The following is a 55,762-nucleotide window of genomic DNA, read 5'->3' as shown; positions in this document are numbered from 1 at the left end:
CACTCGAAGGGGCGCTGCGTGAAGTCGGCGTGGCCACCATCTTCACCGCCATCACCCTGTCGGTCGGGGTGGCGACCTGGGCCTTCTCCGACCTCAAGTTCCAGGCCGACATGGGCATCCTGCTGACCTTCATGTTCATGGTGAACATGCTGATGGCGATCACTGTGCTGCCGGCCTTTGCCGTGAAGCTGGATGCCCTTTTCCCGCGCCGCGGTCCGGTCAAGGCACCGGCCATCGGCCACTGACGGAGCGATTGAACATGTCTGTACGTTTGAAACATCTCGCCCTCGTGGGCTGCGCCCTGAGCCTGCCGCTGGTGGCGCACTGGGTGGTGGCCGGCGCCGGTCAACCGGCTGCGGCGGCCTATTTCCGCAGCGCCCCCGTGCTCAACCAGGCGAGCAAGGCGCCAGTCTATGCCGCGACGCTGGCCGGCGAGCGCGCCGTGGCCGTGGGTGACTACGGCAGCATCATTCTGAGCGACGACGGCAAGACCTTCCGTCAGGCCAAGGTACCGACCCGTGCTCCGCTGACGGCAGTCCATTTCGTTGATGCCCGCCAGGGCTGGGCGGCCGGCCACGACGGCACCATCCTGAGCACCCAGGATGGCGGGGAAAGCTGGCAGATCCAGCGCGAAGCAGCGGGCCAGGATCAGGTCCTGCTCGCCATCTGGTTTGCCGATGCCCGGCGCGGGCTGGCGGTCGGGCAGTTTGGCCTCGCCCTGCGTACCGAGGATGGTGGTCAAACCTGGAATGAGTCGCCGCTCGTTGATGGCGAGGCGGGGGAGCGCCATCTGCTCGCCATCATCCCGGGCCGTGACGGGCTGGTGCTGGTGGCTGCCGAAGCCGGCGGCGTGCTGCGCTCGATCGACCAGGGCCGTCACTGGCAGGCCGTCCAGACCGAGAACAAGGGTTCGTTCTGGACCGGCATCGAACTCGCCGATGGCAGCCTGCTGCTCAGCGGCATGCGCGGCAACCTCTACCGCAGCGACGACCGTGGGGCGCATTGGCGTCGTGTCGAGAGCGGAACCCAGCAATCGCTGACCAGTGTGGTGACGCAGCCGGATGGCACGGTGCATTTTGTCGGGCTGGGCGGCGTCAGTCTGACGAGCAGCGATGCCGGACGCAGTTTTACCCTTGCCACACGCGTTGACCGTCAGGCACAGACGGCGGTCGTACGCCTGGGCCAGACCAATCTGGTGTTCGGAACCGGCGGCCTGCTGGCTCAGCCGTAAAACGGCACGCAATGAATCAGGAGCGAGAAATGCAGGTCTATCCGATGTATATCGATGGTCGCCCGCTGACGCTGTCGGCGCGACGAGAAGTGATCAATCCGGCCACGGGCGAGGCATTTGCTGCCGTTTCCGAGGCCGGGGCGGCAGAGGTCGATCTGGCTGTGGCCGCAGCACGCCGGGCCTTTCCGGCCTGGCGTGATCTGGCAGACAGTGCGCGTGAGCAGGCGGTGATTCGGCTGGCCGAGGTGCTTGAAGCGGCGATGCCGGAACTGATGGAACTGGTGACGCTGGAAACCGGCAAACCACTGCACGGGCTGAATCAGGTTGGCGCCGGGATGGAGGTCGGTGGCGCCATTGCCTGGACGCGTGCGACCGCTGCCTTGAGCTTGCCCGTTGAAGTGGTGCAGGACAACGCGGAGGCGCGTATTGAGATTCATCGCCGCCCGCTCGGTGTGGTGGCCTCGATCACGCCCTGGAACTGGCCGTTGATGATCGCCATCTGGCACATCATGCCGGCGTTGCGGGCGGGCAATACCGTGCTGATCAAGCCATCGGAGCTGACCCCGGTAGCCACGGCACGTTTTGTTGAACTGGCCAATGCCGTATTGCCACCCGGTGTCTTGAATCTGGTCACAGGGGGCGCTGAGGTGGGGGCTGCCATCGCCAGCCATGCCGGGATCGACAAGATCGTGTTTACCGGCTCGACCAACACGGGACGCCGGATCATGGCCAGCGCGGCGGGCAATCTGAAGCGACTGACTTTGGAACTGGGCGGCAATGATGCTGCCATCGTCCTGCCGGATGTTGATCCGCAGACGATTGCACCGCAATTGTTTGCCGCTGCCTTCCACAACAATGGACAGACCTGTGCCTGCCTGAAGCGCCTGTACGTCCATCGCAGCCAATACGACACGCTGTGCGCGGCCTTGGCTGATCTGGCTCGGAGTGCAGTGGTGGGGGATGGGCGGGCGGCAGGGACGGAGCTCGGGCCTTTGCAGAACCCGGCGCAACTCGCGGTGGTGGAAGCACTGGCCGCCGATGCCCGCGCTCAAGGCGGTGTTGTTCTGGCTGGCGGACACCGTCTGGCGCGTCCCGGTTATTTCTATGCGCCCACCATCGTGAGTGGCGTGAGCAATGGCTGCAGTCTGGTCGACGAAGAACAGTTCGGCCCGATCCTGCCGGTCATCGTCTATGACGACATTGATGAGGCCATCCGTCTGGCCAATGACAGCCCGAACGGTCTGGGCGGCTCGGTCTGGTCGGACGATCCGGCCCGCGCTGCCGAGATCGCCGCCCGTCTTGAGTGCGGTAGCGCCTGGGTGAATACCCACGGTGCCATTCAGCCCGATGCCCCCTTCGGCGGGGTGAAACAGTCCGGAATCGGCGTGGAGTTCGGCGTGCATGGCTTGGCCGAATACACCTCGATTCAGACCCTCAAAATCATGAAGAAACCATAATCCGGCCGCGCCGGGACCACTACCAAGGAGACACAGATGAACGCCCCCCACACTTTTCCCCCGCTTGCTGCCGACCTAAGTGCCGCCGCGCGCGAGTTTCTCGCCCGCGGGCATCATCAGATGCTGATTGGCGATCAGTGGGTCGATAGCAGCAACGGCGCCCGCCTCGATGTTCTGAATCCCGCTGATGAAAGCCGCCTGGCCACGGTGCCGGCTGCCACGTCTGCCGACGTCGATCGCGCCGTGGCGGCGGCCCGCGCCGCCTTCGAGGCGCCCAGCTGGGCCAGGCTGCGTCCGGATCAGCGCCAGCGCCTGCTCTTGCGCCTGGCTGATCTGATGGAGGCTAATGCCCGCACCCTGGCCGAGATCGAGTCGCTCGACAACGGCAAGTCGGCGGCCGTTGCCGAGGCCGTCGATGTGGCCCTGTCGGCCAGCTATTTCCGCTACATGGCCGGTTGGGTGACCAAGATCGAAGGCAGTACGCTCGATGTGTCCATTCCCTTTGCGCCGCAGAACGAGTTTGTCGGCTATACCCGGAAGGAGCCGGTCGGCGTGGTGGGCGCGGTCGTCGCCTGGAATTTCCCGTTGCTGCTGGCCTCCTGGAAACTGGCCCCGGCGCTTGCCACCGGCTGTACCGTGGTCCTGAAACCGGCGGAGCAGACGCCGCTGACCGCGCTCTATCTGGCGCAACTGGTGCTCGAAGCCGGTTTCCCGCCGGGCGTGGTCAACGTCGTGACCGGTGACGGGCCGTCGGTCGGGGCGCCGCTGACCCGGCATCCGGGGGTGAATAAAGTCACGTTTACCGGGTCGACCGAGGTCGGCAAGCTGATCGGCAAGGCCGCGATGGACAACATGACGCGTGTGACCCTGGAACTCGGCGGCAAGTCGCCGGTCATCGTGCTCGAAGACTGTGATCCGGGTGTCGCTGCAGCCGGGGCTTCGCAGGCCATCTATTTCAATCAGGGCCAGGTCTGCTGTGCCGGTTCGCGCCTTTATGTGCACAAAAAGAACTACGACCGCGTTGTGGCCGATCTGGCCGACCATGCCAAGTCCCTGAAGATCGGCCATGGCCTCGATGCCAGCAACCAGCTCGGCCCGCTGGTCTCGCAGGAGCAGATGGAGCGCGTGTGCGGCTATATCGACATCGGGCGTCAGCAGGGGGCCGAAGTGGTCGCCGGCGGGGCGCGTGCCGGTGAGCGCGGCTATTTCGTGCAACCGACGGTGCTGGCCGGCATCGATCAGAAAGCCCGCGTGGTGCAGGAAGAGATTTTCGGGCCGGTCGTCGTCGCCATGCCCTATGACGATCTCGATCAGGTGGCGGCCTGGGCCAACGACACGCCCTATGGCCTGGGCGCCTCCATCTGGTCGAACGACCTCTCCCGCGTGCATCGCCTGATCCCGAAGATCAAGTCGGGCACGGTCTGGGTCAATTGCCACAACATGCTCGACCCGGCGCTCCCCTTCGGCGGCTACAAGCAGTCCGGCTACGGCAAGGAAATGGGCCGCGCCGCCCTGGATGCCTATCTGGAACAAAAGTCGGTGCTCATGATGGTGTAAGCACCGCCGATGATCTCCCTTGTTGTGCCGGGCTCAGGCCCGGCATTTTTTTGCCCGAAGGATTCCTGTCGGCTCTGGCTAACCATGGCAATCGCCTTCTGGCACAATGATCGTCAAAGGAGGAAGCGCGATGGCAGTGAATTCCCTGGTCAGTAAATTGCGGTCCCTGATGACGCCGGAAAGCGAACGTGCCGGGCTGACGGCCAAGGGCCTGGAGCGCCTGCGGGTGCAGCTGCGCGACTGTGCGGCGGGGCAGGGCGGGGAGGTGTCGGCGCGGACGCGGGCGGCGCGGCTGGCCGAGACGTATCTGGGCTTGAACGATGCCGGGCGTCAGGCTTTCCTGAAACTGATCGCGCTGGAGTTCGGACCGGACCCGGCGCGGGTGGCCGAGGCGCATGCGGCCTACCAGAAAGCGGTCGGCACGCCGGATCAGTGGAAGGCCGAAGCGGCCCTGCGCGGGGCCATGCGTTCTTCGCGCATCCGTATCCTGACCCAGTTCAATGCCATTCCGCAGGGCGTGAAATTCCTCGTCGATCTGCGCGCCGATCTGCTGCGTTATCTCGAGCAGGACAAGGAACTGGCTGTGCTCGACCGCGAGCTGGAGTCGCGCTTGTCGGCCTGGTTCGATGTCGGTTTCCTTGAATTGCAGCGCCTGACCTGGAATACGCCAGCCGCTTTGCTGGAAAAGCTGATCCAGTACGAGGCGGTGCATGAAATCCGTTCCTGGACCGATCTCAAGAACCGGCTCGATTCCGATCGTCGGCTGTACGCCTTTTTCCATCCGCGCATGCCGGCCGAGCCGCTGATTTTCGTCGAAGTGGCGCTGACCGATCACCTGACTGGCAACGTGCAGGAACTGCTCGATGAACAGGCGCCCGTGTTTGACCATCGCAAGGCCGATACGGCGATTTTCTATTCCATTTCCAATACCCAGGTCGGCCTGCGCGGCGTGTCTTTCGGCAATTTCCTGCTGAAGCGGGTGATCGATGACCTGAAACGGGATTTCCCCCGCCTGGAAAATTTTGCGACTCTTTCGCCGATGCCCGGTCTCGCCGCCTGGGTGCGCAAGCAGCCGCAGGTGCTGGCCGAAGCGGGCATCGATTTGAGCCTCGAAACCCTGTCGACCGCCGCCTGGTCCGCCGACAAGACGCAGGTGCGCGCCCTGCGCGAGCCGCTCAGTCGTCTGGGGGCACGTTATCTGGCGACAGCCAAGCAGAAGGGGGACGAAACGGGCGCCCCCTTCGACCCGGTATCGCGTTTCCACCTTGGGAATGGGGCGCGTGTCGAACGCCTGAATTACCTTGGGGATACTTCGGAAAAGGGCTTCCGCCAGTCCTTCGGCCTGATGGTCAATTACCGCTATGCGCTTGAAGACCTGGAGGCCAATCTGGAGGCGTTTGCCGCGGAAGGGCGGATTGCCATGTCCGCCACCGTACGCCGTCAGGCCCGCAAGGACTGATCCGGATGTCGGCCGGGGCTTACATCCGCCCCAGCTTGCGATACAGCGTATTGCGGCTGATGCCGAGCTGGCGGGCCGCCAGCGAGACATTGCCGCCGGCCGCTTCCAGCGCACGCTGGGCGGCTTGGCGGCCGATTTCATCGAGACTGTTGCCCGCCAGGCCTGACAAGGTTGGCTCGCCGGGCAGGGCGACAGCTGCAAACTGAGGGGCGACCGGGGAGAAGGCTGCGGGCGGGGCGGTCAGCGGTGCCTCGAAAAACTCTTCCGGCAGATGGACTTCGGTGATTTCGGTTTCATCGTCATCGAGCAGGGCGACGGCCACCCGGATCACGTTGAACAACTGGCGGATGTTGCCCGGCCAGGGGTAGCTGCGCAGCAAGGCCAGTGCGTGGGGCGAGAAGTGAGCCGGTTGCGGTCGGTCCAGGGTTTCCTGCGCCGTGATCTTGCGGACCAGCACATCGATATCGCTGCGTTCACGCAGGGCCGGCAAGGTGACGCTCATCCCGGCCAGACGGTAGTACAGATCCTCGCGGAAGCTGCCGCGGGCCACTTCCTCGCGCAGTTTGCGGTGGGTGGCGCAGACCAGTGAAATATCGACCTGAATGGCACGCGTGCTGCCCAGTGGCGTCACGCTGCGTTCCTGAAGGACCCGCAGCAGGCGGGCCTGCAGATTGAGCGGCATGTCGCCGATTTCGTCGAGGAACAGCGTGCCGCCATGGGCCTGCTGGATTTTCCCGGGGGCGCCTTCCTTGCGGGCCCCGGTGAAAGCACCGCCCTGATAGCCAAACAACTCGGACTCGATCAGGGTTTCCGGGATGGAGGCGCAGTTGAGGGCGACAAAGGGCTGGTCGGCACGGGGGCCGCTGTTATGGAAGGCCTTGGCAAACATTTCCTTGCCAGCGCCGGATTCCCCCTGGATCAGGATGGGGATGTCGCGGCCCAGCATCTTGCGGGCGCGATCGATGGCCAGTTGCAGGCGGGCGTCACCGGTGCTCAGGACATCCAGCGTGAGCGTCGGGCGTGTATTTTCCCGGCTGGCCTCGGCGCGACGCGCCAGAGGCGTGCTTTGGGGTTCGATGACGCGCCCCCCCACAGACGGGGCGGGTAGCTGGCCTCGCAGTTGGACACAGATCTGTTTGTTGCCGATGCGGACCTGGGCGTGGTTGCCCGGATTGAGACGCAGACGGTCGACCAGTTGGGGCAGGCTGTTTTCAAAGACCATGGAAAAGTCGCGCCGGAGGGCGTCGACCGGGCGGATGCCCAGAATGCGACAGCCTTGGGCGCTGATCGCCTGAATCTGGCCATCCGGCGTGACGGCCGCAATCCCTTCCTTGAGGCTGCCCAGGTAATCTGCCTGTTCGTGAAAGCAAACGAGGATGTGCTGGGCATGGGTGCTCTCGAACAGACGTTTCTCGATCATGGCGGAAGAGAGCCGGGCCAGGCCGAGGGTATGGCGTTGTTGTGTGCGGTAATCGCCGGAAATATCGAGGACGCCGATCAACCGCCCATCCGGCCCGAAGATCGGGCTGGCGCAGCAGGTCAGGAAGGCGTTTTTCTCCATGAAGTGTTCAGCACCCAGCACGGCAATCGCTTGTTCTTCGGCCAGTGCGGTGCCGATCGCGTTGGTGCCGCGCAGATTCTCGTCCCAGGAGGCACCGGCCGCGAGCATGACGCGGTCAGCCCGACTGACGAAGTCGGGGTCGCCCACGGTTTCAAGCAGGAGACCGCTGGCATCGGCCAGGATGACCATGCTCCCCGATTCGCGAATCTGGTCATAGACGTGCTCCATGACCGGACGCCCGAGGGTGAGCAGGGCGCGGTGGCGTTCCTGCTCGGTTTTCAGGGCCAGGCGGTCAATGGCCTCGCTGGCGACGCCATGCGTTTGTTCATCCAGTCCGAAGCGTCGGCAACGCTCCCACGAACGGGCGATCAACGGATCGACCAGCCCACCGGGCAGGTCGCTGCCCCGTTCGAAAAAGAGCTCGCGCGCTTCGAATATGTGCTGGTCGTGAACCTCTGCCAGCTGCATGCCTTGTCTCATCTCGCCTCCTGGATATATTCCAGATGTATTTGTTTTTATTGGTGTTGTTTCATAACGTAACACCTGCCCCGTTTCGAAGCAATTGCACCAAAGTCGGGGTGCACCCATTGAGCAAGGGGTGTGCCAGAACCGTATGTTGTGTTTCCAAAAAGGAAGGAATACCGGTCGGTAGGGGGTGGCACAGCGTTTGCAGAGGGGTGGTCACTGTTTCATCTCAATTCATCATAAGGAGACAACCGTGACTCACCCCTTCCGCAAGCTTACCCTCATCGGCGCCGCCTTGACCGTTGCCGTGGCAACGACCCAGGTTCTGGCGCACGGGGATGTCGTGCCGCAGGCTGTCGATACGACCGGCCTCAAGGCACTGGGGGCCGAATTCCTGGCCAGCAACCCCTACCGTAAAAACGCCACCGCCATCCGGATCGGGGATTCTGCCTTTAACCAGAACTGTGCCCGCTGCCATGGCCTGGGCGCCATCTCCGGCGGGATCGCGCCGGATCTGCGCTATCTGCCGCTGGGCGACGAGGGCGACGAGGTTTTCCTGCAGCGCATCCGCAAAGGTTCGGTGCGTGACGGCCGCGTCTATATGCCCCCGTTCGAGGGCACCCTGAGCCAGGAAGCGATGTGGGCGATTCGTGCCTGGCTGGAGACGGTCCATGAAGAATGAGCGCCGTCTCTGGCTGAAGGGCCTGGCCGCGCTTCCCCTGGCGGCCGCCTTGCCGGCGCGGGCCGACGGGCTCACGCGTGTTCGTCAGCAAGGACGCTTGCGGGTGGCGGTCTACCGCGATTTCGCGCCCTATTCGATGAGCGGCGGCAAAGGGGTCGATGCGGACATCGCGCGTGCCTTGGCCGCCCGTCTCGGTGTCGCGGCCGATGTGGTGGCCTATACCGCCGATGAGGACATGAACGACGACCTGCGCAACATGGTCTGGAAAGGGCATTACCTCGGTACGCAGCCTGCCGATGTGATGATGCATGTGCCGGTCGATCGCAAGCTGGCCGAAGCCAATGACAAGGTCCGGATTTTCGGGGCCTATCATCGCGAAACCCTGGCCATGGCGCGTAATCCGGCCCGTGTGCCGACGGCGCCGCAAGGCTCCGCAGCCGTGGCCCTGGAAGCCTTTACCCGTGAAAAAATCGGTGTCGAGACTGCCACGATGGCGGATTCCTTCCTGCTGTCCGTGCTGAATGGCCGTCTGCGTGAGCAGGTGGTGCATTTCAAGAATGTGGGCGAGGCAGCGACAGCACTCGCGGCCGGCCGCATTGCGGCTGTCCTGGCGCCGCGCGGGGAGTTGGAAGCTGCGGTGGCCGGTCAGGCCGGCGTGGTGCTGGACGCCTGCCGCCTGCCTGAGCTGCCGACCGATGGCTGGCCCCTCGGCATGGCCGTGAAGGTCGAAGAGGATGCCCTGGCCCATGCTTTGGGCGACGCCCTTGCCGACCTCAAGCGGGATGGCAGTCTGGCCGCCATCTTTGCCCGTTACGGCATTACCTACATGCCCGCCTGAGAGGTTCGTCATGCGTCGAAATACCCTGTGTGCAGCCTTGTTCGCCACGCTGGCCTGGCCGGTCTGGGCTGAACTGGCTTATGTTCCGAACGAAAAATCGGCCACGCTCAGTCTGATCGATACCACGCGTGATGCCGTGGTGCACACCGTCCCGGTCGGGCAGCGCCCGCGAGGCATTGCCGTCGGGGCTCAGCATGTCTATCTGACGGATGGCAAAAGTGGCAGCCTGATGATCGTCGACCGCAAGCGGGGCGAAACGCTGGACACGCTGCGCCTGGGCGATTCGCCGGAAGGGGTCAGCCTCTCACCGGATGGAAAACTGCTGGCGGTGGCGATCGAGGATGACAATGCAGTGCACCTCGTCTCGACGGTCAACCGTCGGGAAGTGGCCAAAATCAAGGTGGCCGGGAAAAATCCGGAACATGCGGTGTTCAGCCCGGACGGTCGCTGGCTCTATGTGAGCGCCGAGGAGGCCGAACAGGTGGACGTGATCGACCTGCGTAGCCGGCGTCAGACGGCGACCATCCCGGTTGGTAAGCGCCCGCGCGGGATCGGTTTCCTGCCCGATGGGCGTCTGGCCTATGTGGCATGCGAACTGGCCGGCAAGGTCTACGCCGTGGATACCCAGACGCAGCGCGTCGTGGCCGAGATTGCGGTCGGCCAGTATCCGAACGGGATTGCCGTGCATCCGGATGGCAAGCGGGTTTTTGTCTCCAATGGGCGGGATGGTTCCGTGATGGCCATCGATGTCGCGACGCAGCAGGTGAGTGCGACGGTCACCGTCGGTAAGCGGCCCTGGAACATGGCGCTGACGGCGCTTGGCGACAAGCTCTACGTCGCCAATGGCCGTTCCGGTACGGTGTCGGTCATCGATACCACCAGTTTTTCAGTCCTGAAAGACATTGAAGTGGGCGAATTGCCTTGGGGAGTGGCCGTCCGATGAGTCTTCAACGTTATCGTTTGCCGGCCATGCTTCTGCACTGGGCCCAGGCCGCGCTGATTCTCTGGCTGCTCTGGCTGGGCTGGACCATGGTCGATCTGCCCAAGGGGGCTGAGCGCAGTGCGGCCTACAACCTGCACAAGTCGCTGGGGCTGCTTTCCTTGCTCGTCGTGGCCTGCCGTCTCGGCTGGCGCTGGCGGGGCGCACCGCCGCCCAGTCTGGCGCACGGGAATTTGGCGCGGGTGGCGACCTGGGTGCATCGTGGCTTGTATCTGTTTTTACTGGCAGCGCCGTTGGCCGGTTTTCTGGCCTCGTCCTTCACGCAGTATCCGGTGAAATTCTTTGGCTGGCCGTTGCCTCGGCTGTTTGCGCCTGACGAAACCTGGAATGCCACGTTCAAGTCCCTGCATTTTGCCTTTGTCTGGGGGGGCTGTGGCTTGTTGCTGCTTCATCTGGCGGGCGTAGTGCGTCACCAACTGGCCGGGCAGCCAGTGCTGCAGCGCATGTTGCCCGCTCGCCTGTTCAAGAAATGAACACCTGCTCCATCGTGGAGCAGATGTTGCCGGCGTGGTCAGGCTGCTCGGTGCAAGGTGCTGCGCTTGAGGTAGCGTAAAAACTCTTCAAGCTGCAGGGGCCGGGAAAAATGGAAGCCCTGATCAGCATGGCAACCATGCGCGGCGAGAAAGGCCTCTTGTGCAGCGTTTGCTCAGGTTCATCATTTTTATCAGGAGCAACCATGTCGATGCGGTATTGATCGCCGGCTTGGCTGGCATCCTGCCGCAAACGCTTGTAGTCGCTCAAGCGGCCATCAGCGATCTTCAGGCTCGGGGCTTGAAGCCCTTGTCTGAGGCTGATTTGCGTGCCTTGTTGCCGGGCAATACGCTGTACCACGTGAACGCAGCGAAGGGCATCAAGGTGCCGTTGTTTTATGCTCAGGGCGGCAAACGTTATGTTCGCTTGCGCGGAGAGGTGCTGGAGAGCGCCTGGCGCATCGAGGGTGACCGTGTTTGTGAGTACAGCGTTGTCCTGAAGCGGGATGTGTGCCGCAGTCTGTACCGTTTTGAGGGGGGCGGTGCCGTCTGTGACGAGGGGCGTCCGCTATGCGACTACGGTCTTGAGTGGGCGGCTGGCAACCCGGAAGGCTTGGGGCAATGACGCCAAGTGCTTTGTTGCAATGCAAAATCAAAGCCGGATTTAAATCGGTTTCGGATTGTTGAATTATCCGTTACAAGGCGTTACCAAATAGTTTTTGTGTATTGTTGCGTCGCACAAAAAACTCGTGAATAATAGAACCCATGTCTCCTCCATCCTCTTTATTGGAATGGATTTAAGCCCGCGTTCAACGTGGGCTTTTTTTTGTCCTGATTGGCCGCAGCGTTACAGCGACAAAATCCACTGGATGGCGGCTTTCAGATCGTCATCGCTGATCTTGTCCGGATCGTGCGGGATCATCGGGACCTCGCCCCAATTACCGGAGCCGCCCTTGCGGACTTTTTCGAACAGTTTGCCCGGGGCCTTCGGGTCGTTACGGTATTTGGCGGCCACGTCGCGATAAGCCGGACCGACGCGTTTTGCATCGACCACATGGCAGGCCACGCAACGGGCTTTCTTGACGATGGCCTCGCTGGCCTGGAGCGGTGCGGCGCTCAGGCAGACGGCAGCGAAGCTCAGCATGCTCAGTTTTTTCATGATTCGGGTCTTTCTAGAGAGTCAAACCAGTCCGGCGGCCTGGAGTTCTGCCCATTCCGCATCGGTGAACAGGCGCGATCGGGTCAGGAAGGACTTGCCGGTACTGCCTTCCAGGGAAAAGTTTTCGCTGTGGCCGACCGCCACATCGATGATCAGCTGGGTGTGTTTCCAGTACTCGTACTGCCCGGCGCTGATGTAAAACGGTACATCCCCGATATCGCCCAAATGCACGTCGTAGGCACCGATCGTGAGATCGGTCGGCAGGTAGCAGTTGGGCGCACTGTTGTCGCAGCAGCCGCCAGACTGATGGAACATCAGGGCGGGGCCGTGCTGTGCCTTGAGTTCATCGATCAGGGCCAGTGCTGCCGCAGTGGCGATGACACGTTCAACCATACGAGTCTCCTGTTTCCGTAAAAAAGAGGGGGCGGTTGCCCGCCCCCGAAACATTGCCCGCAAGCATCGAAACCTGGGCAAATGGAGGAGATGGCTGGTCGCCGGGCAAGGCGTCGTCGCGTCCAGTCGGGCGCGACGACCGCACCGGCGGTGAAGGGATCAGAAGAAGCCCAGCTTGGTCTCGGTGTAGGAGACGAGCAGGTTCTTCGTCTGCTGGTAGTGGTCGAGCATGACCTTGTGGGTCTCGCGGCCGATACCGGATTCCTTGTAGCCGCCGAAGGCAGCGTGCGCCGGGTAGGCGTGGTAGCAGTTGGTCCACACACGGCCGGCCTGGATGGCACGACCCATGCGGTAGGCGACGTTGCCGTTGCGGCTCCAGACACCGGCGCCGAGGCCGTAGAGGGTGTCGTTGGCGATGGCCAGCGCTTCGGCTTCGTCCTTGAAGGTGGTCACGGCGAGTACCGGCCCGAAGATTTCTTCCTGGAAGATGCGCATCTTGTTGTGGCCCTTGAACAGCGTCGGCTGGATGTAGTAGCCGCCTTCGATGTCGCCACCGAGGTGAGCGCGCTCACCGCCGATCAGCACTTGTGCGCCTTCTTCCTTGCCGAGGGCAAGGTAGGACTGGATCTTGTCCATCTGCAGCTGCGAGGCCTGGGCACCGATCATGGTTTCGGTATCGAGCGGCGAGCCCTGCTTGATCGCGGCCACGCGCTTGAGGCAGCGCTCGATGAAGGCGTCGTAGATCGATTCCTGGATCAGGGCGCGGCTCGGGCAGGTGCACACTTCGCCCTGGTTGAAGGCAAACAGCACCAGACCTTCGATGGCCTTGTCGAGGAAGCCGTCGTCCTTGTCCATCACGTCGGCAAAGAAGATGTTGGGCGACTTGCCGCCGAGTTCCAGGGTGGCCGGGATCAGGTTGTTGGCAGCGGCCTGGGCGATGACGCGGCCGGTGGCGGTGGAGCCGGTGAAGGCGATCTTGGCGATGCGCTTGCTGGTGGCCAGCGGCATGCCGGCTTCGCGGCCGAGGCCATTGACGATGTTCAGTACGCCCGGCGGCAGCAGGTCGGCGATCAGTTCCATCAGGATCAGGATGGAGATCGGGGTGGATTCGGCCGGCTTCAGGACGACGCAGTTGCCGGCGCCGAGGGCCGGGGCCAGCTTCCAGGCGGCCATCAGGATCGGGAAGTTCCAGGGAATGATCTGGCCGACGACACCGAGGGGCTCATGGATGTGGTAAGCCATGGTGTTTTCGTCGATTTCCGAGATGCCGCCTTCCTGCGAGCGCAGGCAGCCGGCGAAGTAGCGGAAGTGGTCGACGGCGAGCGGGATGTCGGCGTTCAGGGTTTCGCGGATCGGCTTGCCGTTATCGACGGTCTCGGCATAGGCCAGCAGTTCGAGGTTGGCTTCGAGGCGGTCGGCAATCTTGAGCAGGATGTTGGAACGGGTCGTCGCGTCGGTCTTGCCCCACTTCGGGAAGGCGGCGTGGGCGGCATCCAGGGCCAGTTCGATGTCTTCGGCGGTGGAGCGGGCAGCTTGGGTATAAACCTTGCCATTGACCGGGGTCAGGACGTCGAAGTACTCGCCCTTGACCGGCGGCGTCCACTTGCCGTTGATGAAGTTGTCGTATTTTGCCTTGTAGGCAATCTTGGCGCCGGCGGTGCCAGGGGCTGCGTAGATCATGTTTGTCTCCATCTGGTATTGAGTGTTTGCGAACAGGTCGAGCCGCACGCAGCGCCGAAGGGAGGGAGTCGGAGATCCGGCACCGCGCTGGCTCGTGCCACCTTATTCGCAGGGGGCGTGCCAGCTTGGAGAAAAATGTGATCGGTATTTATAAATACCTTTTAAATCAATGTTTTAAAATTTCATCCTTGGGTGTTTGACGTTTTCTGCCGGTGCGCCTGACAGGAAGCAGCTGTTCTGTCTGGAGCAGTTGTTCAGATTTGGAGCAGCACTGCTCCATGGCATTTCAGCAGTCCACAGCAAAACGCCCTGCCGGGCGTGTCCGGGCAGGGCGTTGGGGGTGAAATGCGCCGAAATCGGCGCTCAATCAGGCAAAAATCAGTTCAGCACAGCCCACTTGCCGGCATTGAACTGGTACAGGGAGATGCCGCCAAAGCGGTTGTCGCCCTTCGGATCGAAGGCCACGGTGCCGGTGACGCCCTTGAAGTTGACCTTCTGCAGTTGCGGCAGGTATTTGGCTGGATCGGTCGAATTGGCCAGCTTCATGGCTTCGATCAGCGCATTGGTGGCATCGTAGGCGTAGGGGGCGTAAAGCTGCACATCGGTGTTGAAGCGCTGCTTGAAGCGGGTCTTGAACTCGCTGCCACCCGCCATCTTTTCGATCGGTACGCCGGCCTGGGTGCAATACACATCGGCGGACATGGCCTGGGCCGCGAGCTTCAGCATTTCGCTGGTGCACACGCCGTCACCGGACAGGAACTTGACGTTCAGGCCCAGTTGCTTGATCTGCTTGAGCATTGGTGCGCCCTGGGCATCCATGCCGCCGTAGAAAATGGCATCCGGCTGCTTGCTCTTCAGGCGGGTGAGCAGGGCGGTGAAGTCGACGGCCTTGTCGGTCGTGTATTCACGGGCAATGACCGTGACGCCCAACTTCTTCAGGTTGTCGGCGAGGGCATCGCCCAGGCCCTGGCCGTAGGCGGTGCGGTCATCGACGATGGCGATTTTCTTGGCCTTGAGCACGTTGACCGCATACTTGGCCATGGCTTCGCCTTGCTGGAAGTCATTGGCGATGACGCGGTAGGCGACCTTGAAACCCTGTTGGGTCAGCTTGGGGCTGGTTGCGGACGGGGTGATGGCGGGAATGCCACCCTGTTCGTAGATCGAGGCAGCCGGAATGGCGGCGCCGGAAGTCACGTGACCGACCACACCCTTGACGTTGGCGTCGACCAGACGCTGGGCAACGACGGTGGCCTGACGCGGATCGGCCTGGTCATCCTCGGACATCAGTTCGAAACGGATCTTCTGGCCGTTGATGGTGACGCCCTTGGCATTCGCATCGTCCAGCGCGAGGCGGGTGCCGAATTCCTCATCCTTGCCGACGTGGGCGATCGGGCCGGTCAAGGGGCCGGCGAAGCCGATTTTGACAACGGTTTGAGCCAGGGCCGTGGTGGACGCCAGGGTGCCGATACAGGCGATGGCGAGGGCGATTTTCTTCATGCTGTGTCCTTTTCAGGCAAAAGGGTGCCGCTTGGGCGGCGAACTTCAAAAACACGATTTTTGTTCAGTTTTTCGCTAATTTGATTGTTAATTGATTGGTTAAATCCTGCTTTCGTGCAATATAGTTTCGTTTTTCTTTTATTGAACGAAATATGGTTGCAAACCAAGGGTTTTCCCTCGATTCCGTCGATCTTGAAATCCTGCGTCTGCTGCAAGCCGATGGCCGCATGTCGAATGTCGCGCTGGCCGAGCAGGTGAATCTGTCGCCGCCGGCTTGCCTGCGTCGTGTGCAGCGCCTGGAGCAGGCGGGGGTCATCGACAGCTATGTGATGCTGGTCAATCAGGAGAAGCTCGGCAAGCGCACCAATCTCTTTGTCGAGATCAGCCTGCAGAGCCAGAGCGAAGAAGCGTTGCGCGCCTTCGAGAAAGCCGTGGCCGGCTGCCCGAACGTGATGGAGTGCTATTTCATGTCGGGCGACGTGGATTACCTGCTGCGGGTGATCGCCGAAGATCCGCAGGATTACGAGCGGGTCTATCGCCGGCATTTGTCGCGCCTGCCGGGCGTGGCGCGGATCAAGAGCAGCTTTGCGCTGCGTACGGTGTCGAGACGGACCTCGATCGATGTCTGAGGCAGGGCATTTGCCTGCCTGAGTCCATGGGAGGCAGGCCGTCCCGGAGCAGTCCGGGCTGGCCTGCTGGAACTTATTCGCGGTAGAAACCGACGCCGATCAGGCTGTCCTGCTCGCGACGGATGAAGGTCCGCTTTTGCTCTACGGCGTTGGTCACCGGGTTGCGCCAGACATAGTCGACCGTGCCTTCACCCTTGGTTTTGGCCAGCTCGATCATGTCCTGCACCAGCGGGCGCCCTTCGACATCGTGCAAGCTGCTGGCATCGGTGCCGGTCAGCTTGGGATTCATGCCGTGTGCTTCGAATTTGCCTGTTTTCAGATTCACGGCGAAAACATAAAGATCGTCACGGACAAAGGGGCTGCGGACGTTATTGAAACTGCTGAAGGCTTTGGTGCTGCCGCTACGGCGCATCTGGGCGCTGGCGGCATCGAGCATTTTTCGGGCATCCTCGGCCGTTGACCGGGGCGCGTAATAGCCCACCCCGAGAATGTATTCCCCCTCGCGATGCAGCCAGGCCACCTTGGGCTCCACGTGGTTGCTCTTGCGGTTGAGCCAGACGTAACGGATCTTGGCTTCCGCTTGCTTGTCGGTGATGGCGATCATTTCGCGGAAGAGCGGGTTGCCCGCCGCATCGACGCTATCGAGCACCTTCAGGCCGACCAGCGCTTCCGGTGCCGCGCCGTTGGCGACATAGGTCCCCTGACGGTCGATCACATAGACATACAGATCCTTGCGGACAAAAGGGCCCTTGCGGTTGTTGAACGCAGCCCAGGCCTTGTCCGGGCCGTTCGCCTGAAGATAGCGCACGGCCTGGTCAAACAGGGCGCGGGCTTCGCGCGGGGTGGCGTGGTCGGCGGCCTGGGCGGCTACCGCAGCAAGGGCAAGTGCGAGCCCGGCAAGCAAGGGGCGGATCGAGCGTGATGTCATGAGTGTCTCCGTTTTTGCATGAAAGAAAGGTCAGCTGGCACTCGGCATCGTGACCAGGCCGTGCCGAGCCGCTAGATGCAACAGCTTGAAATCGGTTTCCGCATCGAGTTTTTGGCGGATCAGAGAGAGATAGTTCAGGATGGTCTTGGGGCTCAGGTGCATGGACTGAGCGATGTGCAAGGCCGATTCGCCATGCGCCAGTAGGCGCAGGACTTCAAATTCACGTGGCGTCAGGTGTGAGAAGGGGCGCTCCCCCTCGATGGCTTCATCGGCCAGGATTTGGGCAATTTCAGGTGAAAAAGCCCGTTGACCGCCGGCCACCTTGCGGATGGCCTCGATGACCCGTTCCGGCTCGCTGTACTTGGTCAGATAGCCGAGGGCGCCGCTACGCAGGGCTTGGGTGACGTGGCCGGCACCTTCGTGCATCGACAGCACCAAGATACGGGTACGCGGCGCGCGGCTGAGTATCCGCCGAATGGCTTCAATGCCGCTGCTGCCGCGCAGGCTGAGGTCGACAACCGCCACGTCGGGCATTTGCTCGACGGCCAGCGCATAGGCTTCGTCGGCGCTCGCTGCTTCTCCCACGACCTGGAAGCCAGGTTCACTGCCGAGCAAACGACGATAGCCCGAGCGTACGACAGCGTGGTCATCGACCAGAATGATGCGGATCATGCTTCCTCCTCGCGTTCCGTTTCCTGTGCCCGGTGCGGCAAGCGGACATCGAGCCGCAATCCGTGCGGCACGGTGCTGCTCACAGTCATGCTGCCGCCCGCCATGGCAACCCGTTCTTCCATACCCAGCAATCCCCCTCGCCGGGCGATACCGACCTCGGGCAAGCCCTTTCCGTCATCCTCGACCCGCACGTGCAGGCCGTACGGGTCATGCCCGACGTCAATCCGGCACTGCGTGGCACCGCTGTGCCGGACGACATTGGTCAAGCCTTCCTGGACGATCCGGTAGATGACCAGCGCTTCTTGTGCATCGACGGTTGGCAGCGCAGGCGCGATCAACAGTTGAAACTCGATGCCGGTATCCCGGTGCTGCCAGCCATCCACCAGATCGCGCAGGGCGCTGTTCAGTCCTGCAGCATCCAGCCCATGCGGGCGAAGGCGCTTGAGCATGTGGCGTAACTGCTCGCCAATCTGACGGACATCCCGCTTGAGTTCGCCGGCACAGTCGGTGATCTGATGCGCGTCGAGCTGTTCGGCATTACGTTCCAGATAGGCGGCCGTCAGACCGATGGCTGTCAGGCTTTGACCCAGGTCATCATGCAATTCCCTTGCCAGCGTCTGGCGTTCGTTTTCCTGGACACTCAGGAGGTCTCGAGCCAGTTGCTGGCGTGCGGCGCGGGCCGTCTCCAGCGTACCGGCCAGCGTGTTGATAGCCTGTGCAACACGGCTGAATTCCCGCAGAGAAAAGGCGGGCAGAGGGCTGGGCTGGGCGTCGGCCAGACGCAAGAGGCCGGCCTCCAGATCGCGTACCGGGGTCAGCGCACGATCCGCTGCCCACCAGGCGGCGAGCAGGGTTGCTCCAGAATAGAGCAGTAGGGTGATGCAAAGTCGAACAGTGCTCGCCAAACGCTCCTCGATTTCCGATTGCGGGTTGGGGGCAATCCAGAACTGATGTTCCCCCAATCGGATCATGTGTGCCGTACTGGTGAGCGGTGTGCTACCCAGCAGGCGGGCGAGGGGGGCGTGATCGTCGGGCTGCAACGCTTCGGGCCGGGTCGCAATCTTGATGTGGCGGAAACCGGCATCGCGCAACTGGTTTTCGAGCTCGCTCGCCGAGTGCGCGCCCTGTTGGCTTGCACTGACCAGAAAGGTGACCAGCCGTTCCGAGGCCGAGACTTCGGTACGGATGTCGCTGAGCAGCGAGTGCAGGCTGATCGCCGCCGCCATCAGCAGCAAGCCGGTGAGCAGGCAGCCCAGCCAGAGCAGAAGTCGTTTACGCAGATCCATGTGTGGCCCGGTTCAAGTTGATGACACACGGCTCTGCAGGTTTCGTACCGGCACCGTCAGTGACTCGGGAAAATTTCCCGGATTGCGCGGGCGTCCCTCCCAAGACAGGCGCAAAAGCGGCTTCCTATACTCGCCCCACCTGTCGTGAGCGACGGGTGAGCCCGAGCCAGACGAGCCAAACGGGCCTGACGAACCACATCCGGAGACAATCAAGATCATGACTACCCCACGCCACTCCCACCGCCAGACCCTGCTTGCCGGCCTGGTTGCCCTTGCCTGCGCTTCGCCCGCACTGGCCGGGAAGACCGTCAGCTGGGAAGACATCCTTAACGACGACAAAACGCCCGGTGACGTGCTTTCTTACGGCCTTGGCCTGAAGGCGCAGCGCCACAGTACGCTGACCAAAATCAATACGAAGAACGTTGAGAATCTGGTGCCGGCCTGGAGCTTTTCCTTCGGCGGCGAAAAACAGCGCGGGCAGGAGGCCCAGGCGCTGGTGCACGATGGCGTGATCTACGTTACCGCCTCCTATTCGCGCATCTTCGCGATTGATGCGCGCACCGGCAAACGCCTGTGGGAGTACGAGGCCCGCTTGCCGGACGACATCCGTCCCTGCTGCGACGTGATCAACCGGGGCGCCGCGATTTACGGCGACAAAATCTATTTCGGCACCCTCGATGCGGCCATCGTCGCACTCAACAAGGACACCGGCAAGGTCGTCTGGCGCAAGAAGTTTGGCGACCACAAAGTGGGTTACACGATGACCGGTGCCCCGTTTGTCGTGAAGGACCAGAAGAGTGGCAAGGTGCTGCTGGTGCATGGCTCGTCCGGCGACGAATTCGGTGTCGTTGGCTACCTCTTTGCCCGCGATCCGGAGACCGGTGAGGAAGTCTGGGCGCGGCCGATGGTCGAAGGCCACATGGGCCGTCTGAACGGGAAGGAAAGCACCCCGACCGGCGACCCGAAGGCGCCGAGCTGGCCGGAAGGGCCGGATGGCAAGAAGGTCGAAGCCTGGCACCACGGCGGCGGTGCACCGTGGCAAACCGCCAGTTACGATGTGGATAAGAACATGGTCGTGATCGGCTCCGGCAACCCGGCGCCGTGGAACACCTGGCACCGGACCAAGGAAGGCGACGATCCGCGCAACTGGGACAGCCTGTTTACCTCAGGTCAGGCCTATGTCGACGCCAGCACCGGCGATTTGAAGGGCTTCTACCAGCACACCCCGAATGACGCCTGGGACTTCTCCGGCAATAACTCGGTCGTGCTCTTTGAGTACAAGGATCCAAAGACCGGCAAGCTGGTCAAGGCCTCGGCCCACGCCGACCGCAACGGCTTCTTCTTCGTCACCGACCGCGAGAAGCTCTCCGAGGGCGCTGGCTACCCGAATAAACCGACCTCGCTGATCGGCGCCTGGCCGTTTGTCGAAGGCATCACCTGGGCCAAGGGCTTCGACCTCAAGACCGGTAAACCGATTGAGGCCGACAACCGGCCGCAATTGCCCAAGGGAGGGGCCGAGAAGGGTGAGTCGATCTTCGTCTCGCCACCCTTCCTGGGGGGCACCAACTGGATGCCGATGAGCTATAGCCCGCAGACCGAGCTGTTTTACATCCCTGCCAACCATTGGGCGATGGACTACTGGACCGAAAAGCTGACCTACAAGGCCGGCAACGCCTATCTTGGCCAAGGTTTCCGCATCAAGCGTCTGTTTGACGACCACGTTGGTACCTTGCGCGCCATCGATCCCAAGACCGGCAAGATCGCCTGGGAACACAAGGAGAAATTCCCGCTCTGGGCCGGCACGCTGACCACTGCCGGCGGCCTGGTGTTCACCGGCACCTCTGATGGCTATGTCAAAGCCTTCGATGCCAAGAACGGCAAGGAACTGTGGAAATTCCAGACCGGCTCCGGCGTGGTTTCGGTGCCGATCACCTGGGAAATGGACGGCGAGCAGTTTGTCGGTATCCAGTCCGGATACGGTGGCGCGGTGCCACTCTGGGGCGGCGACATGGCCGATCTGACCAAGCAGGTGACGCAGGGCGGCTCGATGTGGGTGTTCAAGCTGCCCAAATCGGCCAAGCGCTGAGCGGCCAATGATCTGGGGCGGAGTGCTGCGCAGTCGGGTAGTGCTCCGGGCGGGGCCGGTGCTGCATGGGTGCCGGCCCAGTCATTTTATTTACCGGGTCCAGCGCACGTGGCTGGCGCCCGCGTCCATCAGGAGCTTGCTATGCGGCGGTGTCTTGCCATTCTTGTCCTGTTTTTGCCGTTGACCGTCGTTGTTGCTGAAGAGCCGCAAGTGATCAACGGTTGCGGCCTGTGGCCACATGCCCAATGCCGGGGCGCTGACTTGCGCCACGCCAATCTGGCCGGGAAGAACCTGGCCGGGGCCGATTTTTCCGGCGCTTTGCTGGTCCGCGCCAACCTCACTGGCGCCAATCTGGCCGGGGCTAATTTTGACGGTGCCGATCTTACTGCGGCCCGTCTAACCAAGGCGGCAGCGCCTACCGCGACCTTTCGCGGCGCGCGATTGGTCGGCGCCGACCTGGAGTTTGCCCGCCTGTTCCGTACCGATTTCAGCGATGCTGACCTGACGGGGGCCAACCTCGAAGCGGCCAAGGCCAACTTCGCCTGGTTCAAGGGCGCACGCCTGAGCAACAGCAATTTGCAGGAAGCTAAATTCTTTACCGTCAATCTGCGTGGTGCCGATATGAGCGGCAGCTATCGGCGCTTTACGGTATTCCAAGATGCCGATTTCGAGGGCTGCACTGGCTGCCCGGACCCCAAGGACTGGTGAGGAGACTATGTTATTCCGTGGATTTTTCTGCGGCCGCCGTGCGGCGGCGCTTCTATTGGGTCTGGGCTTTGCGACAGGGGCGTTGCGGGCCGAGGTCGCGCAAGCCCCGCAGGTCGATGCTGCTGCACTCCCCTCGCTCGGTAAGGCATGGCAGGCAGCCAATCCATACCGCGGGCAGTTCGCTGCCGAAACGGCCTTGCCGCTGGGTCAGGCTGCCTACAACCAGGCCTGCGCCCGTTGCCACGGCGCCGACGCCAGCACCAACGCCGCACCCGCGCCCGATCTGCGTAACCTCAACCGCAGCTGCCGCCGCATCGAAGATGCAGACCTCAAAGCCTGGTGCCTGCGCGACAACGACACCTACTTCGCTAAAACTGTGCGTCAGGGCAAGGTGATCGTTGGCGTCACCCACATGCCGGCCTGGGAGGGCATCCTGCCTCAGGAGCTAGCCTGGGCAATCCAGCTCTTCATCGAGAATCAGGCGCAGAAGCGCTGAAGCGCTTGTTGGGCCGGGCACGGTCGACCACAGAAAATGCCATTTTTCACCTGTCGACTGCGAGTGGTCAGTCCGGTGGCTCAGTCGGCGGCAGGTGCCCGCCACGAGCAGCGGAGTACGTGCAGCATCAGCCCAATCGCCGGCAGGGCCCAGAGCAATGCCAGTAAAAACGGCGAGGTCAGGACCGACACCCCGCCGAGCAGTGTGCCAAGCAGTAGCAGCGGCTTCGGTGCGCGATTGTCCTTGATCCAAAACCCGAGCATGAGCAGATACACCGCCCAGGCCGCCAGCCACAGCGGGGCTTGGGTCCGCCAGCTGACGGCCAGTGCCAGCCAGGAAAAAGCGGTACATATCACGGCAGCGAGGAGGCGGTAGGGCATTCGGGTGCAGGGCTGGGGTGTTGTATTTGACAAGGGCCTGCGGTGAGGGGGCAGCTGGCCGGAAAGTCCGTAAGCATACACCTCGGGGCTGGTGCGCCTGGTTATACCCTCTGTGCGTGCAGCCAAAAAAAACGGCCCCGCTGCCGCAGCAGGGGACCGTTGAAGCAGGGCGGAGGGAAGCCGCCCCGAGGGGAGAGTCGGGTTAGCCTTTGTGCAGCTTGAACACCCAGACGGAACCGCCTTGCTCGAGGTAGTTCACGCGTTTTGCAACGTCGCCGCCCCACAGTGGCACGGCGCCGCCCCAGCCGGTGACGACGGCGATCATCTGCTCGCCATCCTGTTCCCAGGTCACCGGCGGTGCGACGATGCCGGTGCCGGTCTGGAAGGACCACAGTTCCTTGCCGGTCTTGGCATCGACGCCCTTCAGATAGCCTTCCGGGGTGCCATAGAAGACCAGGCCGCCGGCGGTGGTCAGGACGCCACCCCAGAGCGGGGCGTAGTTCTTGTTTTCCCAGACGATCTTGCCGCTGGCCGGATCGACGGCGCGCAGCACGCCGATGTGGTCGTCGTTGAGCGGTTTGATCGTGAAGCCGGCGCCGAGGTAGGCAGCGCCCTTCTTGTAGGCTACCGGCTCGTTCCAGATGTCCATCGCCCATTCGTTGGCCGGGACGTAGAAGAGACCGGTCTGCGGGCTGTAGGCCATCTGCTGCTGGTTCTTGCCGCCGAGGAAGGACGGGGCGGAGAAGACGACCTTGCCCTTCTTGCCGTCGGCCTCATCGGCCGGATTGCCCGGGCGGCCTTCCGGCGTGTAGATCGGGCGGCCGGTGGTCATGTCGTAGCCGGTGGCCCAGGTGATCTTCTTCAGGAAGGGGAAGGCATTGAGCAGCTTGCCGTTGGTCCGGTCGTTCACGAAGAAGAAGCCGTTGCGGTCGGCCTTGCCGCCTGCCTTGATCAGCTTGCCGGTCTTCGGATCCTTGTAATCGAAGGAGACGAATTCATTGACGCCGTCGAAGTCCCAGCCGTCGTGCGGGGTGTTCTGGTAGTGCCAGACGATCTTGCCCGTATCGGCGTCGATGGCGACGGTGGAGGAGGAGAAGAGGTTGTCGCCCGGGCGCAGGTGGCTGTTCCACGGGGCCGGGTTGCCGGTGCCGGCGAAGATCAGGTTGGTTTCCGGATCGTAGGTGGCGCCGTTCCAGGTGGCCGCGCCGCCGGTTTGCCAGAGGTCACCTTCCCAGGTGGCGTTGGTGGTGCCGGAAATGCCGTTTTCGACCTTTTCGCCGTCCTTGAAGGTGTAGCCCATGTGGCCTTCGACGGTCGGACGGGTCCAGACCAGCTTGCCGGTCAGCGGATCGCGTGCGTCGACGCGGCCGACAATGCCGAATTCACCGCCGGAGACGCCGGAAATCAATTTGCCCTTGGCGATGATCGGTGCGGCGGTCAGCGAATAGCCGGCGGCGTAGTCGCCGACCTTTTCTTTCCAGACGACCTTGCCGGTGTTCTGGTTCAGTGCGACCAACTGGGCATCCAGCGTGCCGAAGATGACCAGGTCGCCGTAGAGTGCGGCGCCGCGGTTGATCACGTCGCAGCAGGGCATGATGCCGTCCGGCAGACGGTGTTCGTACTTCCACAATTTCTTGCCCGTCTTGGCGTCGACCGCAAAGAGTCGGGAGTAAGAGGCGGTGACGAACATCTTGCCGTTGTGGATGACCGGTTGCGATTCCTGGCCGCGCTGCTTTTCGCCACCGAAGGACATCGACCAGGCGGGGACGAGGTTTTTCACCGTCTTGGTGTTGATCTGGGTCATCGGGCTGAAGCGCTGGCCCTGCGTGCCCATACCGAAGCTGACCACGTCGCCGTTGGTCTTGGCGTCGTTCAGGATGTCAGCATCGGTGACGCCGGCCTGCAACGCCGGCGCGGCGAGCAGGGCGCCGGTGAGGGCGATGGCCAGGGCGGAACGCCGAAGGGGATTGGTTTTGTGCATGGAATGTCTCCTGTTTTTTGCGAAACCGGCGGCGAAACGCCGCACGCGCGTCCTTCCGGTTTGAGCTGGGGACTCGTGACGAAAGTGGGCTGCAGGCTGCAAACGGCGTGCCACGCCCGGCAAGATCGGCGAAAACCCTTGTTGCTGCGGGGCTTGCGGGCTGGCGGGGGATGTTGCCCGGGGGCTGATCAGCGCCGCGCGATACAGTCCGCTGCTGCGTTGAGCAACAGCTGTTCAAATGTGGAGCAATTGGCGGATCAATTTGCCCTATGCCGGCGGGTTGACCGTCGGAAAGCCTTGCTGGGCGGGGGCTTGGCTACTTTTGTCGAAAACGTGGCATACCCTTTGCAGTTGTCTCCCCGACATTCCCCGTATCGAGGGAAATCGGAGAGAGACATCCATGAAGTACCCCCTGAGTATTGCGGCCATCGCGCTGATGGCGCTGATGCCGCCCGCTGAAGCAGCGTCGCTCGCCGAGCGCGGCGATCCGCTGGATTCTGCCCGCTGGGCCGACATGCATCGGCACATTCTGGGCAATGCACCGGTCCTCTTCGATCCGCGCGTCAAGGTGATCGCCCCCTCGCTGGCGGAGAACCCGCTGCAGGTGCCGGTCAGCGTCGATGCCTCGGCGCTGGCCAAGGTCGAGGAAGTGATTGTCTTCGCCGACTTCAATCCGATTGTCGAAATCCTGCGTTTTTATCCGGAGGCGGTGCCGGCCATGCTCGGCTTTCGCGTCAAGCTGCAGCAATCGACGCCGGTGCGGGCGGCCGTGCGCACGGCGGACGGGATCTGGCATGTCGGCGGTACCTGGGTGAATACGGCGGGCGGCGGCTGCACCACGCCCTCGCTCGGGTCCGGCTCGCCGGCCTGGCAGTCGCGCTTGAACGAGGTGTCTGCCCGCCAGTGGTCGACCGGGCCGAATGCCGGACGTTTGCGTCTGAAAATCGTGCATCCGATGGATACCGGCCTGGTTGCGGGCATTCCCTCCTTTTTCCTCGACGAGATCACCCTGCGCGACGTCACGGGCAAGCCCCTCATGCGCCTGAAGCCCGCCGAGCCCGTGGCGGAAAACCCCGTCTTCACGCTGGGTGGCCTGGGCGAAACGCCGGTCGAGATCCTGGGGCGGGACAACAACGGCAATACCTTCTCGCAGCGGGTCGCCCCATGAGCCGCCTGCTGCTGGCCGGCTGGTTCGGGCTGTGTGCGTTGTTCGGCACGGTTCAGGCACAGGATTTCGACTATGGCCTGGTGCCGCAGCCGGTGGCGCCCGGCGTCTATGTCCTGATCGGCAAGACCGAGGACTTCGATACGCGGAACGGCGGCAATATCGTCAATACCGGCTTCATCGTCGACCGCGAGGGCGTCATCGTGATCGACAGCGGGCCCTCGCGCCGTTATGGCGAGCAGTTGCGTGCAGCCATGCGTCGCATCACCCCCCTGCCGCCGGTGCTGGTCATCAATACCCATCATCACCCGGATCATTTTCTTGGCAACCAGGCTTTTGCCGATGTGCCGATTGCGGCCTTGCCTGTCACGCGTCAGGGCATTGCAGCCGAAGGCAATGCCTTTGCCGACAACCTCTACCGCCTGAGCGGCGACTGGCTGAAGGGGACCGAACTGCGGGCGCCTGATCGCGACCTCGCCGCCGGCAGGCTCGACGTGGCCGGACGCCGTCTTGAACTGGTGGCGCTCGACGGCCATACCGGGGCCGATCTGGTTGTGGTCGATCGCGAGAGCGGGGTGGTCTTTGCTGGTGACCTCGTTTTTCACGAGCGGGCGCCGACCACGCCGCATGCCGACATTGCCCACTGGCTGGCCGCGCTGAATCGGCTTGAGGCGCTCACCCGCGAGGCCGGCTTCCGTTTTCTGGTGCCGGGGCATGGCCCGGTCAGCCGCGATGCGACCCCGATTGCCCAGACCCGGGCCTGGTTGCAGTGGCTGGCCCGCCGTCTGGAAGACGATGCGCGGGCCGGGCTGGACATGAGTGAAGTCATGCGCCAGCCGCTGCCGCCCGCGCAGGCCCGCTTGCCGCTCGCACAGCGCGAGTTCGAGCGCGCCGTCGAACACCTGTTCCCGGCCATCGAGGCCCGGGTGCTGGCGGAGAAACCCTGATGTTCCCGACGGTCGACCGGCGTTTCGGGCTGATTTTCAGCCTGTCGCTGGCCGCACATGCGGCGGCCTTGCTCGGCCTGCCCGGTCTGGGCGCGGCCCGCCCGCAGACTGCGCCGGCTGCCCTGGCCGATGCCGCCCCGGCATCCCGCATCAGCGTGCGTTTGCTGGCGCTGGCGTCGTCCGCGCCTGTCCCTTCGGCGACCACGGTTAATCCGGCTCCGCCCATGCCGCTCGCGCCGGTGGCGCGGCGGGTGCTCAGCAGCCCGCGGGCTGCGCATTCCCAGCCGCCTCTGCCGGTCGCAGCGGTCCAAGCGACGTCGCCGGTGCCGAGCCAGCCGAGGTCATCGGGGCCGCACCCCGGCGAGCCGGCGGTCACGCCGCCTGCGCCCGTCCTCGCCGTGGCGACGCAATCCACCCAACCCGCTGCACCGGCCCCGAGCAGCGAGGCCATGCTCGATGCCTACCGTCGCCAGCTGAATGCCCTGGTCTCCGCCCCACGCGATTACCCGCGCCTGGCCGCCTTGCGCGGCTGGGAGGGCGAGGTCCGGCTGCGCCTGCGCATCGCCCGCAAGGGCAATTTGCTCGCCGTGCAGCTGGATCGCTCCAGCGGCTTTGAGGTGCTCGACCAGCATGCCCTCGCGCTGCTCGGTCAATACGGTGATTTCCCCCCGCTGCCCGAACGTTGGGAGGGCAGCGATCTCCAGGTCGTCATTCCCATCCACTACAAACTCAAAAAAACAACATGAAGAGACAAACCCCATCCCCGCGCCGCCTGGCGCTGCTCACCGCGCTGGCCTGCTCGGCGCTCTCTGCCCAGGCTGAGCAAGCCTTGATCTTATCGACGGTCGATGTGGTCGGCACGACGCCGCTGCCCGGCATCGGCCTGCCGCGAGACGTGCTGCCGGCACCGGTCCAGCGCCTCGACGAGAGCGCCCTGGCGGCCCGCCCCGGCGGCAGTCTGGCCGATCTCATGGGCCAGCAATTGAATGGGGTTTTCCTGAACGATGTGCAGGGCAATGCCTGGCAGGCCGACGTGAATTTTCGCGGCTTCACGGCCTCGCCCTTGCTGGGGACGCCGCAGGGTTTGTCGGTTTATCTCGATGGGGTGCGTCTGAACCAGCCCTTTGGCGATGTGGTGAGCTGGGACCTGATTCCCCGTTCGGCCATCGCCTCGCTCGACCTGATGCCGGGTTCCAACCCGGTGTTCGGCCTGAACACCCTGGGCGGTGCCTTGTCCTTGCAGACCAAGAGCGGCCTCACGCATGCCGGCAGCGCCGTGGAAGCGGGGCTGGGCAGCCACGGCCGGCAGTCCCTCTCGCTGGAGCACGGTGGCCGCAACGAACAGGGGCTGCACTGGTTCGTCACCGGCAATGCGACCCATGATGCCGGCTGGCGTGAAAGCTCGCCGAGCCATCTCGGCCAGGTTTTCGGTAAACTGGGCTGGCAGGGCGGGGCGACCGATCTCGCGCTCAGCGTGGCCGTGGCGCGCAATACGATGACCGGTAACGGCCTGCAGGATGTGCGTCAGCTCGCCAGTAATTGGCAGGGCGTGTATTCGAAGCCCGACGAGACGCGCAATCGCTCGATTTTCCTTAATCTCGAAGGCAAACACAGCCTGAATGCGGACACCTTGCTCTCGGGGAATGTGTATTACCGCCGTATCCGGACGAGCACCTATAACGGCGACATCAACGAGGATTCGCTGGATCAGTCCGTATACCAGCCCAGCCTGGCCGAGCGTAATGCCCTGGCGGCAGCGGGCTACAGCGGCTTTCCCGCTGCCGGTGCCAATGCCGGCAATACGCCTTTTCCGTACTGGCGCTGTATCGCCAATGTGCTCCTGGCCGACGAGCCGGCCGAAAAATGTAACGGCCTGATCAACCGCACCGAAACCGTGCAGAGCAACTATGGCTGGACGGGCCAGCTGACCCGCCTGGGCGAGATCGCCGGGCATCGCAACCAATGGACGCTGGGGGCGGGCTATGACGCCAGCCGCATGCACTTCAAGCAAAGCGCGCAGTTTGGTTACCTCAATCCCGACCGCAGCATCACGCCGGTCAACGCCTTTGCCGACGGGACCTACACCGACGACAACGGCGATCCGATCGACAGCCGGGTGGACCTGCAGGGCCGGACGCGGACCTGGAGCGTCTTTGCCACCGATACCCTGAGCCTGTACGACCGCCTGCACCTCACCCTCTCCGGGCGTTACAACACGACCACCGTGGTCAATCGCGATCAACTGGTGCCGGGCGGGCAAAAGGGCTCGCTGGATGGCGATCACCATTTCAGCCGCTTCAACCCGGCCGTCGGTCTGGCCTATGCCGCCTTGCCGACGCTGACGCTCTATGCCGGCTACAACGAAGGCAGCCGTACGCCGACCGCCGTCGAGCTGGGCTGTGCCGATCCGGCCAACCCCTGCAAGCTGCCCAACGCCATGGCCGGCGATCCGCCGCTCAAGCAGGTGGTGACGCGCACCTGGGAAACCGGCCTGCGCGGTGGCAACAGCCAGTTCCGCTGGCATGCCGGCCTGTTCCGTGCCGAGAACACCGACGACATCCTGTTTGTCGCCGGGCAGGCCAACGGTTTCGGCTACTTCCGCAACTTCGGCAAGACCCGCCGTCAGGGCGCCGAACTGGGCAGCAGCGCCCGTCTTGGCCGGGTTCAGCTGAGCGCCGATTACGCCTTCCTGGACGCGACCTTCCAGAGTGCCGAAACCGTCAATGGGGCGGCCAACAGCAGCCAGGACGCCAATGGCAACATCGCCATCCGGCCGGGCGACCGCATGCCCTTGATGCCGCGTCATCAACTCAAGTTGCGCGCCGAGTGGCAGGTCACCGGCCAACTGGCCCTGAATCTGGGCATGCAGGCTTTCTCCGACAGCCTCGCGCGCGGCAACGAGAACGGTCAGCATCAGCCGGACGGCGTGCGCTACCTCGGCAGCGGCCGCGTGCCCGGGCATGCCGTGTTCGATCTCGGTGCGAAATACCGCCCCACCCAGGCGTTGACCGTATTCGGCTCGATCAACAACCTTTTTGACCGCCGCTACGCCAGTGCCGCCCAACTCGGGGCCACCGCGCTGACCGCCAATGGCAATTTCATCGCCCGTCCGTTCTCGGCCAGCGGCGACAACACCACGCTGCTGCACAGCACCTTCCTCGCCCCGGGCGCACCGCGTACCTTCTGGTTGGGGATGCGCTATGCGTTCTGATCGGGGCGGCTCATGTTGACCCGGCTTTCCGCCTGGCGATGCCGGGATGGGCGTCGGGGTCTCAGCCTGCACTGGCGGGTCGGGCTCCTGCTGGCCGGGCTGTGTAGCGTGCTTGGCATTGCCCTCGCCGCTGCCTGGCAGCATGGCACACGGCACAGCATCAGCGAGGAGGTTGAGGCCGCCACGCGGGTCGCGGCGCAGTGGCTGCTGGTCATGCGCGATGAGTGGGTGACGCTGTCGCCGGATGCCCGTGAGGTACGGGTGCTCACGGCGGCACGCCAGATCGGGCGGATCCGGGCGAATGCCCTGGAAATCCACCGTGGCGACACGCGCCTCTACGTCTCGCCGCCTTCGTCCTACAAGCAGGGTCGGCAGGCCCCCGCATGGTTTTCAGCGCTCCTGACGCCGCCCCTGTCGCCCAGAAGCATGGTGGTGGGCGATCTTGAACTGCGTTTGCTGCCGGATGCGTCACGGGCGGTCCTCGATGCCTGGGATGATCTGCTCCTGGTGGCCGGCTGGGGCGGCATGCTCCTCCTCGCTTTACTGTTTGCCCTGCGCTGGGCCCTGATGCGTGCCCTGCAACCGCTGGCAGCCGTCGGTCAGGGCCTGGAAGCCATGGGCAACGGGCGTTTCGATACGCGCCTGCCGGCATTTGCGCCCCCCGAACTGGCGCGTCTCTCACGGGCCTTCAATGGCATGGCCGATCGCCTGACACAGGCGGTCAACGACAACGTTCGCCTGGAAACCGAACGAGAGCTCGCGCAATGTCTGCAACAACGCCTCTCCGCCGAGCGCAAGGAAATCGCGCAGGAGTTGCACGACGAACTGGCGCAAGGCATCACCGGGGTGCGTGCCCTGGCCGGGGCCATTGTCCAGCGCTGTGCAACCGCACCGGCGCTGCGCGTGCCTGCCGAGGCCATCATCGCCAGTACCGGCGACATGCAGGAAGGGGTGCGCCGCATCCTGCATCGCCTGCATACGCCGGATGCCTTGCTCGGTGCGCCACAGGCCCTGCTGCAGCCCTTCTGCCAGACCTGGTCCGAGCGGCATCCCGAGATCGCCCTGCATACGCAGTTTGCGGGCGACCTGCCCGCCGTAGGCGAAGACCTGGCGGCATGCCTTTTGCGTGTGGTGCAGGAGGGCCTGACCAATGTCCTGCGTCATAGCCGGGCGAGCGAAGTGGTGATCAGTCTGGACGTTCAGGCCGCTCACCTGGTGCTCTCCATGACCGACAACGGGACGGGGCGCACACCGTCTGCCGTCGGTTTTCCGGGCAGCGGCCTCGGCCTGGCCGGGATGCGCGAGCGGGTCTGTCGCTGGGGCGGGAGGCTGGAGACTGTTTCCCGGCCGGCCGGGGGCTTCAGCATTCAGGCTGTTTTTCCGATTTTTGCGAAGGAAACCGTATGAAAACCGATCTCAAAGGGCTGCGTCTGGTACTGGCCGATGATCACGCCGTGGTTCGCCTGGGTTTTCGTCTGTTGCTCGAAGGGGCCGGTGCCTGCGTGCTGGCCGAGTGTGAAAACGGCGAACAGGCGGTGCAGGCCTGCCTGGCCGAGCAGCCGGATGTGCTGGTGATGGATGTCTCGATGCCGGGGCTCGGTGGCCTGGGGGCGCTGGAGCGCCTGCTGGCGCATCAGCCGGGCGCGCGCGTGCTGATCGTCTCGGCCCATCATGATGACATCGTCCCCGTGCGCGCCTTGCGTCTCGGGGCCCGGGGTTTCCTGTGCAAGCGGGCCAGCCCGGATGAGTTGCTGCGCGCCGTGGCTCAGGTGGGGGCGGACCGTCGCTATCTCGACCCCGATCTGGCGCAACAGGTGGCCCTGGCCCAGCTCAACGACCGGGCCAGCCCGCTCGAAGCCCTGACCGACAAGGAAATGTCGGTCTTCATGAAGCTCGCCGAAGGCCATTCCGTGCAGGATGTGGCCGGGGACTTCAAGCTCAGTCCGAGCACGGTCGGGACGCATCTCTATCACATCAAGCAGAAGCTCAACGTCCGCAACGCCGCCGAACTCACGCTCCTGGCCATGCGCAATGGTTTGATCGAGGCGTGAAGCGTGCTCCACGCCGAGGTTTTTCCGGAGGTCATCCGGCGGGCGCGACGCATCAATGTGGGGGAAGGGCATCTGCTCTACATCGAGGAGCGCGGCGCAGCCGATGGGCTGCCTGTGCTCTTTCTCCATGGTGGCCCGGGCAGTGGTTGTTCGTCGGCGCAGCGCCAGCTCTTTGAAGGGCTGCGTTATCGCGTGATTTTTGTCGATCAGCGCGGGGCCGGTGCAAGTCTGCCGCAAGGCGATTTGCTCGATAACACCACGCAGCATCTGATCGCCGATCTGGAAACCATCCGCGAGGTGCTGGGCATCGAGCGCTGGGTGGTCTTTGGCGGTTCCTGGGGGTGTGTGCTCGGGCTGGCCTATGCCCAGTGTTGCCCGGAGCGGGTTCTGGGGCTGGTCTTGCGCGGGATCTTTCTCGGCTCACGGGAGGAAATTGCCGAGTACGTGCGCGGCTTTCTCGCCTGGGAGGGCGCGCAGGCCTTGGGGGCAGCGGGGCTGAGCTGGGTCGATTTTGTCCATTGCATCCTGTTTGGCGAAACCGAGCAGGCCTTGCTGGGCGCCCGGGCCTGGCTCGATTACGAGGCCCATCTGATGGGGGAGGCCCCGCTCGCCGCCGTACCCGATGCCCGCCAATGGGCGAAGGTCCGTATCCAGATGCATTACCTCAGTCAGGATTGCTTTCTGGCACCGGGGCGCTTGCTGGCCGGGGTGCCGACGATCCGCCATCTGCCGGGCGTGATCGTGCAGGGCGGGCAGGACCCGGTCTGTCCGCCGCAGCATGCGCAGACCTTGCATCGGGCCTGGCCGGAGGCGGTCTGGATGCCGGTGGCCGAAGGCGGGCACGGCGGTCTGACCCCCGCGATCCGGCAGGCGACGCTGGCGGGGCTGGCCTGGATTGCCGAGGTGGCTGAGGCGATGCGCTGAGGTCAGGGCCGGTGGTTGGGGCCGGTGGTTGGGGCTGCTGCCAGCAGGCTTGAGAGCGTGTGCTGAGCCCGGCTCCAGAAAATCATGAGCGCTTCTTCCTGATTCTGCGGGCGCGTGCAGCGGGTAAGGGCGGCACACTCGCCTGACCATGCCATCAGGAGCGCGCCATGCTGCCTCAGACCGAATTGACCGTACCGCAAGGGGCGCCCCTGTGGGTGGCGGCCGAACTGACCTATCGTTGCCCCCTGAAATGTCCGTGGTGCAACAATCCGCTCGACTTTGACGACTACACCGCGCGAGAACTCTGTACCTCGGAATGGAAGCGGACCTTGCGCCAGGCCCGCGATCTGGGCGCCGTCCAGCTTGGCTTTACCGGCGGAGAACCGCTGCTGCGCGACGATCTGGAAGAACTGGTCGCCTACGCCAACGAGATCGGCTTTTACACCAATCTGATCACCTCCGGCATCGGCCTGACGGTCGACCGCCTGCACGCCCTCAAAACCGCCGGGCTCAAGCATGTGCAACTCTCCGTCCAGGCCATGCGGCCCGAACTCACCGATGCCCTGGTCGGCGCACGCGCGCATGGCCTCAAGATGGAGGCGGCCCGCCTGATCAAGGAGGCGGGTTTTCCGATGGTGCTCAATGTGCCGGTATTCCGGCAGAACATCGCTGAGGCCGACGCCCTGATCGCCTGGGCCGCGTCGCTCGGCATCGAGTACATCGAGTTTGCCAACATCCAGTATTACAACTGGGCCTTGAGCAATCGCGACGAACTGATGCCGACCCTGGCCGAATTGAAGGAAGCCGAGGCCGTCGTCAATCGCTGGCGGGCCAAGCTGGGCAAGGCGATGACCATTTATTTCGTGATTCCGGATTACTACGAAGGGCGCCCCAAGGCCTGCATGAACGGGTGGGGCAGCATCCACCTGACCCTGGCGCCGGATGGGGTGGCCATGCCCTGCCAGGAAGCGCGGGTGATTCCCGGACTACAGTTCGACTCAGTGCGCGACAAAACCCTCGCCTGGATCTGGCAGGACTCGCCGCTGTTCCGCAAATACCGGGGGCTCGACTGGTTGCCCGAGCCCTGTGCCTCCTGTTCCGAGAAAACCCGGGATTTCGGTGGCTGCCGTTGTCAGGCGCTGTTATTGACCGGTGACGCCAATGCCACCGACCCGGCCTGCAGCCGCTCGCCCCACCACCATCTGGTGCAGGCGGCGCGGGCCACGGCTGCACAGCCGCTGCGCTTTCACAAACCCTTGATCCGGCGTACGGCGCAGGCTGTCAGCACGGCCTTTCTGAATACCTAGGGGACGCCATGGAAATCCTTGTTTTGGGCAGTGCCGCCGGCGGCGGTTTCCCGCAGTGGAACTGCAATTGCCGCAATTGCAGCGGTGTGCGTACCGGCCAGGTGCGGGCGCAGGCCCGTACCCAGTCCTCGATTGCCGTCCGTGCTGATGGCGGTGACTGGCTGCTCTTCAACGCCTCGCCCGACATCCTGAGCCAGATCCGGGCTGCGCCCGATTTGCAGCCGGCGCGCCAGTTGCGCGACAGCGGCATTGCGGCGGTGCTGCTGATGGATGCCCAGATTGATCATGTGACCGGCCTCTTCATGCTGCGCGAGCGGGGGGCACCGCTCCCCGTGTGGTGCACCGACCAGGTGGCGGAGGACCTGCAGACCGGCAATCCGGTCTTCAGGGTTTTAGGGCACTTTTGTGGTGTCGACCGTCGGCGCATCGTGCCCGGCGAGCCCTTCTGCGTGCCGCAGGTGCCGGGGCTGCGCCTGACGCCGGTTGCCTTGTCGAGCAAGGCACCGCCGTATTCACCGCACCGTGATGCCCCTCACCCCGGCGACAACATCGGCATGCTGATCGAGGATGCTCAGGGTCACCGGGTCTTCTATGCGCCCGGCCTGGGCGCCATCGAGCCGCAGGTGGCGGCCTGTTTTGATGCCGCCGACGGCCTCATGCTCGATGGCACCTTCTGGCGCGACGACGAAATGATCGCGCTTGGCATTTCCGGCAAAAGCGCTCGCGACATCGGGCATCTGCCCCAATCCGGGCCGGGCGGCATGATCGACTCCCTGGCGCGCTGGCCGGGCAAGCGCCGGGTGCTCATTCACATCAACAACACCAATCCGATCCTCGATGAGGATTCCCCCGAACGCGCACAACTGGACGAGGCCGGCATCGAAGTGGCTTACGACGGCATGCGCCTGCATTTTGGAGACTGAGATGAACACCGCCTGCGCCACGCCCTGGAGCGATGCCGAATTTGAAGCCCGCCTGCGCGCCATGGGCGCGAGCTACCACATCCATCATCCGTTCCAGGTGATGATGCGCGAAGGTAAGTCCACCCGCGCCCAGATTCAGGCCTGGGTCGCCAATCGCTATTACTACCAGGTCAATATCCCGATCAAGGACGCCGCCATCATGGCCAATTGCCCGGATCGCGAAGTCCGCCGCCATTGGGTGCAGCGCATCCTCGATCATGATGGCTTTGCCGGCGAGGAGGGCGGTATCGAAGCCTGGATCCGGCTGGGTGAGGCCGTTGGCCTGAGCCGGGCCGAAATCGTCTCGCAGGAACATGTGCTCCCCGGCGTCCGCTTTGCCGTCGATGCCTACGTCAACTTTGCCCGCCAGCGTCCCTGGCAGGAAGCCGCCGCCGCCTCCCTGACCGAACTCTTTGCCCCGACCATCCACCAATCCCGCCTCGACAACTGGCCGCAGCACTATCCCTGGATCGAGGCCGAAGGCTACGACTACTTCCGTCGCCGCCTGAGCGAAGCCCCGCGTGATGTCGTGCATGGCCTGCGCATCACGCTCGGCCACTTCACCACCCGCGACATGCAGGAAAAGGCCCTCGCCATCCTGCAAACCAAGCTCGACATCCTGTGGTCCCTGCTCGACGCCCTGCTGCTGGCCCATTGCCCGATCCAGATCGAAGGCTGGGGCGCCTACACCCGGATGCCGCGTAGTGGGTGAGGGGAGCGGAACCCAATTGCATTTGATCTGACGGGGGGGCTGCTATCGGCCAAGAGCAGTAGTTTGCGTTAGGCAGCAAGCGGCCGTCCCGCTCTAAAAGTAGCCGGAGAACCAATTCGTGCTACTCGGTCGAAGCAGGCCTCGGGAGTCTGGCCAGAATCAGGCAGCTATGAGCCCATTCCCTGCCGTTCTGCCCGGAAATGCACTCAACGGTCGCTATCTAATCCGGTGAAGGCGTCCTCCTCGCCCAAAGCTGCCCTCTGGCAGCCAGCCTGATTCCGGTGACAATGCGTCAGTTAACTGCCCGCTTGGGCATCTATTTTGGTCACCGGCTAGCTGTGTTATCAGTTCAAGAGTGCAACGCTGCACCCTCGAATTGAATTCATCCCAATCTCGGTTGCGGCAAGATTGGAACAGCATAATTCCTGCTTAATTCACGTTTAAGTTTCGGCTTCTAGTCTTCCATCTAAATCAAACCTGATGGAGAAGTTCATGAAGTTCCATTTCCCTCTTTTCGTCGGTCTCGTCACGCTTGCCGCAGGCGCGGCCTACGCTGAAACCCCGTTGGATTTCCTGAATACCTACCAGGCCGAAGCGCGGCGTGCCGATCCCGGCTTTGCTGCTTCTGCACCTCGAGGCCAGCAGTTTTTCAGGCGAACCGGCAACCAGGATTGGAGTTGCTCCACCTGCCATACCGAAAACCCGCTGGCCATGGGCAAGCATGCCACCACAGGCAAGATCATCGACCCCTTGGCGCCAGCAGCCAACGACAAGCGGTTCACGCGTCAGGACAAGGTTGAAAAATGGTTCAAGCGCAATTGCAACGACGTCGTCGGCCGCCAATGCACGCCTGCGGAAAAGAGCGATGTCATCGCCTACCTGATCTCGGCAAAGCGTTAAGGAGATTCATCATGAAACTACGTAGATTGGGCTTGACTGCGGTGACGATGCTGCTGGCGCTGCATCTCGGTCCTTCTCTGGCCGGTGAACAGAAAAACTACTCCCTGACTGCAAGCTACAAGGAGGAGTGCGGCAGCTGCCATGTTCCTTATCCACCGCAGCTGCTCCCGGCGGACTCTTGGCGCTCGCTGATGGGCGGGCTGGATAAGCACTTCGGCAGCAACGCCACGCTCGAAGCGTCGGTGGCCAAGGAAATCACCCAGTTCCTGGTGGTCAATGCCGGGCGTAGCGGGCAAAGCCAGGCGGTCGGCGCCAAGGCGCCGACGCTGCGCATTACCGAAACGGCCTGGTTCAAGCGTGAGCACCGTGACGGTCATGATGGACTGTCGGCATCGGTCTGGCAGTCGGCTGCCGTGAAGACGCCGGCCAATTGCGCGGCCTGCCACCGCGAGGCTGGGGAGGGCAACTACAGTGAGCGCGGGATTCGTATTCCCCGTTCGAAATAAGGAAGGAAGATCATGAACCACGACACCCCCGCCTCCCAAGGGCTGTCCCTTCGCTCGGTCAAGGTCTGGGACATTCCGACCCGAGTCTTCCATTGGCTGCTGGCCTTCTCGTTTTCGGCCGCTTATCTCACTTCCGAGTCCGAACGCTATCGCGACTGGCACGTGATGTTCGGCTATACCGTGGCCGCCCTGATTGTCTTCCGCCTGATTTGGGGGATTGCCGGTACGCGGTATGCCCGTTTTTCTTCCTTTATCTTCTCGCCGTCCCGCGTACTCGAATATTTGCGCTCCTTGCTGAGCAGCAGCCCGAAACACTATCTCGGCCACAACCCGGCCGGGGCCGTGGCAATCTTCCTGCTGCTGGGCCTTTCCATGCTGACGGCATGCAGCGGGTTCGCCACTTATCAGGAGATCGGCGGGGAATGGGTGGAAGAACTCCACGAAGGCTGCGCGGCAACGATGCTGGCCGTAGTAGCGGGGCATATCGTCGGTGTCGTCATGAGCAGTCTGTTGCATCGCGAGAACCTGGTCCGCTCGATGTTTTCGGGCAATAAATCCGGGCCAGCCGATCAGGCAATACGCAAAACCCGCCCGCTGGTAGGCATAATTCTGTTGGTTGCCGTTCTGGGCTTCTGGAGTGCTGACCGATTCGGCTGGTTGCCTGTGTCTTCCGACGTCGCGGTAACGCAGCAGCATAATCGGCACGATCACGATTGAAGAAATAATCGATGCGACTACTGATCGTCGAAGATGACCATCTGTTGGGAGATGCCATTCAGGCCGGTCTGACCCAGGCCGGTTTCGCGGTGGATTGGGTATGCGACGGGCTGGCTGCCGAAAATGCTCTGACTGGCCAGCTGGGCTGTGATTACGCGGCGATGGTGCTGGATCTTGGTCTGCCGCGCCGTGATGGCCTGACGGTTCTGAAAGGGATACGGCAACGCGGCTGTGCCTTGCCTGTCCTTATCCTGACGGCTCGCGACACCATCGAGGATCGTATTCTGGGACTCGATACCGGGGCTGACGACTATCTCCTGAAACCGTTCGACATGGGGGAGTTGCAGGCCCGCCTGCGTGCGTTGATTCGCCGTACCGAGGGAAAAGCGACGCCAAGGCTTGAAGTTTCGGGGATCGTGCTTGACCCGGCGGCCCATACGGTCAGCGTGGATGGGCATCCCATCGATTTGACGGCCAAGGAGTTTGCGCTGCTCCATGCCCTGATGCTGAATACAGGGCGCGTGCTTTCCCGTCAGCAGCTCGAACAGCATCTCTACAGCTGGAACGACGAAACAGGCAGCAATACCATTGAGGTTTATGTCCATCACCTGCGCCGGAAACTTGGCCGCGACCTCATCCGCAACATGCGCGGCATCGGCTACCTGATTGAAAAGGAGTGAGAGCCGGATGCTGACCGCTTCCCTGAAGGTACGCCTCACTCTGGCTGTCAGCGTTCTGGTTGGCCTGCTCTGGCTTATCGCTGCTGGGGCCACCTGGCTTGAGGCACGACACGAAGCGGAGGAGTTATTCGACGCTCACCTGATCCAGGCGGCCTCGCTGCTGATTGCGCAAACCAATGGCGAGCTGGACGATGAGGACGACGACAGCTTCGAGGAAAGTCATGCCCCCGAACTGCATCGCTATGCGCGGCGTGTCGCCTTCCAGGTCTGGCTCGACGACCGTTTGCGACTGCACTCGGCCAACGCGCCTGATACCCCGCTGAGTGCCAAACGGGAAGGTTTATCCGACAGTGTGGTCGATGGGGAGCGCTGGCGGGTGTTTTCCGCGTGGAACGACCGGCGCCAGGTGCTCGTGCAAGTGGGTGAGCGGATTGGTGCGCGCGATCACATGGCGCGTGCGGTGGCCGGCGGTTTGCTCAAGCCGCTGTTGATTGCGTTGCCATTGGTGGCGCTCTTCATCTGGCTGGCGGTTCGCCACGGTGTGCGTCCGCTGGAACGCGTGGCTGCCGAAGTCGAGCAGCGTTCACCGGAACATCTGGCCCAGCTACCAACCAACGACCTGCCGAGTGAAGTGCTGCCTCTGGTGGAAAGACTGAATACCTTGTTCGGCCGCGTTGCCCGGAGTTTCGAACAGGAGCGCCGGTTCACCGCAGATGCCGCTCATGAACTGCGTACGCCGCTGGCCGGATTACGTGCCCAGGCCCAAGTTGCCCTCGGCGCCACCGAGGATGCTGCGCGTCGCCATGCCCTGGCCAACGTGTTGCAGGGTTGCGACCGCATGACTCATCTGGTCGAGCAGCTACTATTGCTGGCTCGGGTCGATGCGACGGGACCGGGCGATTTAGTCGAGCTGGATTTCGCTGAACTTGTTCGGGAAGTGGTTGGGCAATTGGTGACGCAGGCGATTAACAAGGATATCGATATCGAACTGGCAGCCGAGGCGGGGGGGGCGCTACGGGGCAATTCGGCCTGGCTGTCCATCCTGGTCCGCAACCTGGTGGATAACGCCATCCGCTATACGCCGAGAAATGGCCGGATTCGCGTTGTGATTGAGCCTGTTAATGCGGCGGTAAGCTTGGTGGTGGAAGATGACGGCCCAGGTGTGACCGAGGAAGAGTTATCCCGCCTAGGTCAAAGATTCTGGCGTAGCCAGGAGTCAGGGCAGAATTCATCGGCCGCCGGGGGGAGCGGCCTAGGGCTGTCGATTGTTCGACGAATCGCTGAACTGCACGGTGGATGGGTCAAGTATTCGAGTAACAAGGCATCGCCGACCGGTAGCGGGATGAGAATTCAGGTCAAGTTCCCCAAAAATGGGACTATCCAAGGAAATGAATCGCTCCTGAAAAATCCCGATGCCCTTCGGGCGTTTGAGTGAGATTCTGCACAAGGATACCTGGACCCATTGTGACCCGAAGGTGCAGGTCTCTCTTTTGGCGGACGGCCTACCCGTGAGAATTCGGGTTGAATGGCCAGAGTATTCAGTAGCCTGCACTCAGAAAATTGAAGTGACGAATGTCTCGTTTGGGTCGGTAGCGTTCATTGTCGGAGGCCGCAGCGACCTTCGGTTTTGGCCGAAGCGTTCACGTTGAGCAAAAGCCCTCAATATCGGTGTTGCCCGGTCAAATGCCTTCCCCGAATTTTTGATGCCACGCGCCTCATGATTTTCATGAGGCGCTTTTGGCAAATCCCCGGATGCCGGGTCCTTGGGGGCTGCGAATAATGTGTTTCAGGGACGGCGTGGTGCCGTACCGATCTAAAAGGAGACACATCATGAACTGGCAAACCCCGGCTTACTGCGAAATCCGCCTCGGCTTCGAAGTCACGGCTTACGTCTACGTACGTTGATGACCCGGCGGCGCCCGGATGCCTGAACCCTTCTGCGCGCTGCCCGACCGATCATGACCAGCCTGTCGCCGATCCCGCAGTTGGGCCCCCATCATGTTTTCCGGTGGGAGGCGGCCCAGCACGCTCACATCCTGCTCTATCCCGAGGGGATGGTGAAACTCAACCCCGCTGCCGCCGAGATTCTCCTGCGTTGCGATGGTCGGCGCACGGTTGCGCAGATCATCGACGATCTGGATGCTGCCTTTCCGGGTAACCGGGCGGCCATCGAACGGGATACCCAAGCTTTTATCGTGACCGCCCATGACAAGGGCTGGTTGCGTCTCTGATACAGAAAACCCCATCATGAATTTCCGCCTTGCTCCCCTTGCCGCCGCCATCGCCACGCTCTCGGGCCATGCCCTGGCGGCCGATGTGACCCTCGATCCGGTGGCCGTCACCGGCAGCCGCATCGAACAGCGCAGCTTCGATCTGCCAGCAGCCATTGATGTGGTGACGCGTGAGCGGATTGGTGCCGATCAGCCGCGCGTCAATGCGTCCGAAGCGCTGGCCAGCGTGCCGGGCATCACCGCGTTGAATCGCCAGAATTACGCGCAGGACCTGCAACTCTCCTCGCGCGGTTTTGGCGCGCGCGCTGCGTTTGGCGTGCGCGGCATCCGCCTGATCGCCGATGGTATTCCCGCCTCCATGCCGGATGGTCAGGGGCAGGCCGCCACCTTCAATCTGGATCGGGCTGAGCGTATCGAAGTGTTGCGCGGGCCCTTGTCGTCGGTCTACGGCAACCATGCCGGGGGCGTCATCCAGCTGTTTACCGAGGAAGGACACGGTCGACCGGTGGTGGAGGGCAATTTTAGCGCGGGCAGCGATGCGACCTGGAAGGCCGACATGTCGGCCAAGGGGGAAGCGGGTGGGGTCGGGTATGTGATCGACACCTCCCGCTTCGTGACCGATGGATATCGCCAGAATAGTCATGCGGAGCGGGATCAGAGCCAGGTCAAGCTGACCTTCCAGCCCAGCCAGGACGGCAAGCTCAACGTGATTGCCTCGACCTTCCGTCAGGAAGCCCAGGACCCGCTCGGGCAGACCTGGAGCGGTTATCGTGCCGACCCGCGCAGCGTGGCGCAGGCCGCGCTCGACTACAACACGCGCAAGACCATCGAACAGACTCAGGGCGGGCTGACCTACGAGCATCGCTTCGGCGAGCACAGCGTGCAGCTCTCGGCCTATGTCGGGCAGCGGTCGACCACCCAGTACCAGTCGATTCCCAAGTCGGTTCAGGGCAATGTCAAACACAGCGGCGGCGTGATCGACTTTGACCGCGATTACGGCGGTGCTTCGGCCCGCTGGATCGGGCGCTTCGATCTCGCCGGCGGGCGGCTGACCACCACGCTCGGGACCGACTACGAAACCGCCCGCGATGACCGGCGCGGCTACGAAAACTATGTCGGCAACACGCTCGGCGTGCAGGGCGCCTTGCGCCGCAACGAACTCGATACCGTCACCAGTTTCGATCAATACGCCCAGGCCGAGTGGGCGCGGGGCGACTGGCAGTTCAACGGCGGCCTGCGGCGCAGCCATGTCAGCTTCAAGGTCGATGACCGCTATCTGAGCAATGGCAACGACGGCGGGCGGGTGGAATATAACAAGACGACGCCGACCGTCGGCGCCTTGTATCGCCTGACCCCGGCCGTGAATGTCTATGCCAGCGCGGCACGCGGTTTCGAGGCGCCGAGTTTTGGCGAACTTTTCTATTCCGGTCCGGGCGGGACTTTCAGTTACAGCCTGAAGCCGGCCCAGAGCACGCATCTGGAAACCGGTCTGAAAGCCTATGTCGGGGCAGACAGCCGGATGGACCTGGCACTTTTCCAGATCGATACGCGTGACGAACTGGTGGTCGACAGCAGCAGCGGTGGCCGCACGAGCTACCGCAATGCCGGCCGTACCCAGCGTCGCGGTCTGGAACTGGGGCTGGACAGCCGCTGGCAGGGCGGGCTTTCCAGCCGCCTTGCCTACACCTACCTCGACGCGCGCTATGACGAAGCCTTCACCACTTCAGGCGGCACCGTGGTCAGCGCCGGCAAGCGCCTGCCCGGCATTGCCGAGCACAATCTGTATGCCGACCTGACCTGGCGCCATGCCCCGAGCGGCTTCTACGCCGGCGTCGAAGGCCTGGTGCGGGGGCGCATGCAGGTTGAAGATACGAACACCCAGCAGGCAGCGCCGGGTTATGCCATCGCCAATCTGCGGGTCGGGGTGGAGCGCAGTTACGGCCCGCTGACGATGCGTACCTACGCCCGTCTGAACAACGTGTTCGACCGCCAGTATGTGGGTTCCGTGGTGGTGGGGGACAGCAATGGCCGCTATTACGAAGCCGCGCCGGGCCGCAACTGGCTGGCGGGCGTCTCGCTGCGTTATGCCTTCTGAGCGGGGGCTCGGGCAGCGGCTGGCCCGGTGCCTGTGCATCGGGCTGGTCGGGGCCTTGTTCGGCCTGAGCGCCCGGGCCGAGCCGCCATCGCTCGTGCAGCACTGGGTGAGCGGCCATGCTTACAGTGTCGTGCGGGCCGCCGTGATCGAAGCGATCGAAGGCGAAGGGCTGGTACCCAGCCCGCCGCTTGATTTTGCCGACATGCTGCGGCGCACCGGACCGGCGCTTGGGCGTTCGCAGCTCCCCGTTGAACGCGCCGAGATTCTGCAGTTCTGCAGTGCCCGACTGGCCTGGCAACTGCTCGAAGAGTCGCCGGCACAGCTGGCGTTTTGCCCGTTGTCGATCGCGATCAGCCAGCCGCAGGGTGAGTCGCGCATCCTGCTCAGCTGGCGCCAGCCGACCGGGCACACGCCCGGACAACAGGGGGTGCAGGCGCTGTTTTCACACCTGCTGTCGCGCATTCGCGCCGAGTTGCCCTGAACCGGGGGCTGTCCCCGTGCTGGCCTTTGCCCGATATCATGGCGTCCGGTAGATCAAGACGGCAGACTGTGCCGTGACATGAACGGATCGGGAGCAACGCGTGAAACCTATTCTCAAACCCTGCCTGGGCTTCCTGGCGGCATGGCTGATGCTGGCTGATGGCCAGGCGGCCGAGGTGGCCGTGGCGGTTGCTTCCAATTTCACCGCACCCATGCAGCGCATTGCAGCGGATTTCGAGCGCGATACCGGGCACAAAGCCACCTTGTCCTTCGGTGCAACGGGCAAGTTCTACGCCCAAATCAGCCATGGCGCACCGTTCGAGGTCTTGTTGTCGGCGGATGATGAAACGCCTGCCCGTCTGGAAAATGAAGGCCACGCCGTCAAAGGCTCGCGCTTTACCTACGCCATCGGGCGTCTGGTCTTGTGGTCGCCGCAGCCTGGCCGCGTGGATGCGCAGGGGGCAGTACTGGCAAAAGCGGATTTCAACCGACTGGCCATCGCCAATCCCAAAACTGCGCCCTATGGTGCGGCTGCCATTGAAGCCTTGACCCAGCTCGGCGAGCTGACGCGCCTGCAAGGCCGTTTTGTGCAAGGGGAAAACATTGCCCAGACGCATCAGTTTGTCATTAGCGGCAATGCAGAGCTCGGCTTTGTCGCACGTTCGCAGGTCTTCAAGGATGGCCAGTTGACGGGCGGTTCGGCCTGGATCGTACCGGCCAAACTGCACAGCCCGATCCGGCAGGATGCCGTGATCCTCAACAAGGGACGCGCCAATCCGGCGGCCGAGGCGTTGATGCAGTATCTGCGGGGCGACAAGGCGAAGGCAGCCTTGCGCGCCTTTGGCTATGAATACTGAGGCGCTCACGCGTTAAGATGGCGTTTTTGCGGCCCAGCGCCGCGCTGCCGGACCGCTCTCCATGCCCGATGCCCGCCAGCCCATGGTCGCCGCCATTCTGCCCGGCGAGACGGATGGCTACGATGACCTGCTGCTCCAGCTTGCCGCAGACCTGCGCCAACAAGGTTGGCGCGTGCGCGGCCTGGTGCAGCGGCGTTGCCCGGAGGAAGGCAGCTGCCGTCTGGCCCTGATCGACCTCGATCAGGGCGTCGTCCATGAAATCACGCAAGATTTGGGCAGCGGCGCCAGCGCCTGTGCGCTCGATGTCCAGGTGATGGCCGACCTTTCCGGCATCCTGCGGCGCATCGCCCGGGAGGGTGCCGACCTGGTTATGGTCAACCGCTTCGGCAAGCTGGAATCCACGGGCGAGGGCTTTGCTGCCGAAATGCTGGCACTCATGAGCCAGGGCATCCCTGTGCTGACAGTCGTCCAGGCAGCCTATCAACCTGCCTGGGAAACCTTTACCGGCGGTCTGGCCCAGACCCTGCCGGCAGAGCGCGCGGCGATTGAGGGCTGGTGCAGGCAGGCGATGACTGTCGGTTGATCTGCTGGATTGAGACAGCTGCGGTCAGATTGAACACAGCATCGATACCTGGTCTTCACGATGTTTTTGCACGGCGTATGGCGTGCTCCGGGCATCGGGGTATAGTGGTATCAGGCATTACTCTGACCATTCACGGCTTTTTCCGGAGGCTGTTTGAATCAGATCTGTTTCGAGCCCACCCCGTCATACCCGGAGATCTGCGGCACGCTTCGTCTTTGGGTCGCAGCCGGTGTCTGGGTCTGCGCCTCGCCGGCCTGGTCCCAGACCTTGTCGCCGGTTGCCTATTCAGGGTCGCTCTACGGGGAACTCACCTCATTAGGCACGCTGGGCGGGGCTGCCAGTCTGGCCAATGCCGTTTCCAGTGATGGCAGCGTACTGGTCGGTTATGCCAAAAATGCGGGTGCAGATAACCGGGCTTTCCGGTGGACGGCAGCGACCGGGCTTCAGGATCTCGGAACGCTGGGCGGCGCAACCAGTACGGCGCTCAACGTTACGCCTGATGGGCAGGTGATTGTCGGCTCTGCGTCAACCCCGACACAGAACCATGCTTTCCGCTGGACAGCCTTGACCGGCATGATCGATCTGGGAACGCTGGGAGGAACGGCCAGCACGGCGCACGATGTCTCGTCGGATGGGGCGGTGGTGGTCGGGTGGGCCAGTAATGCCGGTGGCACGATCAGGGCGGTCCGTTGGACGACGAACGATCAGTGGCAGACCACGAACAAACTTGATCTGGGGACCTTGCCCGGCGGTTCAACGGCCTGGGCCAGAGCAGTTTCGGCAGATGGCAGCGTGGTTGTCGGCTTTTCCAGCAAAACAGGCTCAACCTCCCAGGCGGTGCGCTGGACCTCCAACGATCAGTGGGTCACGACGATCAAAACGGACTTGGGTTCGCTGGGGGGGGCTCAGAGCGATGCCTGGGCAGTGTCTGCCGATGGTACGGCGATTGCCGGTGCGGCATACATCAATGGTAGCGCGCAGCGTGCTTTTCGCTGGACAGCTGCGAGCGGCATGGTCAATCTGGGGCGACTTGGCAACGACAGCAACAGCCAGGCCTGGGGAATATCAGAGGATGGCAGGGTCGTGGTCGGCTGGTCGGGCTCGGGCGTGTTTGGAACAACCCGAGGTTTTCGCTGGACGGCACAAACCGGGATGCAGACCGTCGAGGATTGGTTGCGCGCCGGTGGTGTGGCGGTTGCCGCTGACCTGACCAGATACGCGACGGCAACCAACGCGGATGGCTCCGTGGTTGTCGGGCAAACACAAGGGAATGCGGCCTTCATCGCGCGCTTGTCTCCGATCGGGAGCGGCTTGGTCAGCGTGGCCGATTTGCAAGCCAGCCTGAACACGGTACAGCGTGCATGGGGCATGGTGAATATGGGGACGGACCTCATTCTGCAGGGACTACATGGCCAGCCGCTGGATTATCGGATTCATGCCGGGAAATACGCGACATGGGTTGCCGGTGACTGGGGGGTAAATGAGCAGGCCTCCCGGAGCAGTAAGCTGACTCTGAGGGAGTTTGGCGGCGGGGTTGTCATCCCCTGGGGGCAAATCAATATCGGGGTTGGGCAGGTGTCGACCCGCCAGCCTGCCATTTCGTCGGATCGCCTGACGACGGATGGCAACTACGTGTTTGCGGAGATGCTGGTTAGCATGCCGGCCCAGATTTGGGCGAGCTTGGCGGGGTTCGCCTATCGGGGCGATGCACTCATCGAGCGAAGCTACCTGAATGCCGGGGTGCCGGGCGCTTCTATCGGGCAACCTGCACTCCGGACGAGCGCAGTGCGCGCACGGTTGGAGTGGGATCGGGGTTGGCAATTTGCCAGGCAATCATTGTCGCCATATCTGGAGCTGGGCCTGAGCCAAACGAAACTTCAGGCCTATTCCGAGTCTGGGGGAGGGTTTCCTGCCAGGTTTGACGGGTTTTCTCAGCGGGATCTGGATGCCCGGTTGGGTCTGCGCTATGCCTGGCTATGGCAGCCCGGGTGGAAATTGCAAGGTATTGTTGAGCATGTGCACCGCTTTCGCCGACACGGTCCTGACATGTCGGGCGGGCTCATCGGGCTATTTGATTTTGCATTGCCCGGGTTGGAGCAAAAACAGGATTGGCTGCGTGCCGGTCTCGGCTTCGAGTGCCAGCAAGGCCCCGTCACGGCAAACGTGATGCTCAATATGGCAAGCCCGAAGGGGGCCAGCAATGCATGGCTGAATGCTCGCCTCAGCATTGCTTTTTGAATCGTTTCGGGCGCTTTATCGCCTACTTGAACCGCAGCAGCATCAGATGCCGCCCGGCCAGATGGCTGCCGCGGATGTCTTTGAAACCGAGTTCGCGATAGCGCTTGGTGCGTTGCGTCGAGACCAGGACCCGGCCGTGCGGGAAATGCTGTTTCAGCCAGTCCAGACGTGCCTGGATCAGGGCGCGGCCGATGCCTTTGCCCCGCCGGTCAGGCCGGACGGCGGAGAGATAGAGCAGGTGGGTGTTCGAGGCCCAGTCGGCTGCCTTGATGCCGCCGATGCCGACCACTTCGCCCGCTTCCATGGCAATGAAAAAACGACGGTAGTAGGCGGGATCGCGTTGCGTCAGTTCGGCGACGACGCGTTGCTTGTCGTAGCGGACCGGATCGGCGAAGGCGGTGACGATCAGGTTGGCACAGGCGTCGACAAGCAGGTCGCCGTCCTGATCGAGTACATCGAGGCGCAGCTTGCCCATGGGCGTCTCCGTGACAGGGGGAGACGGGCAGCATGCGGTGCCCAGGTTGCAGGCAGATGACGGGGGCCGCCTTCAGTGTGACGACCAGGTCGAACTGCGCCAGCCCATGCCGTGCGGGCGCAGGGTCGGGACAATTTGCGGCGGGCGGGTGAATTCCGCCGGGCCGCTGATCGTTTTCATCCCCTGCGGTCGACCTGTTCCGGCAGGGATAAATGCCGGTTCGCTCCGCGCTTTCTGGACGTAGCGGAAGACGGTCTGGATGGTGCTGCCGCGTTGGCTCTTGCGGGCGCTGTCGAGCAGGATGCGCTCGCCGCGGGCGAGCACGTCGGCCCCGTTTTCGACGAGCACGCGGATCATCTCGTCCTGGCCGCTTTCAATGGCACGGAAGAGCAGTTCACTGTCGTCGCGTGCCGGATCAGCCCCGGCCAGCATGGCGCCGAGGGCAATCCTCACCTTGCCGCTCCGCACCGACCACTCAAGACCCTGGGCCGGATTGGTGGCATGGGCATGGATGCCGAAAATGTCATAGACCAGATCGCGCCAGCCCCGCTTGAAGGCCATGCGCAGCGCGTGCTCGTTGCTGTTGATGTCGATGCCGGAAAAATGGAGGTAGAAGGCCGTCACCGGGTGGTTGTGGCAGAGCGCGAGGTAGTAGGGAAAGTCTTCGTCGCAGTGCAGGTCCGCGCCGAAGGTCACCAGATCGACCACACCCTGAACCTTGCCGGCCGCCGAGGCGGCTTCGAGCGAGATGCCCGTGTCGAGAAAGGCGAATTCGCCGTGTTCGCGCTTGTTGAAGAAATAGCGCAGCAGGCGCCGGTGCCCGCAGAAGGCGGAGAGGGTCATGGCGTTTTGCAGCGCCTGTTCGCCAAAACAGCCGCTTTCGGCGTGTACGCGGACCGCCGGCAGGTTGTTGGCACGAATGGCGGCGATGAAGGTCTTGTTATCGACAGCAAGCTTGCGCGTCAGCATAAAACCTCCCGGAAATCATGCGTGAAGGGCTGGATGCTTCTCCCGGCGGCGTGGGCGCCGATGTTTCGACAGGCGGGTGCGAGTCCCTATCCTAGACCGATTGGTGGCAATTGCAACCGTGCCGAGGGGGCGAACAATCCGCACCGCCAGACGGGTCAGGCTGCGTTCAGTGCGGGGATCGGCTGCTCGGTCTGAGCGACAATTTCGATACGATTGCGGCCGCGATGCTTGGCTTGGTACATCGCCACGTCGGCACGGTGCAGTACGCTTTCCGGTGTTTCGCCGGGGCAGGCGAGGGTGAGGCCGAGGCTGATCGTGAGCGGAATGGTGCCGGAGGCAGTCGGGACCGGACAGCTTTCCACGGTGCTGCGCAGGCGCTCGGCGACGGTGCGTGCTACCTGAAGGTCCGCATCGTTCAGAAACACCGCGAATTCTTCGCCACCCAGGCGGCCCAGGATGTCTTCGTGGCGCAGGCAATGGGTCACGATATCGACAAAGTGACGTAGCGCCTCATCCCCTTGCTTGTGTCCCCAGCGGTCATTGATCGACTTGAAGTGATCCAGATCGATCAGCATCACGGCCAAGGGCTGCTGTTGCCGCTCGTTGCGACTCAGTGCCTTGTCGAGCAGCGTGAGGAAGGAGCGCCGGTTGAAGACGCTGGTCAGCGGGTCGCGTTCAGCCAGTCGCCGCCATTTGCTGGTGGTGTACTCGGTGGTCACCATCAGGATGCCGAAGGCGATCAGGGTCAGGGCCAGTGTCGATTCCAGCAGGACGAACTGGGACATGTTGAACTGGTTGTTCGCCGAGAACATGCCGGTGCCGCCCAAGGGAAAAACGAAGGGGCGTGCGATCAGGAAGAGGGCATGAACACCCATGACCACGGCGAGAAAGGTGCGCCCCGGGTAATTCTTGAAGCCAAAGCGCCCGAGTGCATGCGCGCTGCCGAGGAAGAACAGCGCATTGATCAGGCTGGGGACCAAGAAGCGCGCATTCGGGTTGTCGATGATTGCCGAGAAATAGAGGGTGGCACACAACAGAATGCCGTACAGCGCGAGCGGCAGGGCATATCCTGGCGGTGCCGCACCGACGTGCGTGCGTGCCCCGACAAAGGTCAGGCAGCCGATCATGAACATCAGGGTTTGCAGCAGGAGCAGCATCAGCGGCATGGCGGCCGATGTCTCGTCCAGCATGCGCATCAGCATGACTGCGCAGAGCAGAAAACCGGCCACAAACGAGCATGCCCACGACTTCAGGCCGGGAATATGTCGGTTGTAAAGCCACATGGCACCCATCACGAGGCTGATGATGCCCATCAGCAGGGTCGCCATGATCAGCAGTGTGGGGCTGTGCAAGATGAATTGCCTTTTCTCTGCAGGGAGGGCTCAACGGGCCACCCATTTGTAATACCTTAAATCTTATCGTTTTTCCCCGGGATTGTGTGACAGTGTAAAAACTTTTGTCATAGTCGTGCTGGCGATGGCGCAGGAGGGGCATGAAGGTTTGCCGCAAGGCGGCGCTCTCCGGCTAGAATCGCTCCCCTGTTTTGTCTGTTTTACTGGAGCAATTTGTATGTCTGGTCACGGTTTTCACGTTCACGGTCCGCACGATCACGAGGTCGAGCATGTTGCACAGCACGGTGGTGACAATTTCACCTCGCGCGTGGCGGTTCTGACCGCCATCATTTCGACGGTGGGCGCCATTTTTGGCTACATGGGCGGGCATTCCCAGAACGCCGCCCTGCTGCTCAAGAACGAAGCGGCGATCCACAAGACCTCGGCCTCCAATCAGTGGAACTACTATCAGGCCAAGAGCAACAAGCAGAATCTGGCCGAGCTCTCCGTCACGCTGACCAGCGGCGAAGCGCAGGAGAAGTTCAAGCAGGCGGTCGAGCGCTACAAGAAGGAAAAAGAAGAGATCAAGGTCGAGGCGGACCGCCTGGAAGCCATGGCCAAGGCCTCGGACGAAAAGAGCGAGCAGGAAATGCACGTGCATGAGCGCTGGGCGCTGGCCACGACGCTGCTCCAGATCGCCATCGCCATGTCGGCCATTGCCCTGCTGACCCGCAAGCGCTGGCTGATCGGCGCCGTCTATGCCGCCACGGGGGCCGGGGTCGTGGTCGGTGCGCTGGGCTACCTGCATCTCTGACCGTCACGAGCATGAAGCCCCGCCTTGCTGACCGCCTCTTGCGCGCCCTGTGTTGTGGCGGGCTGTTTGCCGTGCTGGCACTTAGCGGTGCGCAGGCCGACACCTGCCGGGTGGCCTTCGATGTCGGTTCATCCGGGGTGCGGGCCGGTAGTCAGGGGCAGGCCGCCGGGGGGCGGGTCAATATCGACTATCTGGCACCACTCTGGGCCGGACGCGGCCTGGCCGAAACCGTGGCGCCCACCTCCCAGGCTTTCACGGCGCTCCCTCCGGCTGGGACCGAGTCCTGTGCCCGGGTGGCCGGCGGCTATTCCGCCTGGCGGCTCGCCCTGGAAACCCGGCGTCAGGAGACCGTGGCTGTGCTGCGCCAGTTACAGGCCGAGAGCGGGGTGGCCCTGCTGGTCATTCCGCAGGCGGTGGAAGGGCGCTATGGCGTGGTCGGCGCCCGCGCCGCGCTGGGGCCACAATTGAACACCACGCATATTCTGGACATCGGGGGCGGCAGCCTGCAGATCGCCGGCGAGCGTCACACCTATGGCGAGGCCCTCGGGCAGAAGGTCTGGCATCGTCTGTTATGCCAGGCCCTGCGTAATGCCGAAATCGAGCACTGTACGCTGCAGCCGCTCTCCGATACCGATCTCGCACTGGCCCGTCAGCTCGCGGCCAGCCGCCTGCAAGGCGTGGCGCGCGCGCTGCCGGAGCCGGTCACGATGACGGCGATCAGCCGCCCCGTGACGCGTGGTGTGCAGCCGGCCGTGCAACGCCTGCTCGGCCGCGCACCGGGGCAGGCACTGCGCAGGACCGATCTCTCGGCCGCGATTCAGGTCTTGGCGCCGCTGACCTTGAGCGAGACTGAAAAACACATCATGCCGGCGGTCGACCGTGTCCAGACCCTGTTTTCCGACATGCTCCTCGTCGAAGGGCTGCTCCATGCGACAGCCAATGAGGCCCTGCAGGTCAGCGAGCTGGACATGACCAATGTGCCCGGGATGCTGGCGGACGACCGGGCCTATGCCTGGGCTGGGCGCTATGATTGCTATCTGGCGCGCGTCGAGCGTACCGGGGAGGCTGCGTACTGGAGCGATCCGGCCACGTGTGCCGAACCGGCGACGGTGCGCCATTAACAACGCCTGATCGACAAGGGGGTGTCATGGGCTTGCTGCAACAATTATCGGCGGTGCTCGGTGGCGGGCAACGGCGTCAACACCAGGAAGACCTGCTCACCTCGCTGCTCGTCATGGCCTGGATGGTCGAGGCGCGCGATCCGTATACCGGCGGCCATTTGTGGCGGGTGTCCCGTTTTTCCCGCCTGCTCGCGGAAAAAATTGGCCTGCCGGCGGGCGAGGTGGCGCGCATCGCCATTGGCGCCTTCTTGCATGACCTCGGCAAGGTCAGCATTCCCGATCACATTCTGGGCAAGAAAGATCGGTTGACCGACGACGAGTTTGCCGTGATCAAGACCCATCCCGAAGTCGGCTGGCGCATGCTCGCCGGGCATCCGCTCGCCGTGCTGGCCGAAGCCGCCATCCGCGCCCATCACGAAACCCCGGACGGTCGGGGCTACCCGCGTGGTCTGGCAGGCGAAGCCGTGCCGCTGGATGCCCGCATTGTCGGCATCTGCGATGCCTTCGATGCGATGACCAGCACCCGCCCATACCGGCGCGGCATGCCGATTGCCAAGGCGCTCGAGATCATTCGCGAGAACCTGGGCCGTCAGTTCGATCGTGCCTTCGGGGAAGTGTTTGTTGCCCTGGGTGAGGCGGGCGAGCTGGATCATATCGTCGGCCACACCGACGAGGGCATTCCGCTCTACGATTGCGTGATGTGCGGACCAACCCTGGTGCGGCGGCGCACGCAGGGGGCGGGCGACCACGTGTATTGCCATGCCTGTACCGGCGTTTATGTCCTGGCCGAGCAGGCGGGGGGGCTGACGGCCGTGCAGGCCGGACGGACCGCCTCGCCGGCCGAACTGGAGCCGGAAGCCGATACCGATCTGATCGCGCAGGTGGTACGCGATTCGGCGCGCGCCTTGCTCAACTGAGCCCTACCAGGGCGCGCGCTCGTCCGGGCTGCGGTAAGCCGCAAAACGTTCCACCAGAAAATCCAGAAAAGCCCGCACCTTGGCCGATAAATGCAGGCGCTGCGGGTAAATGGCATGGATGTCGGCGGGCGTGCCGGCCCACTCGGGCAGCACGCGGATCAATTCCCCGCTGCGCAGGTAGCCCGCCACATCCCATTCCGAGCGCAGCACGATACCGTGCCCGGCCAGCGCCCAATCGACGGCGATCTCCCCATGATTCACGGCAAGCGGGCTTTTGACCTTGACCAGTGTTTCGCGGCTGCCGTCGGTGAGTTGCCAGTGATTGAAAGCGCGCTCGTTTTCCCGGATCACGATGCAGTCATGCGCCATCAGATCGCGCGGCGTCGCCGGCTGGCCGCGTGCGGCCAGATAGGCCGGGGCAGCACAGAGCAGGCGGCGGTTGGCGGCGATCTTGCGGGCCAGGATGCGGCTGTCCGGTGGCGGGCCAAAGCGGATGGCGATATCGATGGCATGCTCGGCCAGATCGAGCGCCCGGTCCGAGAGATGCAGGATCACCTCGACATCCGGCCAGCGCTGCGCAAAGGCCGAGATGGCCGGGCCAAGATGCCGGCGCCCGAAGCCAAAGCCGGCGTTGATGCGTAACAGGCCGCGCGGCACATCGCGGCTCTCGCCCAGCGTGCGCTCCAGGCGCTCCACGTCACGCAGGATCTGCTCCCCGTCTTCCAGATAGCGTTCGCCCTCCGGCGTCAGGCTCAGGCGGCGCGTCGTCCGGTTGAGCAGGCGCACACCCAGGCGCTGTTCAAGCTGGGCCAGCCGGCGGCTCACCGCGGGCGGCGTGATGCCGAGCTGTTGTGCGGCAGCGGCCAGGCTGGGCTGACGGGCCAGCAAGCTGAAAAAAGCCAGGTCGGGCAGGGGGCTCATTCGTGCGTTCAGGTAAATAATCAATTCAATATTGGTCTATTGAATGATATTTATCAATCAATAAAGATGGGCGCTCGTTCTCCATCGGGCCGCGCCATGTCGTTTTCACTCTTCAACCTGTGTTTTGCCCTCACCCTGGGCGGCCTGCTCGGCTTCTTTGGCGGCATCTTCGGCATTGGCGGCGGCATTCTCGCCATCCCGCTGCTCGTGCTCGGCTTTCACATGGAACAACCGCTGGCCCAGGGCACGGCCCTGGTCCTGATGGTGCCCAACCTGGTCATGGCCATGTGGCGCTACCTGCAACGCCATCCGGTCGCCTGGCCGCCGCTGCTCCTGATCGGTCTGGTCGGCAGCCTCACCACCTGGCTGCTGGCCGGACTGGCCACCCGCCTCGATCCGCTCACGCTGCGCATGGCCTTCAGCTTCGCCATCGGCATCCTTTCCGTTTGGCTGCTCCTCGGCAAGCGCACGGCAGCGGGGGGCGAAACGCGCATTCCGCTGCGCCGTTTGCCTTGGGTCGGGGCGCTGGGCGGGAGCGCGATGGGCTTGCTGGGCGTGGGGGGCGGGCTGGTGGCCACGCCGGTGCTGATCGGCTGGCTCGGCCTGCGCCAGACCCTCGCCCAAAGCCTCTCCCTCGCCCTGGTCACACCCAGCGCCCTGGTCGCCCTCGGCACCTACGCCCAGGCCGGCCGCGTCGATTGGCACTGGGGCATCCCGATGGCCATCGGCGGCCTCTTCACCGTCTCAGCCGGCGTCGCCTGCGCCCACCGTCTGCCCGAGGCGCGCCTGCGCCAAAGCTTCGCCTGGATGCTGCTGGCGGTCTCCGTATGGATGGCCGTGGCACCAGTGGTGATGGGGCGGTGATGCCGATTTTTGCGCGTTGAACGCGTTTCTTTTCGCTACCGGCGCTCCTTGCTGCTTGCCTTGAGCGACGGGCCTCGCCCCTGCATCTGTTAGAATCGCGCCTGATTTTTCAGGCAGTTTTCCTTGGCTTCCCTCTCCGAAATCTTCTCTCCCGACGGGCCCCTGGCTCGTGCCATCAGCGGTTATCGCGTGCGTCCCCAGCAACTGGAGATGGCCGAGCGCATCGCGGATGCGATCAAGCAGTGCACGGCCTTCATTGCCGAGGCAGGCACGGGCACGGGCAAGACCTTTGCCTATCTGGTGCCGGCGCTGAAGTCGGGCGGCAAGGTGATTGTGTCGACCGGGACCAAGACCTTGCAGGACCAGCTGTTCAACAAGGACTTGCCGATGGTGCGCGATGTCCTGAAGGCACCGGTCAAGATCGCGCTCCTGAAGGGGCGGGCCAATTACGTCTGCCATTACCACCTGGAGCGGGCGATTGCCGATGGCCGCTTCACGAGCCGTGAAGATGCGGCCGATGCGCGCCGGATTTCGGTGTTTGCCAAGGTCTCGCAGACGGGCGACAAGGCCGAGTGTCTGGAAGTCAATGAAACCTCCCCGGTCTGGCAGCAGGCCACCTCGACGCGTGACAACTGTCTGGGCCAGGATTGCCCGAACAACAAGGAATGCTTTGTCCTGCAGGCGCGCAAGGAGGCCATGGCGGCAGACCTCGTGGTGGTCAATCACCACCTCTTTTTCGCCGATGTGATGCTGCGCGACGAGGGCATGGCCGAGCTGCTGCCCGCCTGCAACACGGTGATCTTCGACGAAGCACACCAGTTGCCCGAGGTGGCGACCCTGTTCTTCGGCGAGTCGGTTTCGACCTCGCAGCTGATCGATCTAGCCCGCGATGCGCGCACCGAAGGCCTGGCCTCGGCGCGCGATTGCCTCGACCTGCAATCCGGCGTCCGCACGCTGGACAAAGTGACGCGCGACCTGCGCCTGGCCGTCGGCATCGACAGCGGGCGCTTCGCCTACGGTCAACTGCAGGAAATCGACGAATTCGATCCGGCGCTGCAAGCCATGGAAGAAGAACTGGCGCGCTTTGCCAAGATTCTCGAAAGTCAGGCGCAGCGTTCCGAAGGGCTGGAAAAATGCTGGCAGCGGGCCAATGAACTGCTGCTCAAGAT

At 63.3% G+C, this 55,762-nt stretch carries 55 protein-coding genes (2 of these 55 running past the window's edge); 40 read left to right on the top strand and 15 right to left on the bottom strand.

The genetic code is table 11. The features are described from left to right. The 5 genes from AACO21_RS04425 to AACO21_RS04405 all read left to right on the top strand — a co-directional run. Positions 1-245 carry the final stretch of an MMPL family transporter gene (locus tag AACO21_RS04425; protein ID WP_346191282.1) on the top strand. The gene continues 2,128 nt to the left of window position 1, outside the view, so the window shows 245 of its 2,373 coding nt (coding positions 2,129-2,373); its start codon lies off the left edge, out of view; its stop codon occupies positions 243-245. 14 nt (positions 246-259) lie between these two features. Further along, complete coding sequence (locus tag AACO21_RS04420) at positions 260-1,231, top strand: YCF48-related protein (protein ID WP_346191281.1); 972 nt, start codon at positions 260-262, stop codon at positions 1,229-1,231. 29 nt (positions 1,232-1,260) lie between these two features. Further along, positions 1,261-2,688: an aldehyde dehydrogenase family protein gene (locus AACO21_RS04415; protein ID WP_346191280.1), complete on the top strand. Its 1,428-nt coding sequence runs from the start codon at positions 1,261-1,263 to the stop codon at positions 2,686-2,688. Between the two features lie 36 nt (positions 2,689-2,724). Next, positions 2,725-4,245, top strand: a complete 1,521-nt coding sequence (locus AACO21_RS04410) for an aldehyde dehydrogenase family protein (protein ID WP_346191279.1) — start codon at positions 2,725-2,727, stop codon at positions 4,243-4,245. A 130-nt stretch (positions 4,246-4,375) separates the two neighbouring features. Beyond that, positions 4,376-5,704 carry a malonyl-CoA decarboxylase gene (locus AACO21_RS04405; RefSeq protein ID WP_346191278.1) on the top strand — a complete coding sequence of 443 codons (1,329 nt, stop codon included), beginning with the start codon at positions 4,376-4,378 and terminating at the stop codon, positions 5,702-5,704. Positions 5,705-5,723: 19 nt separating this feature from the next. Here AACO21_RS04405 and AACO21_RS04400 read toward each other — a convergent pair whose 3' ends face one another. After that, complete coding sequence (locus AACO21_RS04400; protein ID WP_346191277.1) at positions 5,724-7,745, bottom strand: sigma-54-dependent Fis family transcriptional regulator; 2,022 nt, start codon at positions 7,743-7,745, stop codon at positions 5,724-5,726. A 238-nt stretch (positions 7,746-7,983) separates the two neighbouring features. On the opposite strand from AACO21_RS04400, the gene pedF reads away from it, so the two are divergent. From pedF to AACO21_RS04380, 4 genes are read left to right on the top strand one after another with little or no spacing between them, the layout of a single operon-like run. Beyond that, a complete protein-coding gene (gene pedF / locus AACO21_RS04395) occupies positions 7,984-8,412 on the top strand; it encodes a cytochrome c-550 PedF (RefSeq protein ID WP_346191276.1) in 429 nt (142 codons plus the stop codon). Then, positions 8,402-9,250, top strand: a complete 849-nt coding sequence (locus AACO21_RS04390) for a transporter substrate-binding domain-containing protein (RefSeq protein WP_346191275.1) — start codon at positions 8,402-8,404, stop codon at positions 9,248-9,250. The genes pedF and AACO21_RS04390 overlap by 11 nt, the downstream gene beginning before the upstream one ends. Positions 9,251-9,260: 10 nt before the next feature. Next, complete coding sequence (locus tag AACO21_RS04385; RefSeq protein WP_346191274.1) at positions 9,261-10,193, top strand: beta-propeller fold lactonase family protein; 933 nt, start codon at positions 9,261-9,263, stop codon at positions 10,191-10,193. Further along, positions 10,190-10,723 (top strand): cytochrome b/b6 domain-containing protein, encoded by a 534-nt coding sequence (locus tag AACO21_RS04380; RefSeq protein ID WP_346191273.1) that lies wholly within the window; start codon positions 10,190-10,192, stop codon positions 10,721-10,723. The genes AACO21_RS04385 and AACO21_RS04380 overlap by 4 nt, the downstream gene beginning before the upstream one ends. Here the strand turns inward: AACO21_RS04380 and AACO21_RS04375 are convergent. Beyond that, complete coding sequence (locus AACO21_RS04375; RefSeq protein ID WP_346191272.1) at positions 10,713-10,991, bottom strand: hypothetical protein; 279 nt, start codon at positions 10,989-10,991, stop codon at positions 10,713-10,715. The genes AACO21_RS04380 and AACO21_RS04375 overlap by 11 nt on opposite strands. A 30-nt stretch (positions 10,992-11,021) precedes the next feature. On the opposite strand from AACO21_RS04375, the gene AACO21_RS04370 reads away from it, so the two are divergent. Next, complete coding sequence (locus AACO21_RS04370; protein WP_346191271.1) at positions 11,022-11,345, top strand: hypothetical protein; 324 nt, start codon at positions 11,022-11,024, stop codon at positions 11,343-11,345. 222 nt (positions 11,346-11,567) lie between these two features. On the opposite strand, the gene AACO21_RS04365 is transcribed toward AACO21_RS04370, so the two are convergent. From AACO21_RS04365 to AACO21_RS04350, 4 genes are all read right to left on the bottom strand, one after another. Further along, positions 11,568-11,879 carry a c-type cytochrome gene (locus AACO21_RS04365; protein ID WP_346191270.1) on the bottom strand — a complete coding sequence of 104 codons (312 nt, stop codon included), beginning with the start codon at positions 11,877-11,879 and terminating at the stop codon, positions 11,568-11,570. A 21-nt stretch (positions 11,880-11,900) separates the two neighbouring features. Next, on the bottom strand, positions 11,901-12,272 hold the full coding sequence (locus tag AACO21_RS04360; RefSeq protein WP_346191269.1) for a DUF779 domain-containing protein: 372 nt from the start codon (positions 12,270-12,272) through the stop codon (positions 11,901-11,903). A gap of 159 nt (positions 12,273-12,431) precedes the next feature. Further along, a complete protein-coding gene (locus AACO21_RS04355) occupies positions 12,432-13,952 on the bottom strand; it encodes an aldehyde dehydrogenase family protein (protein WP_346191268.1) in 1,521 nt (506 codons plus the stop codon). Between the two features lie 378 nt (positions 13,953-14,330). Further along, a complete protein-coding gene (locus AACO21_RS04350) occupies positions 14,331-15,449 on the bottom strand; it encodes a branched-chain amino acid ABC transporter substrate-binding protein (protein WP_346191267.1) in 1,119 nt (372 codons plus the stop codon). Positions 15,450-15,601: 152 nt separating this feature from the next. Between AACO21_RS04350 and AACO21_RS04345 the strand changes: the two genes are divergently transcribed. After that, positions 15,602-16,078, top strand: a complete 477-nt coding sequence (locus AACO21_RS04345) for an Lrp/AsnC family transcriptional regulator (protein ID WP_346191266.1) — start codon at positions 15,602-15,604, stop codon at positions 16,076-16,078. A gap of 73 nt (positions 16,079-16,151) precedes the next feature. Here AACO21_RS04345 and AACO21_RS04340 read toward each other — a convergent pair whose 3' ends face one another. From AACO21_RS04340 to AACO21_RS04330, 3 genes are read right to left on the bottom strand one after another with little or no spacing between them, the layout of a single operon-like run. Next, positions 16,152-17,006, bottom strand: a complete 855-nt coding sequence (locus AACO21_RS04340; protein WP_346191265.1) for a cache domain-containing protein — start codon at positions 17,004-17,006, stop codon at positions 16,152-16,154. Positions 17,007-17,036: 30 nt separating this feature from the next. After that, positions 17,037-17,678 (bottom strand): response regulator transcription factor, encoded by a 642-nt coding sequence (locus tag AACO21_RS04335; protein WP_346191264.1) that lies wholly within the window; start codon positions 17,676-17,678, stop codon positions 17,037-17,039. Continuing rightward, the gene (locus AACO21_RS04330; RefSeq protein WP_346191263.1) at positions 17,675-18,964 is read right to left on the bottom strand and encodes a sensor histidine kinase; all 1,290 of its coding nucleotides are present in this window, start codon (positions 18,962-18,964) and stop codon (positions 17,675-17,677) included. Before AACO21_RS04330 ends, AACO21_RS04335 begins: the two co-directional genes overlap by 4 nt. A gap of 217 nt (positions 18,965-19,181) precedes the next feature. Between AACO21_RS04330 and AACO21_RS04325 the strand changes: the two genes are divergently transcribed. The 3 genes from AACO21_RS04325 to AACO21_RS04315 all read left to right on the top strand — a co-directional run bounded on the left by AACO21_RS04325 (position 19,182) and on the right by AACO21_RS04315 (position 22,254). Next, the gene (locus AACO21_RS04325; RefSeq protein WP_346191262.1) at positions 19,182-21,050 is read left to right on the top strand and encodes a methanol/ethanol family PQQ-dependent dehydrogenase; all 1,869 of its coding nucleotides are present in this window, start codon (positions 19,182-19,184) and stop codon (positions 21,048-21,050) included. A 141-nt stretch (positions 21,051-21,191) separates the two neighbouring features. After that, on the top strand, positions 21,192-21,758 hold the full coding sequence (locus AACO21_RS04320) for a pentapeptide repeat-containing protein (protein ID WP_346191261.1): 567 nt from the start codon (positions 21,192-21,194) through the stop codon (positions 21,756-21,758). Between the two features lie 7 nt (positions 21,759-21,765). Continuing rightward, a complete protein-coding gene (locus AACO21_RS04315; RefSeq protein ID WP_346191260.1) occupies positions 21,766-22,254 on the top strand; it encodes a c-type cytochrome in 489 nt (162 codons plus the stop codon). Positions 22,255-22,334: 80 nt separating this feature from the next. Here the strand turns inward: AACO21_RS04315 and AACO21_RS04310 are convergent, their stop codons facing one another. Both AACO21_RS04310 and AACO21_RS04305 read right to left on the bottom strand, forming a co-directional pair. Beyond that, positions 22,335-22,634 carry a hypothetical protein gene (locus AACO21_RS04310; RefSeq protein ID WP_346191259.1) on the bottom strand — a complete coding sequence of 100 codons (300 nt, stop codon included), beginning with the start codon at positions 22,632-22,634 and terminating at the stop codon, positions 22,335-22,337. A 202-nt stretch (positions 22,635-22,836) separates the two neighbouring features. Beyond that, a complete protein-coding gene (locus AACO21_RS04305) occupies positions 22,837-24,615 on the bottom strand; it encodes a PQQ-dependent methanol/ethanol family dehydrogenase (RefSeq protein ID WP_346191258.1) in 1,779 nt (592 codons plus the stop codon). Positions 24,616-25,015: 400 nt separating this feature from the next. Here AACO21_RS04305 and AACO21_RS04300 point away from each other — a divergent pair, with 400 nt between their 5' ends. The 21 genes from AACO21_RS04300 (at position 25,016) to AACO21_RS04200 (ending at position 47,181) form a co-directional block, all read left to right on the top strand. Further along, positions 25,016-25,783 carry a quinoprotein dehydrogenase-associated SoxYZ-like carrier gene (locus AACO21_RS04300; protein ID WP_346191257.1) on the top strand — a complete coding sequence of 256 codons (768 nt, stop codon included), beginning with the start codon at positions 25,016-25,018 and terminating at the stop codon, positions 25,781-25,783. Continuing rightward, complete coding sequence (locus tag AACO21_RS04295; RefSeq protein ID WP_346191256.1) at positions 25,780-26,727, top strand: quinoprotein relay system zinc metallohydrolase 1; 948 nt, start codon at positions 25,780-25,782, stop codon at positions 26,725-26,727. Before AACO21_RS04300 ends, AACO21_RS04295 begins: the two co-directional genes overlap by 4 nt. Next, the gene (locus AACO21_RS04290) at positions 26,727-27,473 is read left to right on the top strand and encodes a TonB family protein (RefSeq protein ID WP_346191255.1); all 747 of its coding nucleotides are present in this window, start codon (positions 26,727-26,729) and stop codon (positions 27,471-27,473) included. The genes AACO21_RS04295 and AACO21_RS04290 overlap by 1 nt, the downstream gene beginning before the upstream one ends. Further along, entirely contained in the window at positions 27,470-29,938 is a 2,469-nt protein-coding gene (locus tag AACO21_RS04285; RefSeq protein ID WP_346191254.1) for a TonB-dependent receptor, read from the top strand. Before AACO21_RS04290 ends, AACO21_RS04285 begins: the two co-directional genes overlap by 4 nt. Before the next feature lie 12 nt (positions 29,939-29,950). Further along, on the top strand, positions 29,951-31,345 hold the full coding sequence (locus AACO21_RS04280; protein WP_346191253.1) for an ATP-binding protein: 1,395 nt from the start codon (positions 29,951-29,953) through the stop codon (positions 31,343-31,345). Then, on the top strand, positions 31,342-31,989 hold the full coding sequence (locus tag AACO21_RS04275) for a response regulator (protein ID WP_346191252.1): 648 nt from the start codon (positions 31,342-31,344) through the stop codon (positions 31,987-31,989). The genes AACO21_RS04280 and AACO21_RS04275 overlap by 4 nt, the downstream gene beginning before the upstream one ends. Positions 31,990-31,992: 3 nt before the next feature. Continuing rightward, positions 31,993-32,913, top strand: a complete 921-nt coding sequence (locus AACO21_RS04270) for an alpha/beta fold hydrolase (protein ID WP_346191251.1) — start codon at positions 31,993-31,995, stop codon at positions 32,911-32,913. A gap of 167 nt (positions 32,914-33,080) precedes the next feature. Further along, positions 33,081-34,220 carry a pyrroloquinoline quinone biosynthesis protein PqqE gene (pqqE, locus tag AACO21_RS04265; protein WP_346191250.1) on the top strand — a complete coding sequence of 380 codons (1,140 nt, stop codon included), beginning with the start codon at positions 33,081-33,083 and terminating at the stop codon, positions 34,218-34,220. Between the two features lie 8 nt (positions 34,221-34,228). Beyond that, the gene (gene pqqB, locus AACO21_RS04260; RefSeq protein WP_346191249.1) at positions 34,229-35,143 is read left to right on the top strand and encodes a pyrroloquinoline quinone biosynthesis protein PqqB; all 915 of its coding nucleotides are present in this window, start codon (positions 34,229-34,231) and stop codon (positions 35,141-35,143) included. Position 35,144: 1 nt separating this feature from the next. Next, positions 35,145-35,894: a pyrroloquinoline-quinone synthase PqqC gene (gene pqqC / locus AACO21_RS04255; RefSeq protein WP_346191248.1), complete on the top strand. Its 750-nt coding sequence runs from the start codon at positions 35,145-35,147 to the stop codon at positions 35,892-35,894. A 492-nt stretch (positions 35,895-36,386) separates the two neighbouring features. After that, the gene (locus tag AACO21_RS04250) at positions 36,387-36,794 is read left to right on the top strand and encodes a DUF1924 domain-containing protein (RefSeq protein ID WP_346191247.1); all 408 of its coding nucleotides are present in this window, start codon (positions 36,387-36,389) and stop codon (positions 36,792-36,794) included. A gap of 11 nt (positions 36,795-36,805) precedes the next feature. Next, positions 36,806-37,300 carry a diheme cytochrome c gene (locus tag AACO21_RS04245; protein ID WP_346191246.1) on the top strand — a complete coding sequence of 165 codons (495 nt, stop codon included), beginning with the start codon at positions 36,806-36,808 and terminating at the stop codon, positions 37,298-37,300. A 12-nt stretch (positions 37,301-37,312) separates the two neighbouring features. Continuing rightward, on the top strand, positions 37,313-38,017 hold the full coding sequence (locus AACO21_RS04240) for a cytochrome b/b6 domain-containing protein (protein WP_346191245.1): 705 nt from the start codon (positions 37,313-37,315) through the stop codon (positions 38,015-38,017). 11 nt (positions 38,018-38,028) lie between these two features. Continuing rightward, positions 38,029-38,697, top strand: coding sequence for a response regulator (locus AACO21_RS04235; protein ID WP_346191243.1), 669 nt, complete (start codon positions 38,029-38,031; stop codon positions 38,695-38,697). Between the two features lie 7 nt (positions 38,698-38,704). Then, positions 38,705-40,132 (top strand): ATP-binding protein, encoded by a 1,428-nt coding sequence (locus AACO21_RS04230; RefSeq protein ID WP_346191242.1) that lies wholly within the window; start codon positions 38,705-38,707, stop codon positions 40,130-40,132. Between the two features lie 523 nt (positions 40,133-40,655). After that, complete coding sequence (gene pqqD, locus AACO21_RS04225; protein ID WP_346191241.1) at positions 40,656-40,928, top strand: pyrroloquinoline quinone biosynthesis peptide chaperone PqqD; 273 nt, start codon at positions 40,656-40,658, stop codon at positions 40,926-40,928. A 16-nt stretch (positions 40,929-40,944) separates the two neighbouring features. After that, positions 40,945-43,023 carry a TonB-dependent receptor gene (locus AACO21_RS04220; RefSeq protein WP_346191240.1) on the top strand — a complete coding sequence of 693 codons (2,079 nt, stop codon included), beginning with the start codon at positions 40,945-40,947 and terminating at the stop codon, positions 43,021-43,023. Continuing rightward, positions 43,013-43,504: a DUF302 domain-containing protein gene (locus AACO21_RS04215; RefSeq protein WP_346191239.1), complete on the top strand. Its 492-nt coding sequence runs from the start codon at positions 43,013-43,015 to the stop codon at positions 43,502-43,504. Before AACO21_RS04220 ends, AACO21_RS04215 begins: the two co-directional genes overlap by 11 nt. Positions 43,505-43,652: 148 nt before the next feature. Beyond that, the gene (gene modA, locus AACO21_RS04210) at positions 43,653-44,360 is read left to right on the top strand and encodes a molybdate ABC transporter substrate-binding protein (RefSeq protein WP_346191423.1); all 708 of its coding nucleotides are present in this window, start codon (positions 43,653-43,655) and stop codon (positions 44,358-44,360) included. A 61-nt stretch (positions 44,361-44,421) separates the two neighbouring features. Next, a complete protein-coding gene (locus AACO21_RS04205; protein WP_346191238.1) occupies positions 44,422-44,943 on the top strand; it encodes a DUF2478 domain-containing protein in 522 nt (173 codons plus the stop codon). 267 nt (positions 44,944-45,210) lie between these two features. Continuing rightward, entirely contained in the window at positions 45,211-47,181 is a 1,971-nt protein-coding gene (locus tag AACO21_RS04200) for an autotransporter domain-containing protein (protein WP_346191237.1), read from the top strand. Positions 47,182-47,203: 22 nt separating this feature from the next. Here AACO21_RS04200 and AACO21_RS04195 read toward each other — a convergent pair whose 3' ends face one another. The 3 genes from AACO21_RS04195 to AACO21_RS04185 form a co-directional block, all read right to left on the bottom strand. Then, positions 47,204-47,656, bottom strand: coding sequence for a GNAT family N-acetyltransferase (locus AACO21_RS04195; protein WP_346191236.1), 453 nt, complete (start codon positions 47,654-47,656; stop codon positions 47,204-47,206). Between the two features lie 72 nt (positions 47,657-47,728). Next, complete coding sequence (locus tag AACO21_RS04190) at positions 47,729-48,625, bottom strand: hypothetical protein (protein WP_346191235.1); 897 nt, start codon at positions 48,623-48,625, stop codon at positions 47,729-47,731. Positions 48,626-48,780: 155 nt separating this feature from the next. Continuing rightward, positions 48,781-49,977 (bottom strand): GGDEF domain-containing protein, encoded by a 1,197-nt coding sequence (locus tag AACO21_RS04185; protein WP_346191234.1) that lies wholly within the window; start codon positions 49,975-49,977, stop codon positions 48,781-48,783. Positions 49,978-50,194: 217 nt separating this feature from the next. Between AACO21_RS04185 and AACO21_RS04180 the strand changes: the two genes are divergently transcribed. Genes AACO21_RS04180 through AACO21_RS04170 form a run of 3 tightly spaced genes read left to right on the top strand, consistent with a single transcriptional unit; the run spans position 50,195 to position 52,808 of the window. Further along, entirely contained in the window at positions 50,195-50,770 is a 576-nt protein-coding gene (locus tag AACO21_RS04180) for a DUF4337 domain-containing protein (protein WP_346191233.1), read from the top strand. Positions 50,771-50,781: 11 nt separating this feature from the next. Further along, the gene (locus tag AACO21_RS04175) at positions 50,782-51,891 is read left to right on the top strand and encodes a hypothetical protein (RefSeq protein WP_346191232.1); all 1,110 of its coding nucleotides are present in this window, start codon (positions 50,782-50,784) and stop codon (positions 51,889-51,891) included. Positions 51,892-51,917: 26 nt separating this feature from the next. Beyond that, positions 51,918-52,808, top strand: a complete 891-nt coding sequence (locus AACO21_RS04170; RefSeq protein WP_346191231.1) for an HD-GYP domain-containing protein — start codon at positions 51,918-51,920, stop codon at positions 52,806-52,808. Between the two features lie 3 nt (positions 52,809-52,811). Here AACO21_RS04170 and AACO21_RS04165 read toward each other — a convergent pair whose 3' ends face one another. Next, entirely contained in the window at positions 52,812-53,729 is a 918-nt protein-coding gene (locus AACO21_RS04165) for a LysR substrate-binding domain-containing protein (RefSeq protein ID WP_346191230.1), read from the bottom strand. A 96-nt stretch (positions 53,730-53,825) separates the two neighbouring features. Between AACO21_RS04165 and AACO21_RS04160 the strand changes: the two genes are divergently transcribed. Together AACO21_RS04160 and AACO21_RS04155 are read left to right on the top strand one after the other, a co-directional pair. Next, positions 53,826-54,593, top strand: a complete 768-nt coding sequence (locus AACO21_RS04160) for a sulfite exporter TauE/SafE family protein (protein ID WP_346191229.1) — start codon at positions 53,826-53,828, stop codon at positions 54,591-54,593. A 123-nt stretch (positions 54,594-54,716) separates the two neighbouring features. Beyond that, positions 54,717-55,762, top strand: the 5' portion of a protein-coding gene (locus tag AACO21_RS04155) for an ATP-dependent DNA helicase (RefSeq protein WP_346191228.1). The gene runs 895 nt beyond the window's last position; only the first 1,046 of its 1,941 coding nucleotides appear in the window; the start codon lies at positions 54,717-54,719; the stop codon falls past the right edge of the window.

The organism is Dechloromonas sp. ZS-1 (assembly GCF_039649255.1).
Lineage (GTDB): Bacteria > Pseudomonadota > Gammaproteobacteria > Burkholderiales > Rhodocyclaceae > Azonexus.
This window is presented reverse-complemented; position numbering and strand designations above follow the sequence as displayed.

Bases quoted from the DNA above. Each gene is read 5' to 3' on its own strand.
- AACO21_RS04335 (WP_346191264.1), bottom strand. From the start codon at position 17,678: ATGATCCGCATCATTCTGGTCGATGACCACGCTGTCGTACGCTCGGGC.
- AACO21_RS04205 (WP_346191238.1), top strand. From the start codon at position 44,422: ATGCCCGATGCCCGCCAGCCCATGGTCGCCGCCATTCTGCCCGGCGAG.
- AACO21_RS04365 (WP_346191270.1), bottom strand. From the start codon at position 11,879: ATGAAAAAACTGAGCATGCTGAGCTTCGCTGCCGTCTGCCTGAGCGCC.
- AACO21_RS04320 (WP_346191261.1), top strand. From the start codon at position 21,192: ATGCGGCGGTGTCTTGCCATTCTTGTCCTGTTTTTGCCGTTGACCGTC.
- pqqB (WP_346191249.1), top strand. From the start codon at position 34,229: ATGGAAATCCTTGTTTTGGGCAGTGCCGCCGGCGGCGGTTTCCCGCAG.
- AACO21_RS04165 (WP_346191230.1), bottom strand. From the start codon at position 53,729: ATGAGCCCCCTGCCCGACCTGGCTTTTTTCAGCTTGCTGGCCCGTCAG.
- AACO21_RS04390 (WP_346191275.1), top strand. From the start codon at position 8,402: ATGAAGAATGAGCGCCGTCTCTGGCTGAAGGGCCTGGCCGCGCTTCCC.
- AACO21_RS04305 (WP_346191258.1), bottom strand. From the start codon at position 24,615: ATGCACAAAACCAATCCCCTTCGGCGTTCCGCCCTGGCCATCGCCCTC.
- AACO21_RS04405 (WP_346191278.1), top strand. From the start codon at position 4,376: ATGGCAGTGAATTCCCTGGTCAGTAAATTGCGGTCCCTGATGACGCCG.
- AACO21_RS04380 (WP_346191273.1), top strand. From the start codon at position 10,190: ATGAGTCTTCAACGTTATCGTTTGCCGGCCATGCTTCTGCACTGGGCC.
- AACO21_RS04175 (WP_346191232.1), top strand. From the start codon at position 50,782: ATGAAGCCCCGCCTTGCTGACCGCCTCTTGCGCGCCCTGTGTTGTGGC.
- AACO21_RS04215 (WP_346191239.1), top strand. From the start codon at position 43,013: ATGCCTTCTGAGCGGGGGCTCGGGCAGCGGCTGGCCCGGTGCCTGTGC.
- pqqD (WP_346191241.1), top strand. From the start codon at position 40,656: ATGACCAGCCTGTCGCCGATCCCGCAGTTGGGCCCCCATCATGTTTTC.
- AACO21_RS04410 (WP_346191279.1), top strand. From the start codon at position 2,725: ATGAACGCCCCCCACACTTTTCCCCCGCTTGCTGCCGACCTAAGTGCC.
- AACO21_RS04360 (WP_346191269.1), bottom strand. From the start codon at position 12,272: ATGGTTGAACGTGTCATCGCCACTGCGGCAGCACTGGCCCTGATCGAT.
- AACO21_RS04170 (WP_346191231.1), top strand. From the start codon at position 51,918: ATGGGCTTGCTGCAACAATTATCGGCGGTGCTCGGTGGCGGGCAACGG.
- AACO21_RS04295 (WP_346191256.1), top strand. From the start codon at position 25,780: ATGAGCCGCCTGCTGCTGGCCGGCTGGTTCGGGCTGTGTGCGTTGTTC.
- AACO21_RS04220 (WP_346191240.1), top strand. From the start codon at position 40,945: ATGAATTTCCGCCTTGCTCCCCTTGCCGCCGCCATCGCCACGCTCTCG.
- AACO21_RS04280 (WP_346191253.1), top strand. From the start codon at position 29,951: ATGTTGACCCGGCTTTCCGCCTGGCGATGCCGGGATGGGCGTCGGGGT.
- AACO21_RS04355 (WP_346191268.1), bottom strand. From the start codon at position 13,952: ATGATCTACGCAGCCCCTGGCACCGCCGGCGCCAAGATTGCCTACAAG.
- AACO21_RS04290 (WP_346191255.1), top strand. From the start codon at position 26,727: ATGTTCCCGACGGTCGACCGGCGTTTCGGGCTGATTTTCAGCCTGTCG.
- AACO21_RS04385 (WP_346191274.1), top strand. From the start codon at position 9,261: ATGCGTCGAAATACCCTGTGTGCAGCCTTGTTCGCCACGCTGGCCTGG.
- AACO21_RS04180 (WP_346191233.1), top strand. From the start codon at position 50,195: ATGTCTGGTCACGGTTTTCACGTTCACGGTCCGCACGATCACGAGGTC.
- AACO21_RS04275 (WP_346191252.1), top strand. From the start codon at position 31,342: ATGAAAACCGATCTCAAAGGGCTGCGTCTGGTACTGGCCGATGATCAC.
- AACO21_RS04245 (WP_346191246.1), top strand. From the start codon at position 36,806: ATGAAACTACGTAGATTGGGCTTGACTGCGGTGACGATGCTGCTGGCG.
- AACO21_RS04400 (WP_346191277.1), bottom strand. From the start codon at position 7,745: ATGAGACAAGGCATGCAGCTGGCAGAGGTTCACGACCAGCACATATTC.
- AACO21_RS04240 (WP_346191245.1), top strand. From the start codon at position 37,313: ATGAACCACGACACCCCCGCCTCCCAAGGGCTGTCCCTTCGCTCGGTC.
- AACO21_RS04345 (WP_346191266.1), top strand. From the start codon at position 15,602: ATGGTTGCAAACCAAGGGTTTTCCCTCGATTCCGTCGATCTTGAAATC.
- pqqE (WP_346191250.1), top strand. From the start codon at position 33,081: ATGCTGCCTCAGACCGAATTGACCGTACCGCAAGGGGCGCCCCTGTGG.
- AACO21_RS04330 (WP_346191263.1), bottom strand. From the start codon at position 18,964: ATGGATCTGCGTAAACGACTTCTGCTCTGGCTGGGCTGCCTGCTCACC.
- AACO21_RS04300 (WP_346191257.1), top strand. From the start codon at position 25,016: ATGAAGTACCCCCTGAGTATTGCGGCCATCGCGCTGATGGCGCTGATG.
- AACO21_RS04420 (WP_346191281.1), top strand. From the start codon at position 260: ATGTCTGTACGTTTGAAACATCTCGCCCTCGTGGGCTGCGCCCTGAGC.
- AACO21_RS04285 (WP_346191254.1), top strand. From the start codon at position 27,470: ATGAAGAGACAAACCCCATCCCCGCGCCGCCTGGCGCTGCTCACCGCG.
- AACO21_RS04190 (WP_346191235.1), bottom strand. From the start codon at position 48,625: ATGCTGACGCGCAAGCTTGCTGTCGATAACAAGACCTTCATCGCCGCC.
- AACO21_RS04195 (WP_346191236.1), bottom strand. From the start codon at position 47,656: ATGGGCAAGCTGCGCCTCGATGTACTCGATCAGGACGGCGACCTGCTT.
- AACO21_RS04415 (WP_346191280.1), top strand. From the start codon at position 1,261: ATGCAGGTCTATCCGATGTATATCGATGGTCGCCCGCTGACGCTGTCG.
- AACO21_RS04310 (WP_346191259.1), bottom strand. From the start codon at position 22,634: ATGCCCTACCGCCTCCTCGCTGCCGTGATATGTACCGCTTTTTCCTGG.
- AACO21_RS04230 (WP_346191242.1), top strand. From the start codon at position 38,705: ATGCTGACCGCTTCCCTGAAGGTACGCCTCACTCTGGCTGTCAGCGTT.
- AACO21_RS04325 (WP_346191262.1), top strand. From the start codon at position 19,182: ATGACTACCCCACGCCACTCCCACCGCCAGACCCTGCTTGCCGGCCTG.
- pqqC (WP_346191248.1), top strand. From the start codon at position 35,145: ATGAACACCGCCTGCGCCACGCCCTGGAGCGATGCCGAATTTGAAGCC.
- AACO21_RS04160 (WP_346191229.1), top strand. From the start codon at position 53,826: ATGTCGTTTTCACTCTTCAACCTGTGTTTTGCCCTCACCCTGGGCGGC.
- AACO21_RS04350 (WP_346191267.1), bottom strand. From the start codon at position 15,449: ATGAAGAAAATCGCCCTCGCCATCGCCTGTATCGGCACCCTGGCGTCC.
- modA (WP_346191423.1), top strand. From the start codon at position 43,653: ATGCTGGCTGATGGCCAGGCGGCCGAGGTGGCCGTGGCGGTTGCTTCC.
- AACO21_RS04340 (WP_346191265.1), bottom strand. From the start codon at position 17,006: ATGACATCACGCTCGATCCGCCCCTTGCTTGCCGGGCTCGCACTTGCC.
- AACO21_RS04235 (WP_346191243.1), top strand. From the start codon at position 38,029: ATGCGACTACTGATCGTCGAAGATGACCATCTGTTGGGAGATGCCATT.
- AACO21_RS04315 (WP_346191260.1), top strand. From the start codon at position 21,766: ATGTTATTCCGTGGATTTTTCTGCGGCCGCCGTGCGGCGGCGCTTCTA.
- AACO21_RS04250 (WP_346191247.1), top strand. From the start codon at position 36,387: ATGAAGTTCCATTTCCCTCTTTTCGTCGGTCTCGTCACGCTTGCCGCA.